At 65.4% G+C, this 53,426-nt stretch carries 61 protein-coding genes (1 of these 61 running past the window's edge); 37 read left to right on the forward strand and 24 right to left on the reverse strand.

From position 1 onward, the window contains the following. The coding region (locus VKZ87_RS01455; RefSeq protein WP_414655612.1) for a DEAD/DEAH box helicase at nt 1–396 on the reverse strand (396 nt) is incomplete at its 3' end. 64 nt (nt 397–460) lie between these two features. On the opposite strand from VKZ87_RS01455, the gene VKZ87_RS01460 reads away from it, so the two are divergent. From VKZ87_RS01460 to VKZ87_RS01490, 7 genes are all read left to right on the forward strand, one after another. Next, nucleotides 461–1,396 (forward strand): DMT family transporter, encoded by a 936-nt coding sequence (locus tag VKZ87_RS01460; protein ID WP_324219460.1) that lies wholly within the window; start codon nt 461–463, stop codon nt 1,394–1,396. A gap of 127 nt (nt 1,397–1,523) precedes the next feature. Beyond that, nucleotides 1,524–2,279: an ABC transporter ATP-binding protein gene (locus VKZ87_RS01465; RefSeq protein WP_324219461.1), complete on the forward strand. Its 756-nt coding sequence runs from the start codon at nt 1,524–1,526 to the stop codon at nt 2,277–2,279. Beyond that, on the forward strand, nt 2,272–2,994 hold the full coding sequence (locus VKZ87_RS01470) for an ABC transporter ATP-binding protein (RefSeq protein ID WP_324219462.1): 723 nt from the start codon (nt 2,272–2,274) through the stop codon (nt 2,992–2,994). The genes VKZ87_RS01465 and VKZ87_RS01470 overlap by 8 nt, the downstream gene beginning before the upstream one ends. 29 nt (nt 2,995–3,023) lie before the next feature. Then, nucleotides 3,024–4,232 (forward strand): ABC transporter substrate-binding protein, encoded by a 1,209-nt coding sequence (locus tag VKZ87_RS01475; protein WP_324219463.1) that lies wholly within the window; start codon nt 3,024–3,026, stop codon nt 4,230–4,232. A gap of 68 nt (nt 4,233–4,300) precedes the next feature. Then, entirely contained in the window at nt 4,301–5,185 is an 885-nt protein-coding gene (locus tag VKZ87_RS01480; RefSeq protein WP_414655613.1) for a branched-chain amino acid ABC transporter permease, read from the forward strand. Nucleotides 5,186–5,210: 25 nt separating this feature from the next. Next, on the forward strand, nt 5,211–6,152 hold the full coding sequence (locus tag VKZ87_RS01485) for a branched-chain amino acid ABC transporter permease (RefSeq protein WP_414655614.1): 942 nt from the start codon (nt 5,211–5,213) through the stop codon (nt 6,150–6,152). A gap of 16 nt (nt 6,153–6,168) precedes the next feature. Next, on the forward strand, nt 6,169–6,558 hold the full coding sequence (locus VKZ87_RS01490) for a hypothetical protein (protein ID WP_324219464.1): 390 nt from the start codon (nt 6,169–6,171) through the stop codon (nt 6,556–6,558). Between the two features lie 3 nt (nt 6,559–6,561). On the opposite strand, the gene rfbB is transcribed toward VKZ87_RS01490, so the two are convergent. Then, entirely contained in the window at nt 6,562–7,617 is a 1,056-nt protein-coding gene (gene rfbB / locus VKZ87_RS01495) for a dTDP-glucose 4,6-dehydratase (protein WP_324219465.1), read from the reverse strand. Between the two features lie 113 nt (nt 7,618–7,730). Between rfbB and uvrB the strand changes: the two genes are divergently transcribed. The 8 genes from uvrB (at nt 7,731) to VKZ87_RS01535 (ending at nt 15,507) form a co-directional block, all read left to right on the forward strand. Next, on the forward strand, nt 7,731–9,980 hold the full coding sequence (gene uvrB / locus VKZ87_RS01500) for an excinuclease ABC subunit UvrB (protein WP_324219466.1): 2,250 nt from the start codon (nt 7,731–7,733) through the stop codon (nt 9,978–9,980). After that, a complete protein-coding gene (locus tag VKZ87_RS01505; protein WP_324219467.1) occupies nt 9,980–10,768 on the forward strand; it encodes an SDR family oxidoreductase in 789 nt (262 codons plus the stop codon). The genes uvrB and VKZ87_RS01505 overlap by 1 nt, the downstream gene beginning before the upstream one ends. Nucleotide 10,769: 1 nt before the next feature. Next, nucleotides 10,770–11,198, forward strand: a complete 429-nt coding sequence (folB, locus tag VKZ87_RS01510) for a dihydroneopterin aldolase (RefSeq protein ID WP_324219468.1) — start codon at nt 10,770–10,772, stop codon at nt 11,196–11,198. Nucleotides 11,199–11,520: 322 nt separating this feature from the next. Then, on the forward strand, nt 11,521–13,419 hold the full coding sequence (gene uvrC, locus VKZ87_RS01515) for an excinuclease ABC subunit UvrC (RefSeq protein WP_414655615.1): 1,899 nt from the start codon (nt 11,521–11,523) through the stop codon (nt 13,417–13,419). A gap of 51 nt (nt 13,420–13,470) precedes the next feature. Further along, nucleotides 13,471–14,055 carry a CDP-diacylglycerol--glycerol-3-phosphate 3-phosphatidyltransferase gene (gene pgsA / locus VKZ87_RS01520; RefSeq protein WP_324219469.1) on the forward strand — a complete coding sequence of 195 codons (585 nt, stop codon included), beginning with the start codon at nt 13,471–13,473 and terminating at the stop codon, nt 14,053–14,055. Next, nucleotides 14,056–14,307 carry a molybdopterin converting factor subunit 1 gene (gene moaD, locus VKZ87_RS01525; RefSeq protein WP_324219470.1) on the forward strand — a complete coding sequence of 84 codons (252 nt, stop codon included), beginning with the start codon at nt 14,056–14,058 and terminating at the stop codon, nt 14,305–14,307. Between the two features lies 1 nt (nt 14,308). Beyond that, a complete protein-coding gene (gene moaE / locus VKZ87_RS01530; protein ID WP_324219471.1) occupies nt 14,309–14,761 on the forward strand; it encodes a molybdopterin synthase catalytic subunit MoaE in 453 nt (150 codons plus the stop codon). A gap of 131 nt (nt 14,762–14,892) precedes the next feature. Continuing rightward, nucleotides 14,893–15,507 carry a PAS domain-containing protein gene (locus VKZ87_RS01535; RefSeq protein ID WP_324219472.1) on the forward strand — a complete coding sequence of 205 codons (615 nt, stop codon included), beginning with the start codon at nt 14,893–14,895 and terminating at the stop codon, nt 15,505–15,507. Between the two features lie 9 nt (nt 15,508–15,516). Here the strand turns inward: VKZ87_RS01535 and VKZ87_RS01540 are convergent, their stop codons facing one another. After that, a complete protein-coding gene (locus VKZ87_RS01540; protein WP_324219473.1) occupies nt 15,517–16,401 on the reverse strand; it encodes a branched-chain amino acid aminotransferase in 885 nt (294 codons plus the stop codon). Between the two features lie 183 nt (nt 16,402–16,584). Here VKZ87_RS01540 and VKZ87_RS01545 point away from each other — a divergent pair, with 183 nt between their 5' ends. Genes VKZ87_RS01545 through VKZ87_RS01555 form a run of 3 tightly spaced genes read left to right on the forward strand, consistent with a single transcriptional unit; the run spans nt 16,585 to nt 19,091 of the window. Beyond that, nucleotides 16,585–17,079, forward strand: a complete 495-nt coding sequence (locus VKZ87_RS01545; RefSeq protein ID WP_324219474.1) for a MarR family winged helix-turn-helix transcriptional regulator — start codon at nt 16,585–16,587, stop codon at nt 17,077–17,079. Nucleotides 17,080–17,081: 2 nt separating this feature from the next. After that, nucleotides 17,082–17,774 (forward strand): response regulator, encoded by a 693-nt coding sequence (locus tag VKZ87_RS01550; protein ID WP_324219475.1) that lies wholly within the window; start codon nt 17,082–17,084, stop codon nt 17,772–17,774. Nucleotides 17,775–17,780: 6 nt separating this feature from the next. Beyond that, nucleotides 17,781–19,091 carry an ATP-binding protein gene (locus VKZ87_RS01555; RefSeq protein ID WP_324219476.1) on the forward strand — a complete coding sequence of 437 codons (1,311 nt, stop codon included), beginning with the start codon at nt 17,781–17,783 and terminating at the stop codon, nt 19,089–19,091. 13 nt (nt 19,092–19,104) lie between these two features. Here the strand turns inward: VKZ87_RS01555 and VKZ87_RS01560 are convergent, their stop codons facing one another. From VKZ87_RS01560 to VKZ87_RS01590, 7 genes are all read right to left on the reverse strand, one after another. Beyond that, nucleotides 19,105–19,518, reverse strand: a complete 414-nt coding sequence (locus VKZ87_RS01560; protein ID WP_324219477.1) for a DUF2914 domain-containing protein — start codon at nt 19,516–19,518, stop codon at nt 19,105–19,107. Between the two features lie 40 nt (nt 19,519–19,558). Then, complete coding sequence (locus tag VKZ87_RS01565) at nt 19,559–19,897, reverse strand: tRNA-binding protein (protein ID WP_324219478.1); 339 nt, start codon at nt 19,895–19,897, stop codon at nt 19,559–19,561. Nucleotides 19,898–19,973: 76 nt separating this feature from the next. Beyond that, on the reverse strand, nt 19,974–20,417 hold the full coding sequence (locus tag VKZ87_RS01570) for a TIGR01841 family phasin (RefSeq protein WP_324219479.1): 444 nt from the start codon (nt 20,415–20,417) through the stop codon (nt 19,974–19,976). Between the two features lie 20 nt (nt 20,418–20,437). After that, the gene (locus VKZ87_RS01575; RefSeq protein ID WP_324219480.1) at nt 20,438–21,115 is read right to left on the reverse strand and encodes a hypothetical protein; all 678 of its coding nucleotides are present in this window, start codon (nt 21,113–21,115) and stop codon (nt 20,438–20,440) included. A 68-nt stretch (nt 21,116–21,183) separates the two neighbouring features. Further along, on the reverse strand, nt 21,184–21,987 hold the full coding sequence (gene proC, locus VKZ87_RS01580) for a pyrroline-5-carboxylate reductase (RefSeq protein ID WP_324219481.1): 804 nt from the start codon (nt 21,985–21,987) through the stop codon (nt 21,184–21,186). Nucleotides 21,988–22,057: 70 nt separating this feature from the next. Then, a complete protein-coding gene (locus tag VKZ87_RS01585; RefSeq protein ID WP_324219482.1) occupies nt 22,058–22,561 on the reverse strand; it encodes a YbjN domain-containing protein in 504 nt (167 codons plus the stop codon). A gap of 261 nt (nt 22,562–22,822) precedes the next feature. Continuing rightward, entirely contained in the window at nt 22,823–23,089 is a 267-nt protein-coding gene (locus VKZ87_RS01590) for an accessory factor UbiK family protein (protein ID WP_324219483.1), read from the reverse strand. A gap of 162 nt (nt 23,090–23,251) precedes the next feature. Here VKZ87_RS01590 and lysS point away from each other — a divergent pair, with 162 nt between their 5' ends. From lysS to VKZ87_RS01645, 11 genes are all read left to right on the forward strand, one after another. After that, nucleotides 23,252–24,778 carry a lysine--tRNA ligase gene (lysS, locus tag VKZ87_RS01595; protein ID WP_324219484.1) on the forward strand — a complete coding sequence of 509 codons (1,527 nt, stop codon included), beginning with the start codon at nt 23,252–23,254 and terminating at the stop codon, nt 24,776–24,778. A gap of 2 nt (nt 24,779–24,780) precedes the next feature. Continuing rightward, a complete protein-coding gene (gene lgt / locus VKZ87_RS01600; protein WP_324219485.1) occupies nt 24,781–25,590 on the forward strand; it encodes a prolipoprotein diacylglyceryl transferase in 810 nt (269 codons plus the stop codon). Continuing rightward, the gene (locus VKZ87_RS01605) at nt 25,566–26,678 is read left to right on the forward strand and encodes a class I SAM-dependent methyltransferase (RefSeq protein WP_324219486.1); all 1,113 of its coding nucleotides are present in this window, start codon (nt 25,566–25,568) and stop codon (nt 26,676–26,678) included. Before lgt ends, VKZ87_RS01605 begins: the two co-directional genes overlap by 25 nt. After that, on the forward strand, nt 26,675–27,457 hold the full coding sequence (gene pgeF / locus VKZ87_RS01610) for a peptidoglycan editing factor PgeF (RefSeq protein WP_324219487.1): 783 nt from the start codon (nt 26,675–26,677) through the stop codon (nt 27,455–27,457). Before VKZ87_RS01605 ends, pgeF begins: the two co-directional genes overlap by 4 nt. 63 nt (nt 27,458–27,520) lie before the next feature. Next, nucleotides 27,521–28,384 carry a hypothetical protein gene (locus VKZ87_RS01615; protein ID WP_324219488.1) on the forward strand — a complete coding sequence of 288 codons (864 nt, stop codon included), beginning with the start codon at nt 27,521–27,523 and terminating at the stop codon, nt 28,382–28,384. A 108-nt stretch (nt 28,385–28,492) separates the two neighbouring features. Then, nucleotides 28,493–29,425: a ribose-phosphate pyrophosphokinase gene (locus VKZ87_RS01620; protein ID WP_324219489.1), complete on the forward strand. Its 933-nt coding sequence runs from the start codon at nt 28,493–28,495 to the stop codon at nt 29,423–29,425. A gap of 94 nt (nt 29,426–29,519) precedes the next feature. Continuing rightward, nucleotides 29,520–30,161 carry a 50S ribosomal protein L25/general stress protein Ctc gene (locus VKZ87_RS01625; protein WP_324219490.1) on the forward strand — a complete coding sequence of 214 codons (642 nt, stop codon included), beginning with the start codon at nt 29,520–29,522 and terminating at the stop codon, nt 30,159–30,161. 54 nt (nt 30,162–30,215) lie between these two features. Then, nucleotides 30,216–30,821 carry an aminoacyl-tRNA hydrolase gene (pth, locus tag VKZ87_RS01630; RefSeq protein WP_324219491.1) on the forward strand — a complete coding sequence of 202 codons (606 nt, stop codon included), beginning with the start codon at nt 30,216–30,218 and terminating at the stop codon, nt 30,819–30,821. 4 nt (nt 30,822–30,825) lie between these two features. Then, complete coding sequence (gene ychF, locus VKZ87_RS01635) at nt 30,826–31,926, forward strand: redox-regulated ATPase YchF (RefSeq protein WP_324219492.1); 1,101 nt, start codon at nt 30,826–30,828, stop codon at nt 31,924–31,926. A 9-nt stretch (nt 31,927–31,935) separates the two neighbouring features. Next, the gene (locus VKZ87_RS01640) at nt 31,936–32,388 is read left to right on the forward strand and encodes a MaoC family dehydratase (RefSeq protein WP_324219493.1); all 453 of its coding nucleotides are present in this window, start codon (nt 31,936–31,938) and stop codon (nt 32,386–32,388) included. A gap of 11 nt (nt 32,389–32,399) precedes the next feature. Continuing rightward, a complete protein-coding gene (locus tag VKZ87_RS01645) occupies nt 32,400–32,849 on the forward strand; it encodes a MaoC family dehydratase (protein WP_324219494.1) in 450 nt (149 codons plus the stop codon). A gap of 4 nt (nt 32,850–32,853) precedes the next feature. Here the strand turns inward: VKZ87_RS01645 and VKZ87_RS01650 are convergent, their stop codons facing one another. Then, nucleotides 32,854–33,705 (reverse strand): EamA family transporter, encoded by an 852-nt coding sequence (locus tag VKZ87_RS01650; protein WP_324219495.1) that lies wholly within the window; start codon nt 33,703–33,705, stop codon nt 32,854–32,856. Between the two features lie 96 nt (nt 33,706–33,801). Here VKZ87_RS01650 and VKZ87_RS01655 point away from each other — a divergent pair, with 96 nt between their 5' ends. Next, nucleotides 33,802–34,467: a dienelactone hydrolase family protein gene (locus VKZ87_RS01655; RefSeq protein ID WP_324219496.1), complete on the forward strand. Its 666-nt coding sequence runs from the start codon at nt 33,802–33,804 to the stop codon at nt 34,465–34,467. Nucleotides 34,468–34,485: 18 nt separating this feature from the next. Here VKZ87_RS01655 and VKZ87_RS01660 read toward each other — a convergent pair whose 3' ends face one another. The 6 genes from VKZ87_RS01660 to petA form a co-directional block, all read right to left on the reverse strand. After that, a complete protein-coding gene (locus VKZ87_RS01660) occupies nt 34,486–35,340 on the reverse strand; it encodes a VOC family protein (RefSeq protein WP_324219497.1) in 855 nt (284 codons plus the stop codon). An 11-nt stretch (nt 35,341–35,351) separates the two neighbouring features. Further along, nucleotides 35,352–35,882 (reverse strand): adenine phosphoribosyltransferase, encoded by a 531-nt coding sequence (locus tag VKZ87_RS01665; protein ID WP_324219498.1) that lies wholly within the window; start codon nt 35,880–35,882, stop codon nt 35,352–35,354. A gap of 19 nt (nt 35,883–35,901) precedes the next feature. After that, nucleotides 35,902–36,729 (reverse strand): S-methyl-5'-thioadenosine phosphorylase, encoded by an 828-nt coding sequence (locus VKZ87_RS01670; protein WP_414655616.1) that lies wholly within the window; start codon nt 36,727–36,729, stop codon nt 35,902–35,904. 341 nt (nt 36,730–37,070) lie between these two features. Then, nucleotides 37,071–37,838, reverse strand: a complete 768-nt coding sequence (locus tag VKZ87_RS01675; protein ID WP_324219500.1) for a cytochrome c1 — start codon at nt 37,836–37,838, stop codon at nt 37,071–37,073. A gap of 16 nt (nt 37,839–37,854) precedes the next feature. Then, nucleotides 37,855–39,111 (reverse strand): cytochrome b, encoded by a 1,257-nt coding sequence (locus VKZ87_RS01680; RefSeq protein WP_324219501.1) that lies wholly within the window; start codon nt 39,109–39,111, stop codon nt 37,855–37,857. 12 nt (nt 39,112–39,123) lie between these two features. After that, on the reverse strand, nt 39,124–39,657 hold the full coding sequence (petA, locus tag VKZ87_RS01685; protein WP_324219502.1) for a ubiquinol-cytochrome c reductase iron-sulfur subunit: 534 nt from the start codon (nt 39,655–39,657) through the stop codon (nt 39,124–39,126). 175 nt (nt 39,658–39,832) lie between these two features. On the opposite strand from petA, the gene VKZ87_RS01690 reads away from it, so the two are divergent. From VKZ87_RS01690 to VKZ87_RS01700, 3 genes are all read left to right on the forward strand, one after another. Then, nucleotides 39,833–40,306 carry a tRNA (cytidine(34)-2'-O)-methyltransferase gene (locus VKZ87_RS01690; RefSeq protein ID WP_324219503.1) on the forward strand — a complete coding sequence of 158 codons (474 nt, stop codon included), beginning with the start codon at nt 39,833–39,835 and terminating at the stop codon, nt 40,304–40,306. 4 nt (nt 40,307–40,310) lie between these two features. Next, nucleotides 40,311–41,165, forward strand: coding sequence for an oxygen-dependent coproporphyrinogen oxidase (gene hemF, locus VKZ87_RS01695; RefSeq protein WP_324219504.1), 855 nt, complete (start codon nt 40,311–40,313; stop codon nt 41,163–41,165). Between the two features lie 264 nt (nt 41,166–41,429). Then, nucleotides 41,430–41,558: a hypothetical protein gene (locus VKZ87_RS01700; RefSeq protein WP_324219505.1), complete on the forward strand. Its 129-nt coding sequence runs from the start codon at nt 41,430–41,432 to the stop codon at nt 41,556–41,558. 164 nt (nt 41,559–41,722) lie between these two features. Here VKZ87_RS01700 and VKZ87_RS01705 read toward each other — a convergent pair whose 3' ends face one another. The 4 genes from VKZ87_RS01705 to VKZ87_RS01720 are packed head-to-tail and all read right to left on the reverse strand — an operon-like array spanning nt 41,723 to nt 44,485. Then, nucleotides 41,723–42,946, reverse strand: a complete 1,224-nt coding sequence (locus VKZ87_RS01705) for a CCA tRNA nucleotidyltransferase (RefSeq protein WP_324219506.1) — start codon at nt 42,944–42,946, stop codon at nt 41,723–41,725. 38 nt (nt 42,947–42,984) lie between these two features. Beyond that, the gene (locus VKZ87_RS01710) at nt 42,985–43,239 is read right to left on the reverse strand and encodes a DUF6111 family protein (RefSeq protein ID WP_324219507.1); all 255 of its coding nucleotides are present in this window, start codon (nt 43,237–43,239) and stop codon (nt 42,985–42,987) included. Then, nucleotides 43,236–43,904, reverse strand: coding sequence for a CoA pyrophosphatase (locus tag VKZ87_RS01715; RefSeq protein WP_324219508.1), 669 nt, complete (start codon nt 43,902–43,904; stop codon nt 43,236–43,238). The genes VKZ87_RS01710 and VKZ87_RS01715 overlap by 4 nt, the downstream gene beginning before the upstream one ends. Continuing rightward, entirely contained in the window at nt 43,901–44,485 is a 585-nt protein-coding gene (locus tag VKZ87_RS01720) for a DUF1285 domain-containing protein (RefSeq protein ID WP_324219509.1), read from the reverse strand. The genes VKZ87_RS01715 and VKZ87_RS01720 overlap by 4 nt, the downstream gene beginning before the upstream one ends. 56 nt (nt 44,486–44,541) lie before the next feature. Here VKZ87_RS01720 and VKZ87_RS01725 point away from each other — a divergent pair, with 56 nt between their 5' ends. The 4 genes from VKZ87_RS01725 to VKZ87_RS01740 are packed head-to-tail and all read left to right on the forward strand — an operon-like array spanning nt 44,542 to nt 51,337. After that, complete coding sequence (locus VKZ87_RS01725) at nt 44,542–45,531, forward strand: MoxR family ATPase (protein WP_324219510.1); 990 nt, start codon at nt 44,542–44,544, stop codon at nt 45,529–45,531. 9 nt (nt 45,532–45,540) lie between these two features. Further along, a complete protein-coding gene (locus tag VKZ87_RS01730; protein WP_324219511.1) occupies nt 45,541–46,461 on the forward strand; it encodes a DUF58 domain-containing protein in 921 nt (306 codons plus the stop codon). A 6-nt stretch (nt 46,462–46,467) separates the two neighbouring features. Beyond that, nucleotides 46,468–49,227: a DUF4159 domain-containing protein gene (locus VKZ87_RS01735; RefSeq protein WP_324219512.1), complete on the forward strand. Its 2,760-nt coding sequence runs from the start codon at nt 46,468–46,470 to the stop codon at nt 49,225–49,227. Between the two features lie 7 nt (nt 49,228–49,234). Beyond that, nucleotides 49,235–51,337, forward strand: a complete 2,103-nt coding sequence (locus tag VKZ87_RS01740) for a hypothetical protein (protein ID WP_324219513.1) — start codon at nt 49,235–49,237, stop codon at nt 51,335–51,337. Here the strand turns inward: VKZ87_RS01740 and VKZ87_RS01745 are convergent. The 3 genes from VKZ87_RS01745 to VKZ87_RS01755 form a co-directional block, all read right to left on the reverse strand. Next, a complete protein-coding gene (locus VKZ87_RS01745) occupies nt 51,334–51,720 on the reverse strand; it encodes a hypothetical protein (RefSeq protein WP_324219514.1) in 387 nt (128 codons plus the stop codon). The two genes, VKZ87_RS01740 and VKZ87_RS01745, sit on opposite strands and share 4 nt — an antisense overlap. Nucleotide 51,721: 1 nt before the next feature. Then, nucleotides 51,722–52,243 (reverse strand): N-acetyltransferase, encoded by a 522-nt coding sequence (locus tag VKZ87_RS01750; protein ID WP_324219515.1) that lies wholly within the window; start codon nt 52,241–52,243, stop codon nt 51,722–51,724. A 301-nt stretch (nt 52,244–52,544) separates the two neighbouring features. Further along, on the reverse strand, nt 52,545–53,426 hold the 3' portion of the coding sequence (locus VKZ87_RS01755) for a LysR family transcriptional regulator (RefSeq protein WP_324219516.1). The gene runs 63 nt beyond the window's last position; 882 of the gene's 945 nt are visible here — the last part of the coding sequence; the start codon falls outside the window, past its right edge; it ends in the stop codon at nt 52,545–52,547.

Raw genomic sequence — 53,426 nt, forward strand, 5'->3', positions numbered from 1 at the left:
GCGCTCGTGGCATTCATCGAACAGCACGGCCGCGACGCCCGAAAGCTCGGGGTCGCGCTGCAGCCGCCGCAGGAAGACGCCGTCGGTATTGAACTCGATCCGCGTCTTCGGCCCCGCTTTCGTGTCGAGGCGGACGCGGTAGCCGATCGTCTCCCCGACGGTCTCGCCGAGCAGGTCGGCCATGCGGCGCGCGGCCATGCGCGCGGCCAGCCGGCGCGGCTCCAGGACGATGATGCGCCCCGCGGATGCCCAAGGCTGGTCGAGCAGCGCCAGCGGCAGCAGCGTCGTCTTGCCCGAGCCGGGCGGTGCCTGCACGACCAGATTGCTGCCTGCCGCCAGCGCAGCCTGAACCTGCGGCAGGACGGCCTGGATCGGCAGCGCATGGGTGAGTTGCAAATTTTGCAATATTCGAGAATCCGCCAAACTGAAAAGGTACGCTTCCATCGAGCGTCAGCCCAGAATGTCAGAAATTCCGATCGCCAGTACGGTTTCCAGTCCGACGCCCCTGCTCCGGGCGATGGCGATGATGGTGGGCTCGACCCTCTGCTTTGTCGGCATGCATGCCTTGGTCACCAAGGTATCGCAAGACCTTCACCCCATCGAAGTGGCGTTTTTCCGCAACCTCTTCGGCTTTGTCGTGCTGATGCCGGCGCTGATCCGCAGCCGCTTCACCGCCTTCCGGACCACCAAGCTGCATCTGCACGCGCTTCGCGGCGGCGTGAACAGCGTCTCGATGATGATGTTCTTCTCCGCACTGGCGATCACGCCGCTGGCGCAGGCCACCGCGCTGTCCTACACGGCACCGCTCTTCATGACCATCGGCGCCGTGTTCTTCCTCGGCGAGACCCTGCGCGCCCGCCGCATCGTCGCCCTGGTGGTCGGCTTTGTCGGCGCGCTGATCGTCCTCCGGCCCGGCCTCGTGCCGCTCGACCTCGGTCCCATCCTGGTCGTCAGCTCGGCCGTGCTCTGGGCCATTTCGATGATCGACATCAAGATTCTCTCGCGTACGGATTCCAGCCTGACGATCGCCACCTACATGCTGGTCTTCGTCACGCCGATCACCTTCATTGCCGCGCTGTTCGTCTGGGAAACGCCGAGCTGGGAAAGCCTCGGCTGGCTGTTCCTGCTGGGCGGCCTGGGCTCGCTGGGCCATATCCTGTTTGCGGAATCGTTCAAGCAGGCCGACACCACGGTGCTGATGCCGCTGGATTTCACCAAGATGATCTGGGCCGCGATCCTCGGCTTCCTGTTTTTCGGCCAGGTGCCCGACCTGTGGACCTGGGTCGGCGGCACCGTCATCTTCGCCAGCGCCACCTATATCTCCTATCGCGAACACCAGCTGGCCCGCCGCGCCGCGGCGCCTACCCATGCGGGAAATGCCGGAAAATTAGACTGACGCCTGTCTTCTCGGCATTAACGCTTTGGTCGGGCGAAGCTATTTACAAGCAGGTCCGAATCCGGTTCCATCTGTCCGCGTACCGCGCAAGCGGTACCCAGGGAGAGATCATAATAAGGAACCGTCCATGGCCGAGGAGTATATCCTCACGACCGAAGGGCTGACCAAGCAGTTCGCCGGCTTCACAGCCGTCAAGAATGTTAACCTTAAAGTCCGTCGTCACAGCATCCACGCCCTGATCGGCCCGAACGGTGCCGGCAAGACCACCTGCTTCAACCTTCTGACGAAGTTCCTGACCCCGTCCCACGGCCGGATCACCTATAACGGCCGTGACATCACCGCCGAGAAGCCGGCCGATATCGCCCGGAGCGGGATGGTGCGGTCTTTCCAGATTTCTGCAGTTTTTCCGCATCTTACCCTGATGGAGAACCTGCGCGTGGCGCTGCAGCGGCCGCTCGGCACCTCCTTCCATTTCTGGAAGTCGCAGTCCACCCTGGACGCGCTGGACGACCGGGCGGAGGAGCTGCTGCAGGCGGTCGGCCTGATCGACTATCGCCATCTGACAGCTGTGGAACTGCCCTACGGCCGCAAGCGCGCCCTCGAGATCGCTACCACCCTGGCGCTCGAGCCGGAAATGATGCTGCTGGACGAGCCGATGGCCGGCATGGGCCATGAAGACATCGACCGCATCTCGGACCTGATCAAACGGGTGGCTGCCAACCGCACCATCCTGATGGTCGAGCACAATCTGAGTGTCGTCGCCAAACTGTCTGACACGATTACCGTTCTGCGCCGCGGCGAGATTCTGGCCGAAGGCAATTACGAGACGGTATCGAAGAATCCGGAAGTGATCGAGGCGTATATGGGGACCGGCGATGCTTAACGGCAACGGCGCGGACGGCGTCGAACTGGCCGTCAAGGACCTGCATTCCTGGTATGGCGAATCCCACATCCTGCATGGGATGAATTTCGAGGTCCGCAAGGGCGAGGTTGTCACCCTTCTGGGCCGCAACGGCGCCGGCAAGACCACGACCATGAAATCCATCATGGGGATGGTCACCAACCGCAAGGGTTCGGTGACCTACGAGGGGCAGGAGCTCATCCAGCTGCCCTCGAACAGGATCGCGCGCATGGGCCTGGCCTTCTGCCCGGAAGAACGGGGCATTTTCGCCAGCCTGAACGTCTACGAGAATCTCACGCTGCCGCCCGCCGTGAAACCCGGCGGCATGAGCCTCGACGAGATCTACCAGATCTTCCCGAACCTGAAGGAACGCCTGAAAAGCCAGGGCACGAAGCTGTCCGGCGGCGAGCAGCAGATGCTGGCAATCGGCCGCATCCTGCGCACCGGCGCGACCTTCCTGCTGCTGGACGAGCCGACCGAAGGCCTCGCGCCCGTCATCGTCCAGCAGATCGGCGCCATGATCCGGCTGCTGAAGCAAAAGGGCTACACGATCCTTCTGGTTGAGCAGAATTTCCGCTTTGCCAGCACGGTGGCCGACCGCCATTACGTGGTCGAGCATGGCAAGGTCATCGACATGATTCCGAACGATCAGGTGCAGAGCAACATCGGAAAGCTTGAAGCCTATCTCGGGGTGTGACGCAAAAGTTTAAAACCTAGGAGGGAACGATGCGTTTTAAGTCACTCGCAATTTCTGCTGCCGCGGTGCTCGCCGCCGGCAGCGCTCACGCCCAGTACACCAACGGCACGATCAAAATCGGTGTCATGAACGACCAGTCGGGCCTCTATGCCGATGTGACTGGTCCGGGCAGCACCTGGGCGGCCAAGAAGGCGGTCGAGGATTACGGTGCCGCCGCCAAGGGGTTGAAGGTGGAAGTCGTTTTCGCCGACCACCAGAACAAGCCCGACGTCGGCTCCAACGTCGCCCGCCAGTGGTATGACACCGACGGCGTCGACGTGATCGTCGACGTGCCGACCTCGTCGGTGGCGCTCGCCATCAACCAGATCGCCAAGGAAAAGAACAAGGTGTTCCTCGGCTCGGGCCCGGCCAGCTCGGATCTGACCGGCAAGGCCTGCACGCCGAACTTTGTGCACTGGACCTACGACACCTGGGCGCTCGCCAACGGCACCGGCAAGGCGATCGTGCAGACCGGCGGCAAGGACTGGTTCTTCCTGACCGCCGACTACGCCTTCGGCCATGCGCTGGAGAAGGATACCGGCGATGTCGTGAAGGCCGGCGGCGGCAAGGTGCTCGGCGCCGTCCGTCACCCGCTGTCGACGAACGACTTCTCGTCCTTCCTGCTGCAGGCGCAGTCCTCGAAGGCGCAGATCATCGGTCTGGCCAACGCCGGCGGCGACACCATCAACTCGATCAAGCAGGCGGCTGAATTCGGCATCGTCGAAGGTGGCCAGAAGCTGGCGGGCATGCTGATGTTCATCTCTGACGTCCACTCGCTGGGCCTCAAGACTGCCCAAGGCCTGAACTTCACCACGGCCTGGTACTGGGACATGAACGACGCCAACCGCGCCTTCGCCAAGGAGTTCGCGGCGGCCAACGGCGGCAAGATGCCGACCATGGTCCATGCGGGCGTCTATTCGTCGGTCATCCACTACCTGAAGGCCGTCGAAGCCCTGAAGTCTGACGCCGATGGCGCCAAGGTTGTCGCCAAGATGAAGGAACTGCCGACCGAGGATAAGCTGTTCGGCAAGGGCACGATCCGCAAGGACGGCCGCAAGCTGCACGACATGTACCTGGTCGAAGTGAAGAAGCCCAGCGAGTCGAAGTACCCCTGGGACTATCTCCACGTGAAGAAGACCATCCCGGCTGCCGAAGCCTGGCGTCCGGAAAAGGACGGCGGCTGCTCGCTGGCCAGCTGATCTGATCGCTACCGGTGCCGGCCGCATCGCCGGCCGGCACCACTTTCGATTTCTCTGGGGGTCACCGCATGTTGTTCGAGTTGATCGGCATTCCGCCGCAGGCATTATTCGGCCAGTTGTTGCTGGGCCTGATCAACGGTGCGTTCTATGCCATGCTCAGCCTGGGGCTGGCGGTGATCTTCGGCCTGCTCAACGTCATCAATTTCACCCATGGCGCCCAGTACATGATGGGGGCCTTCGCCGCCTGGATGCTGCTGGAATGGGCCGGCGTACCCTACTGGGGTGCTCTGGTGCTGGCGCCGATCATCGTCGGCGCAACCGGCATCGTCATGGAGCGGCTGTTCCTGCGCCGGCTCTATCATCTTGATCATCTGTACGGGCTGCTGCTGACCTTCGGTCTGGCGCTGATCATCGAAGGCGTTTTCCGCAAGCAGTTCGGCTCCAGCGGACTTCCCTACGCCAACCCGCTGCCGGGCGGCACGCGGCTGGACTTCATGTTCTTGCCCTGGTACCGCGCCTGGATCGTCGTTGCCTCACTGGTGATCTGCCTCGGAACCTGGTTCCTGATCGAGCGGACCAAGCTCGGCTCCTATCTGCGCGCAGCCGTCGAGCGCCCCGATCTGGTGCAGGCCTTCGGCATCAACGTGCCCCGCATGATCACGCTGACCTACGGCTTCGGCGTCGGTCTTGCCGGCCTTGCCGGCGTGCTGGCCGCGCCCGCCTACAACGTCAGCCCGCTGATGGGATCCAACCTGATCATCATCGTCTTCGCGGTGGTGGTGATCGGCGGCATGGGATCGATCCTCGGCGCGATCGTGACGGGCTTCGGCCTCGGCGTGATCGAGGGCCTGACCAAAGTGTTTTACCCGGAAGCCTCCAACACGGTCATTTTCATCATCATGGCGATCGTCCTGATGGTGAAACCGGCCGGCCTGTTCGGCACGCCGAAGTGAGGCTGGCACCATGATGAAATCTGGCATGACCAAGAATCGCGACCTGCTGATCTTCGCCATCATGATCGCCTTTGCGATCGTGATCCCGGCAGCGATCTATCCCGTGTTCCTGATGAAGGTGCTGTGCTTCGCGCTGTTCGCGCTCGCCTTCAACCTGCTGATCGGCTATGTCGGCCTGCTCTCCTTCGGGCATGCGATGTTCTTCGGCGGCGCTGCCTATATCAGCGGCCATGTCGTCAAGGTCTGGGGCTGGTCGCCGGAACTCGGCATCCTGGCGGGCACCGCCTGCGCCGCCCTGCTCGGCCTGGTCACCGGCAGCCTCGCAATCCGCCGCCAGGGCATCTATTTCGCGATGGTCACTCTCGCGCTGGCGCAGATGGTGTTCTTCTTCTGCCTGCAGGCACCGTTCACCGGCGGCGAGGACGGCATCCAGGCCATTCCGCGCCGGCCGGTGCTGGGCCTGTTCGACCTGTCGAACGACTACGCCTTCTACTACCTGGTGCTCGGCATCTTTGCCTTCGGCTTCCTGGTGATCTGGCGCACGATCCATTCGCCGTTCGGTCAGGTGCTGAAGGCCATCCGCGAAAACGAGCCGCGCGCCGTTTCGCTCGGCTATCGCGTTGACCACTACAAGCTGCTGGCCTTCGTCCTCTCGGCCGCCCTGGCGGGCATGGCCGGTGCCACCAAGGCCCTGGTCTTCCAGCTCGCCTCACTGACCGACGTCGCCTGGCAGATGTCGGGCGAGGTCGTGCTGATGACCCTGGTCGGCGGCATGGGCACCGTCTTCGGCCCGATCGTCGGCGCCGCGGTGATTATCACCATGCAGAACTACCTCGCCCAGTTCGGCGAGTGGGTGCTGGTGATTCAGGGCGCGATCTTCGTGATCGTCGTGCTGGCCTTCCGCAAGGGTATCGTCGGCGAGCTGCAGGCCTGGTGGCAGCGGAGGCAGAATCGTCAGACAAGCTGAAGGGGGGATCGTTACAATGAGGAGGCTGCTCCTGATCTCGCTGTTTGTCATGGGGCTGGGCGGACTGCCTCACCCCTTAAGGGCCGATGACTTCAAGGTCATGACGGCTGCCGAAATCGGCGAGAAGATCGTCGGAAACACAATCACGGGACTGGGACGCCGCGGCGACTGCACCTTCTACGACTACTTCGCGAAGGACGGCAGCGCGACGTCGAAATGTGGCAACTATGCCGATACCGGCCAGTGGCGCCCCGGCGGCGACAGTCTCTGCATCAAATGGACACGGCGGTCGAACGAGTACTGCCTGACCTTCCAGACTGACGGGAGCAAATATCAGGTGATCAACCCTGATCGCGGCCCGACGCCGTTTCCCTTTTCTATCCTTCCGGGCAAGCAGGAACGCTGACGCTCAGCGGGCAGCCCCCAGCCCGATCCGGCTGCGGTCGTAGGCGGCGGTCGCCCGGCGGCACCAGACGCTGTTGTCCAGATACCACTGCACGGTCGCCCTCAGTCCCGTATCAAGGTCGTAACGCGGCTGCCAGCCCAGTTCGCGCTCGGCCTTGGCCGGATCGATGGCGTAGCGCGCATCATGGCCCGGCCGGTCGGTGACGAACTCGATCAGCTCGGCATAGGACGCGCCTCCCTGCCGGGGTACCAGAGTGTCCAGAATGGCGCAGAGGCGGTTGACCAGATCGATGTTGCGCTGCTCGCCCCGGGCACCGATCAGGTAGGTCTCGCCGGCCCGGCCCTTCTCCATGACAAGCTGCAGCGCGGCGGCATGGTCCTCGACATGGATCCAGTCGCGCACCTGCAGACCCTGGCCGTAGACCGGCAGCCGCCTGCCCTCCAGCGCATTCAGCACGGTGAGCGGGATCAGCTTTTCGGGAAACTGGTGCGGCCCGTAATTGTTGCCGCAATTCGTCACCAGGATCGGCAGGCCGTAGGTGCGGCCGAAGGCCCGGGCGAGATGGTCCGAGGCGGCCTTGCTGGCAGCATAGGGTGAATTCGGCCGGTAGGGGCTGTTCTCGTCGAAGCGGCCGGTGGCACCCAGCTCGCCATAGACCTCGTCGGTCGAGACCTGAAGATGCCGGAACTGGGTCTTCGCCGTCCCGTCCAGGCCGCGCCAGTGGTCCAGCGCCGCTTCCAGCAGCACCAGGGTGCCGTTGACGTTGGTTTCGATGAAGGGCGCCGGGCTGTCGATCGAACGGTCGACATGGCTCTCGGCCGCGAGGTGGTACACCGCCGCCGGCCGGTAGGTGGAATATATCCGTCTGATCGCCGCCCGGTCGCAGATGTCGACCTGCTCGAAATGGTGCAGGTCCGGGTGGGGCAGACCGGCAAGGTTGTCGGGATTACCGGCATAGGTCAGCTTGTCCACGGTCACGACCCGCTGCCCCTGGGCATTCAGCCGCCGTACCAGCGCCGACCCGATGAAGCCGGCACCGCCGGTCACGATCACCGTCATGGACAGATCTCCTCGCGGCTTTGTATACCGGAGCCGAAAGCCGCCCGGAAGCCCCGCGAAAAGACGCCCGCCGCCGGTTGGTTCCGGCCGCTTACCGCCCCATATTGGCAGCCATGAGCCAGACCCTCCAAGGCCAGACCGGCATCCAGAGCATGGAGCGCGAGATCGAGGATCCGGATCGCTTCGCCGATGCGAATTTCCCCGATTTCATCCCGCACCGCCCGCCGCGCCCCGAGAAGAGCGAGGGCGGCATCGCCTATGACCTGCAGGCCCCCTACGAACCCAGGGGAGACCAGCCCACCGCGATCGCGGAACTGGTCGCGGGCGTGGAGCGGGCCGACCGCGACCAGGTGCTGCTCGGCGTCACCGGCTCGGGCAAGACCTTCAGCATGGCGCAGGTGATCGCGCGCACCGGCAAGCCCGCCCTGATCCTGGCGCCGAACAAGACGCTGGCGGCGCAGCTTTACGGCGAGATGAAGGCCTTCTTCCCGAACAACGCCGTGGAGTATTTCGTCTCCTACTACGACTACTACCAGCCCGAGGCCTACGTCCCGCGCAGCGACACCTACATCGAAAAGGACTCCTCGGTGAACGAGCAGATCGACCGCATGCGCCATTCGGCGACGCGCGCCCTGCTCGAGCGCGATGACGTCATCATCGTCGCCTCGGTCTCCTGCATCTACGGTATCGGCTCGGTGGAAACCTACACCGAGATGACGCTGCCGCTGGAGGTGGGCAAGACCGTCGATCGCGACACCCTGCTGCGGCGGCTGGTCGAATTGCACTACCGGCGCAACGACGCCGCTTTCGCCCGCGGCGCCTTCCGGGTGCGCGGCGACGGCATCGAGATCTTCCCGTCCCATATGGAAGACCGCGCGTGGCGGCTGTCGCTGTTCGGCGACGAACTGGAAAGCATTGTGGAATTCGACCCGCTGACCGGCCACAAGACCGGCGAGATGAAGTCGGTCAAGCTCTACGCCAACAGTCACTATGTGACGCCGAAGCCGACGCTGCAGCAGGCGATGGAGCAGATCAAGGTCGATCTCCGCATCCGGCTCGACCAGCTGACGAAGATGGGGCGCCTGCTGGAAGCCCAGCGGCTGGAGCAGCGCACCAGCTTCGACCTCGAGATGATGGCGGCAACCGGTTCCTGCGCCGGCATCGAGAACTATTCCCGCTATCTCACCGGCCGCAATCCGGGCGAGCCGCCGCCGACCCTGTTCGAATACCTGCCCGACGACGCGCTGCTCTTCGTCGACGAAAGCCACGTCACCGTGCCGCAGATCGGCGGCATGTTCCGCGGTGACTTCCGGCGCAAGGCGACGCTGGCCGAATACGGCTTCCGCCTGCCCTCCTGCATCGACAACCGGCCGCTGCGCTTCCGCGAATGGGACCGCCTGCGGCCGCAGACCATCTTCGTGTCCGCGACGCCGGGCAAATGGGAGCTGGAACGCACCGGCGGCGTCTTCGTCGAGCAGGTGATCCGCCCGACCGGCCTGATCGATCCGGTCACCGAGATCCGCCCGGTCGAACACCAGGTGGACGACCTGCTGGCCGAATGCCGCACCGTGATCCAGAAGGGGTACCGCGTTCTGGTCACCACGCTGACCAAGCGCATGGCCGAAGACCTGACCGAATACATGACCGAGGTCGGCCTGAAGGTACGCTACCTGCATTCCGACATCGATACGCTGGAGCGCATCGAGATCATCCGCGACCTGCGGCTCGGCGTGTTCGACATCCTGATCGGCATCAACCTGCTGCGCGAGGGCCTCGACATTCCCGAATGCGGCCTTGTCGCCATCCTGGATGCCGACAAGGAGGGCTTCCTGCGGTCGGAAACCTCGCTGATCCAGACTATCGGCCGTGCCGCCCGCAACGTGGATGGCCGGGTCATTCTCTATGCCGACAAAATGACCAACAGCCTGCAGCGGGCGCTGGACGAAACCGCGCGCCGCCGCGCCAAGCAGCAGGCCTATAACGAACAGCATGGCATCACGCCGGAAAGCGTGAAGAAGCAGATCGGCGACATCCTGCAGTCGGTGTACGAGCAGGATCACTACACCGTCGAAGCCGGCAATGCGAAGGATGGCCACCTGGTCGGCCATAACCTGAAGGCCTATATCGCCGACCTCGAGAAGCGCATGCGCGAGGCCGCGGGCAATCTCGAATTCGAGGAAGCTGCCCGCCTGCGCGACGAGATCAAACGGCTGGAGCTGCATGAACTCGAGGTGCCGAGCGGCCCGATCGCTCTGAAGCCCATGGGCCTGGCCGAAGAACCCTCGGCGGCGCCACGCCCTGTCGGCCGCTCGACGGCGGGCCGCGCCGGTTCCCGCCGCGCCTATCGCGGACGCAAGCGCTGATGCCGGTTCCGGAGAATGCGCCCACCGCGCTGGTGACCGGCGCCGGAATCCGCATCGGCCGTGCCATCGCACTGTATCTGGGCCGCCGCGGCTACAGCATCGCCGTCCATTGCAACCGCTCGCGCACCGATGCCGATGCCGTGGCACAGGAGATCATCGCTGCCGGCGGCAAGGCCGCTGTCGTTCAGGCCGATCTCTCGGATCATGACTCCGTGCAGGGACTGGTCGACAGGGCCGCTGCCGTCCTGGGGCCGGTATCGGTGCTGGTCAACAACGCCTCCAGTTTCGACTACGACCACGTGGAGACTGCCACCGGCCCGCTCTGGGATCGCCAGCTCGCGGTAAACCTGAAGGCGCCGTTCTTCCTCTCACAGGCCTTTGCCGCCCAGCTGCCGTCCGACGCGCCGGGCAATATCATCAACATCATCGATATGCGGGTCTGGCGGCTGACGCCGCATTTCGCCTCCTACACGGTTGCCAAGGCTGGCCTGTGGACGCTCACGCAGACCCTCGCCATGGCGTTCGCGCCGCGCATCCGGGTCAACGGCATCGGCCCCGGTCCGGTCCTGCCGAGCCCGCGGCAGACGCCGGAGCAGTTCGCGCGGCAGTGGAACAGCACCCCGCTCAAACGCGGCGCCCATCCGGAAGAGATTGCCGCAGCCGTGGGTTTCCTGCTTGACGCTCCGGCCGTGACGGGCCAGATGATCGCCTTGGACGGCGGCCAGCATCTGCCCTCGCATCAGCAGGGGGGCCCGCTGTCCTCCGGCCCGGCAGGCCTCGAGGAATAGCATGACGATCCACGAACGCGCCCGCGCTGCCTGGGCGGAAATCCCGGTTCCGGCCCTCAGCCCGCCGAACCCGCCGCTGCGACGCGTCTTCGTACGCGGCCTCGAGCTGCAGGCGCTGATCGGCATCTATCCCCATGAGAGGGAAAGGCCCCAGACGGTGCGGATCAGCATGGATCTCTGGGTTCCGGAAACGCCCGGGCAACCGCCGAAAACCTACGCCGAGGTGGTCTGCTACGAGCAACTGGTCAACCGCACCCGGGAGCTGCTTGCTCAGGGCCATGTCGATCTGGTGGAGACCCTGGCGGAACGGCTGGCGGAAATGTGCCTGGCGGACCCCCGGGTGCAGCGGGTTCGGGTCAGTGTGGAAAAGCCCGACGCCATTGTGGAAGCCGCCGGCGTGGGTGTGGAAATCGAACGCCGCCGCACATGATCTGGTTGTATTGGGCCATGGATAAGACTTGACTTTACGATAAGTGTCGAATCCGGGGCGAAGAGTTGTGCACAAGGCTGCAGAAGACGGACACGGATCACCCGGAGGTTGCCGCTCTGCCTCATCAATGTGGATAACTTGAATTATTACTTACCCAACAAATACTTATAAAGGCCAGTAGGTGCTGTACCTTTGCGTTTTGCCGGTGTGACACCCCGGCAGGGTCGATTCGGGGAAAGTTTCCCCACAAAGTTATCCACAGGCTTGGGACCTTTTTGTCAACGACATGTAATCATTGGCCTTTTGCCAGTAGAGTCTGCGTATGACTGAGCCGGACAGCATGGTTATCCCGACCGCCCCCGAGGCGGCGGACGCGCCGGGCGAAATCGGCGCCGCGGCCATCGCCCGGCATCTGCCGACGCTGCCGCTCGGCCCGGGCATCTACCGGATGCTCGATGCCAGGGGCGAGGTTCTCTACGTCGGCAAGGCGCGCAGCCTGCGCAAGCGGGTCGCCTCCTACACCAAGCCCAACGGACTGACCATCCGTATCCTGCGCATGGTCCGGCAGGTTGCCGCGGTCGAGGTCACCACGACCCATACCGAGGCCGAGGCGCTGCTGCTTGAAGCGAATATGATCAAGAAGCTGCAGCCGCCGTTCAACGTGCTGCTGAAGGACGACAAATCCTTCCCCTACATTCTGGTGGCCCGCGATCATCCCTATCCCAGCATCACCAAGCATCGCGGCGCGCGGGATATACCGGGCGAGTATTTCGGCCCCTTCGCCTCGACGGGTGCCGTCCATGTCACGCTGAACGCACTGTCGCGGGCCTTTCCGCTGCGCAGCTGCAGCGACAGCGAGTTTGCCAGCCGCACCCGCCCCTGCCTGCAGTACCAGATCAAGCGCTGCTCGGCGCCCTGCGTTCAGCGCATCTCGCAGGCCGACTATCTGGCGCTGGTGGACGAGGCGCGCGACTTCCTCAGCGGCCGCAACCGTCACGTTCTCGACGCCTGGCGCGAGCGGATGCAGGCTGCCTCCGAAGCGCTCGACTTCGAGACCGCCGCCGCGCTGCGCGACCGCATCCGGGCGCTGGCGCATATCACCCAGAAGCAGGACATCAACCTTGCGGAGATCGAGGATGCCGACGTCATCGCCGTGCATGCGGAAGGCGGTCTGGTCTGCATCCAGATCTTCTTCTTCCGCGCCGGCCAGAATTTCGGCAATCGCAGCTATTTCCCCGCCCATACCCGCGACGTCGCGATTGAAGAGGTTCTCGACGCTTTCATCGGCCAGTTCTATGCCCAGCGCGAGCCGCCGCGCCTGATCCTGATCAACCACAAGGTTAGCAATGCCGCGCTGATCGAGGAGGCGCTCAGCCGCCATGCCGGACGCAGGGTCGAGCTCCACTGTCCGCAGCGCGGCACCAAGCGCGACCTGGTGCAGCTTGCCGCCGACAATGCGCGGGATGCGCTGCGCCGCCGCCTGGCGGAAACCTCCTCGCAGCAGATGCTGCTGGCCGGCGTGGCCGAGCTGTTCGGCCTGGAGGCGCCGCCGCAGCGGATCGAGGTTTACGACAACAGCCACATCATGGGCCGTCATGCCGTCGGAGCCATGATCGTGGCGGGCCCCGAGGGCCTGCGCAAGAACGCCTATCGCAAGTTCAACATCCGCGGCGAAGACATCGAGCCCGGCGACGATTACGCCATGATGAAGGAAGTGCTGAGCCGCCGCTTCCAGCGCCTGCTGAAGGAAGATCCCGAGGGCGAGCAGGGCGAATGGCCTGACCTGCTGCTCATCGACGGCGGCAAGGGCCAGCTCAGCGCGACGCTGCAGGTACTGGCCGAACTCGGCATCGACGATGTTCCCGTTGTCGGCATTGCAAAGGGCCCCGACCGCAATGCCGGCCGCGAGCAGTTCTTCCTGCCCGGACGCGAACCCTTCATGCTGGAACCGCGCCATCCGGTGCTGTTCTTCCTGCAGCGTTTGCGCGACGAGGCACACCGCTTCGCCATCGGCACCCACCGCGCCAAACGCGCAAAGGACCAGGTAAGGTCACCGCTGGATGAAATACCCGGAATCGGCGCGGTGCGGAAAAAGGCCCTGCTGCTGCATTTCGGCTCCGCCAAGGCGGTTTCGCGTGCCGGTCTGGCCGATCTGGAAGCCGCGCCCGGCGTCAGCAAGGCGGTCGCCAAGCGGGTCTATGACTTTTTCCACGGCGGCTGAAGCCGAGCGGCTCTGGCCTGCCTAGGGCCAAAATGCGATAGTTGCCGGGCCATGCTGAACAGCCTGCCCAACATTCTGACTGTTTCCCGGATTCTGGCGATTCCGGCCATCTGCGCGGCGTTCTATCTGCCTGGCGCCTGGAGCGCCTGGGTGCCGCTGGTCCTGTTCGCCGCTGCCGGAATCACCGACTGGTTCGACGGGTATCTTGCCCGCCGCTGGGGCCAGATGTCGGATCTCGGCCGTTTCCTCGATCCGGTCGCGGACAAGCTGCTGGTGGCGGCTGTGATCCTGATGCTGATCGCCTTCGAGCGCATCGACCGCATTACCTGTCTTGCCGCAGTGGTCATCATGTGCCGCGAAGTGACCGTGACGGGCCTGCGCGAGTTTCTGGCGGAGCTGCGGGTGAAGGTGCCGGTCTCGCGGCTGGCGAAATGGAAAACGACCGTGCAGCTCATTGCGCTCGGCATACTGATCGTCGGCGATCACGGGCCGGATGCCATCCCGATCCGGCTGATCGGCGAGATCGGCCTGTGGGTCGCGGCCGTACTGACCATTTATACCGGCTGGGATTATCTGCAGACCGGCCTGCGCCACATGGCCGCGCAGCCCGAGCCGGGACGCGGAGGCAACGACTAGATGCGTATCCTGTATTTCGCCTGGCTGCGGGAACGGGTCGGCATCGCGGAGGAAACGGTCGACCTGCCGGCCGACATTCGCAACGTCGCCGGCCTGCTCGACTGGCTGCGCAGCCGCGGCGACACCTATGCAACGGCCCTGGCCGATCTTTCCATGGTCCGGGTCGCCGTGAACCAGGACTACGCCCGGCCGGACGATCCTGTTTCCGCAAACGACGAAGTCGCGCTCTTTCCTCCTGTCACGGGAGGCTGACATGACGGTACGGGTGCAGCGCGAGGATTTCGATACTGCCGCCGAGCTCGAGGGGCTCACCCGCGGCAACCGGAAGATCGGGGCCGTCGTCACCTTTACCGGCCTCGTCCGTGACTTCGCCGAAGACGGGCAGATCCGCAAAATGACCCTGGAGCATTATCCGGGCATGACCGAGAAGCAGCTCGCCGCAATTGTGCAGCAGGCAGAGCAACGCTGGCCGCTGGACGGCTGTCTTGTCATTCACCGGTACGGGCCGCTCGAGCCGGGTGACCGGATCGTGCTGGTCATCGTCGCCTCCGCCCATCGCCAGGCAGCCTTCGAGGCCTGCGCTTTCCTTGTCGACTGGCTCAAGACCCGCGCCCCATTCTGGAAACTGGAAGAACGGGAACAGGGGCATCGCTGGGTGGAAGCCAAGTCCAGTGACGACGCCGCGGCCGCACGCTGGCACCGCTGAAACAGCAGCCTGCACTTGTTGTCCCGGTTTACTGCGCCCGGCGGCTGTGGCATCCCTAGCGCATCGGCCGCCTATGCGTCTGGTCTGGGGGATGGCGTCCGACCCGGCAGAATCCGAAAGTCGCACGCCGTATGGCAGGGTCATCCTCATCGCCGCCCGCTCCGCCCGCCGCCTCGGCTCGGGAGCGCGGCTTCACGGCCGCTCAGATCCGCAGCAAGTCGCTCAGTAATCTGCTGGGCTACTGGAGCGCCAAACGGCAGCATCTCGGGCGACTGCCGGCGCGGGCCGATCTGCAGCCGGAAGAAATGCTGCCCTTCCTGCCCTTCGTGGCGCTGATCACCGTCCAGGAATCCTCACCGCGTTTCCAGTTCAGGCTGGTCGGCACCGGGATCGTGAGTGCGCTGGGGCAGGAAGCGACCAGCCGCGCCGTCGATCAGTCGCTGCTCGGCGCCAATGTCGAAGAGGTGGAACGCTTCTTCTCGATACCCGTCCAGAGCCGCATGCCGGCCTATGCTTCCGGAGAGTATATGGTGGCGCCCTCCAACCGCGGCCTGGGCTTTGAAACCCTCCTCGTGCCTTTATCGGGCGACGGAGCGCGTGTCGACATGCTGCTGGGCGGTCTGGTCGGCGAGCGCATCCACCGCGAGGAAAGAATCAGCCAGTTTCACTATCACTTCTACTGCCCTCTTACAGAAGCGGCCGCCCCTGTGGGAGCGGCCGCAATCCTGCAGAGCGACACTCAGTGAAGCCGCGGATTACGCCGCCGCCTTGCGCCGCGTGGCGTGGTCGAAGTCGGCCAGCAGCTGCTGGCAGATGCGGCCCGGCGTGAAGCGATACGGCCCGATCTCGGAAACCGGCGTCACTTCCGCCGCCGTGCCGGTCAGGAAGCATTCCTCGAAGCCGGTCAGCTCCTCGGGCATGATCGCGCGCTCGATCACCTCGATGCCGCGCGCCTTCGCCATGGCGATCACCGCGCGACGGGTGATGCCGTCGAGGAAGCAGTCCGGCGTCGGCGTATGCAGCTTGCCGTCCTTCGAGAAGAAGATATTGGCGCCGGTCGCTTCCGCCACCTGGCCGCGCCAGTCGAGCATCAGCGCATCCTGGTAACCCTCGCGCTCGGCCTTGTGCTTCGACAGCGTGCAGATCATGTAGAGGCCGGCAGCCTTGGCCTTGGTCGGCGCGGTATTCGGTGCGGGGCGGCGCCAGTCGCTGATCTGCAGCCGCAATCCCTTCATCTTGGCTTCCGGCGAGAAGTAGCTCGGCCATTCCCAGACAGCGATCGCGAGATGGATCTTGTTCTGCTGGGCCGAGACACCCATCGTCTCGGAACCGCGCCAGGCGATCGGCCGGACATAGCAGTCGGGCATCTTGTTGGCGGCCACCGTCTCGCGGGTGGCGCGATCGATTTCCTCGACGGAATACGGGATGGTGAAATCCATCAGCTTCGCCGAATCGACCAGCCGCTGGCTGTGTTCGGTCAGGTGAAACACCTCGCCGCCATAGGCGCGTTCGCCCTCGAAGACGGCGGAGGCGTAATGCAGGCCATGGGTCAGCACATGCAGCTTGGCATCCCGAAAGGGGATCAGCTTGCCGTCGAGCCAGATCAGGCCGTCGCGGTCGTCATAAGGGATTAGGGACATCTCGGGTCTCCTTTGGAGAAACGGACTTTTTCAGGTATTATTGTTACCCGTCACTAGGCTTAGAAGTAACAAAATAAGCAAACTATGTCAACATTGCTGACGTATATTACGCAGCAACATGCTCTCCCGGCCCGGCCGACGCTGCCTTGAAGGCGGCTATCCCTTCGCGTCATATAGGACATCATGAGCGACCTGAAATCTCTGGCCAATCCGTTGTTTCTGCGCGAGGACGAGCTTCGCCAGGGTATCGAGCTGCTATTCTACGCCTACCGGGACTTCACCCGGGGGCCGGACGAGATCCTGGCCCGGTACAATTTCGGCCGCGCCCATCACCGCGCGCTGCATTTCATCGGCGGCCACCCCGGCATCACCGTGGCGGAGCTGCTGGCCATCCTGCGCATCACCAAGCAGAGCCTCTCGCGGGTGCTGTCGGCGCTGATCGAAGGCGGCTTCGTGCGCCAGCAGCAGGGCACCCGCGATCGCCGGCAGCGGCAGCTCTTCCTCACCGAGCAGGGCAAGAACCTGGAACGTCAGATTGCCACGGTCCAGCAGGCCAAGGTGGCGGAGGCCTATCGCGAAGCCGGCGCCGAGGCCGTTGCCGGCTATCGCAAGGTGCTGGCCGGGCTGATCGACGAACAGGATCGTGCAGCCATTCTGCGGTCCATCCAGCGGCGCTGAACATGGTCGACACGGACGAGCCGCATCTCCTTGTCGTCGACGACGACGAGCGCATCCGCACCCTGCTGTCGCGCTTCCTCGCCGCACAGGGCTTTCGCGTCACCAGTGCCGAAAACGCGGCCGATGCCGCCGCGAAGATGGCGTCGGTCAGCTTCGACCTGCTGATCGTCGATGTCATGATGCCAGGACAGAGTGGCTTCGATTTCGTCGCCGATCTGCGCAGGCGGCAGGATCACGTACCGGTGATCCTGCTGACGGCGCGCGGTGAAGCGGAAGACCGCATCAAGGGCCTGGAAACCGGCGCTGATGATTACCTGCCCAAGCCCTTCGAGCCGCGCGAACTGACGTTGCGGATCAACGCGATCCTCAAGCGCGCGGTGCGCCCCGCCCCCGCCGCCGCGGCCAAACCCGTCACCTTCGGCGATCTGGTCTTCGATCCCGTCCGCGGCGACCTCCGGCGCGGCGAGGAGATCGTGCCGCTGACGACCGGCGAGGCGCAGCTGCTGCGCATCCTGGCGAAAGCCCCGGGCACCACCGTCTCGCGTGCCGCCCTTGCCGAACCCGGCACGAACGGCGAAAGCCGCGCGGTGGACGTGCAGATCACCCGCCTGCGCCGCAAGATCGAACCCGATCCGCGCAATCCCCGCTACCTGCAGACCGTCTGGGGCGAAGGCTATGTCCTCTGGACCGACTAGGTGCTCATGCTGAGCAAACGGCTGCTGCCGCGCAGTCTGTTCGGCCGCTGGCTGCTGCTGCTGGTCGCCCCGGTGGTCGTGCTGCAGGCGCTGCTGACCTACATCTTCTACGAACGCCACTGGGACACGGTGACGCGGCGCCTCGCGCTTGGCCTCGCCGGCGAGATTGCCGTCGTCATCGACACCCGCAGCCAGAATCCGGACCCGACCGTGCTCGGCGACCTGCTGGTCCGCATGCAGCGCGCGCTGGAAATCGACATCACCTTTACGCCGGGTGCGGACTTTCCGTCGGACGTGCCGCCACCGCGGCGCTATTCGATTCTTGATCGTATGCTGATCCAGGCGCTGGGAGAGCGGCTGTCGCTGCCTTACATGATCGATACGCAACGGGGCGGCGGTCGCATCGTCATCTACGTACAGATGCCCGATGCCCTGATGACGGTGGTGGCGCCGGAGAACCGCGTCTTTTCCACCAGCACCTATGCCTTCATCATCTGGATGGCGGCGGCCTCGGTCGTGCTGCTGGGCATTGCGGTGCTTTTCCTGCGCAACCAGATCAAGCCGATCCGCCGTCTGGCCGAGGCAGCGGATGCATTCGGCAAGGGGCGCGACATCAGCAATTTCCGCCCCACCGGCGCCGAGGAAGTCCGCGCCGCCGCCCGCGCCTTCATGGCCATGCGCGACCGCATCCGCCGGCATATCCGCGAACGGACCGACATGCTGGCAGGCGTGAGCCACGATCTGCGCACCCCGCTGACCCGCATGAAGCTGCAGCTCTCGATGATGCCGCCCGCACAGGAAACCGAGGAACTCAGGGGCGACGTCGAAGAGATGGAGAAGATGGTCGAGGCCTATCTGGCCTTCGCGCGCGGACAATCGGAACAGCCCGCCGAGCCGACCGACCTGACCGGGCTGATCCAGGAGCTGGCCGACGACGTCCGCCGGCGCGGCCGGGAACTGCAGATCACGGTGGCCGAGCCGGTCACGCTGCCGCTGCGACGCCTGAGCTTCAAGCGCGCCCTGGCCAACCTGATCGAGAACGCGCTGCGCTTCGGGCAGGAGGTGCGCCTCTCCGTCGGCCGCCGCTCCGGCCGGATCGAAATCAGGATCGAGGATGACGGACCCGGCCTTCCGGAAAAGGAGCACCACAAGGTGTTCCGCCCCTTCTACCGCACCGACCAGTCCCGCCACGGCAGCGGCAATGTCGGCCTGGGCCTGACCATCGCCCGCGATGCAGTGCTGGCCCATGGCGGCGAGATCTCGCTGGGGCAGTCGGATCTGGGCGGATTGCTGGTGACCATCCGCCTGCCGGTGTAACGGCCCGGTCCGTCTAGTCGGCCGGCCTGGCCGTTGCGGTAAAGCGCTGTTCCGCCTGCAGCCGGCCGGTGCTGTCCTTCAGCTGCACCACCCAGTCGCCGGGGAAAATCCGCGACTGCGACCAGATGCGCCAGTTGCGGCTGACATCGACCCGCGCCTTCGACTTGGCGACTTCACGATCATTATGGATCCAGTGGAACCAGAAGGTCTCGCCGCCTTCCCTGACCTGCGTGCAGTCGAGCCGCGCAAAGGCATAGGCGCGTTCGGTGCCAGGCGGATAGGCGCCTTCGACGAGACCCTGCGGCTCCAGGTTGATGACGTTGCCGACCATGCTGAACTGGCGCACGACGCAGTCGTGATCCTGCGCAAACGCCGGGGCGCTTGCGGCAAGGGCGAGGATGAAGGCGGGGACGGTTCTGCTGATCATGGCATATCCGCGCAGATTGTCCGACGGGGTACGCGCGGGGTCAATACATCCGGCCGCCATTCGGGACCGCCTGATCGGGCCCGAGCAGCACAACTTCTCCGTCCGAATCGGGCAGACCGAGGACCAGAATTTCGGACATGAAGGAACCGATCTGGCGCGGCGGAAAATTCACCACCGCAATCACCTGTCGGCCGATCAGCCCTTCGGGCTGGTAGTGGCGGGTGATCTGGGCGGAGGATTTCCGGATACCGAGTTCGCCGCCGAAATCCACCCAGAGTTTGATCGCCGGCTTGCGGGCACCGACGAAGGGCTCCGCCCTGACCACGGTGCCGACCCGGATATCGACGCGATGAAAATCATCGATCGTGATCTGATTCATCTTCCCCCCAACACAGACGGGCGGGAACTATACCCGTCCGCCCCCGGATGGCAAATCCGGCGGTGCCGCGCTGCGCCTACTTCGTTACGGTGTTGAAGCTCCTGCGCAGCTCCTCGAGATTCTCGCTCATGCGCCTGTTGATCTCCTCGAACGCTTCGCTGTTCGCCTGGGAGGCCATTTCGGCAAGTTCGCGCATATTGGCCAGGGTGCGTTCGATGGCCTGGCGAGCCAGCTCCGCCTGCCGGCTTGCAACTTCATCCGGCTTCCCCGCTGCCATCGACTGCCGCATCATCTCGGCGACTTCCTGCATCGTCTGCTGGATGATCTCGGCCTGCCGCTTCATAAGCGCCTGATAGCCTTCCAGCGCACGACGATTGGCAGCGGCTACCGCGTCGATATTCTTCTGCTGCGCGGAGGCGAGTGCCGCGGGATCGAAACCCGGAACGCGGAAATCACCGAACATCTTCGAGAGATCGAACGCGGCAAAGGGATTCCCGCTCGTGTCGCTTTTTTCGCTCATGTCGTCCTCCAGCAGTGGGATCAGGATGCAGACGCATCGGCAGCGTGACCGCGCCGCCGCAGGAAGCTTCTGTCTGCGGTGAGCCAGCGCATCGCCCGTGACAGCCGCCTGTCGAGATGGGACATTGTTTCCGAAAGATCCTCGCTGTCGTCCCGCAGCCAGACGCGCAGCGTATCAAGGTAAACGGCGCCCAGCAGATTCCGGCGCAACCCGCCGGCAAGGCCGGCGCCGTCCAGATCCGCGGCGGCCAGGACCCAATCGAGGCTGCGGCGGAGCCCGCCATAGAGGAAGCAGGCCAGCGCGGCAGGGTCGCGCGGGAGTTCACGCATGAGGACGCGAATGGCGGCCTTGTGCGGCGCCATCGCATCGAGCCGCGCCATGATGGCCTCGAACAGGCGGTCTTTCGCCACGTCGCCGTCGGCGGCCAGCGGCGTCGGACCGAGAGCGGCCAGCATGGCGGCGTCGACCCGGGCGGCATAGGCCACCAGCAGGTCGCTCCTGGATCTGTACTGGCTGTAAAGGTCGCTCAGCGACATGCCGGAGGCTGTCGCGATCCGTCCGAAGGTAACGGCCCGCCACCCATCGGACTCCACCAGCTGCATCATCGCGTCGACGGGGTCCGAGGCCATCGTCGCATCGGCCCGCGCTGCCGCGCCCCTGGTCTTGCCGGGCGTCCTCCGTCGCTTCACCTTGGCCATGATCCGCTCCTGATGCCGCTGCCGACCGGAAAGAATGTGGGTCTGCCGGGCCGCAGGGACAAGGCCGGTCAGCCTGCCAGTTCCCTGGCCCGCCGCGCCGCCGCCGCGACGGCGCGCTCCATCAGGGGGGCAAGGCCGTCCGGCGCCATCAGCACCTCCAGTGCGGCCTGGGTCGTGCCGTTGGGGCTGGTGACGTTGCGGCGCAGCTGTTCCGGGGACTCCGGGCTCTGCCGCATCAGGGCGCCCGATCCCACCACGGTGGCGCGCGCGAGACGGGCAGCCAGTTCCTTATCCAGCCCGGCCTTCTCGCCGGCGGCAGCCATGCATTCGGTAAGCCAGAACACATAGGCGGGGCCGGAGCCCGATACCGCGGTAACGGCGTCGATCAGGGGTTCCTTATCCACCCAGCCGACTTCCCCCACGGCAGTGAGCAATTGCTCGCAGAGCTGCCGCTGCTCGGCCGTCACGCCCTCGCCCGCACAGGCAACCGTGATGCCCGCGCCGACGGCGGCCGGCGTATTCGGCATGGCGCGGATCACGGCGGCCCTGCCGCCAAGCAGGCGGGTCAGCGTCGCGATCGTGGTGCCTGCGGCGATGGACAGGAAGCAGGTCCCCGATGCGGCGAGCGCCGCATAGGCGGGCGCGACCGCGGCCATGGCCTGCGGTTTCACGGCCAGCATGGCCAGGGCGGGACGGAAATCGGCCGGCAGCGCTTCCGCGGACTGGCAGTGCCGGATGCCGGCCGGCAGATCGGGAAGCGGATTCGGCTCCACCACCACGATATCGGCGGCCGCAATGCCCTGACGGATCCAGCCCGTCAGCAGCGCCCCGCCCATCTTGCCGCAACCGATCAACAGAATACCCCGGCTCATCCCGTTCTCCTCGCTGACTACGGCAAGGGTAACCGGATGCCGGGGTTTGGTTAAGGGCCGGAGCGGGTCTTCAGGCTTCGCCGACGCACTCGAACATGGCAGCGGCCACCGCGTCTTCCGGCGTGCGTCCGCCCCAGATCAGGAACTGGAAGGCCGGGTAGAAGCGCTCGCATTCCGACAGGCCGATTTCCATCAGGTCCTCGATCTGCTCGGTCGTGGCGCCCAGGCCGCCGCGCAGCAGCAGCGCCTGGCGGAAGACCAGCATGCCCTCCTCCACCCAGTGGTCGAAATGGCCGATCAGGGCCTTCTCGTTCACGTAGGCGAGCAGCGAATGCAGGTCGCGCCGCCGGTTGGCCGGCACCTTCATATCGAAAGCGCAGGTGAAACTCAGGGCGCCGAGTTCCTCGCGCCAGGAAAACCACATCTGGTGTTCGCAGTAGCGCCCCGACACGCCGACCGTCAGTTCGTCCTGCCCCTGACGGTCGAACGGCCATTCATGCTCGCCCACGATCTGCTCGACGAGGTCGAGCGGATTGAGCCGGCTGGTGGTCTCGGATTCGATAAGAGTCCGCATGCGCTAGCACTCCCCCTGTGCGGCTGGCCGGTCTGTGGCGGTCGACCCAAAACGGATTGTCGGGATGATCGAAAAGCCCTGGGACAGGGCGGACACCGGATCAATCCAGCAAGCACTCACTCTGCCGGTTGACCATATATCTTGGTGTCGACGAACATAACGCACCATACATGTAGACTATGCGGCAGCATGCCGCGGCGCAAGGCCCGATTTTCGAAAAACCTGTGAATTACTTTGGAATCGCCTTGGCTTAGCAGCCGATCAGGCTTCGTCGGCGAATCCGCGATTCAGCTTGGATTCGAGCGCGGCGAGCCGCTCCGAGAGCCGGATATTCTCCTCGCGGGCGGCCTGCGCCATGGCCCGCACGGTCTCGAATTCCTCACGACTGACCAGGTCCATGTCGGCCAGGGCGCGCTCGAGACGCTGGCGGAAAGCCTGTTCGACCTCGCCCTTCACCCCCTGCAGGGTTCCCAATGCACCCGCCGCGATGCGGCTGAGATCGTCAAGAAGGCGGTTGTCGGTCTGCATGGCACGGCTCCGGTCTGATCTGAGCGATATGACCATCCTGCGCCGCCGGCGCAAGGATCGGGGCAAGTTTATCCACAAGCCCGAACCAGGGCAGCGGTTGGAAAGCCGGGGGGCCAGTGCTAGGTTCGCCGCCCAACCTCCGGATTTAATGCAGAATTACCCGTGACCACTCATCCTGACCAAAGCACGGCGGCCGAGGCGCCCTCCGGCGAACGCGCCAATCGCGAAGCCAAGCTGCAGCAACTGCGCCAGCTGGGACTCGATCCGTATACGGCACGGAAATTTCCGAAGTCGCACAAGAATGCCGCGGTGCATGAGACTTTCGGGCATCTGCAGCCGGACGAACGCACCGCCGAGGAAGTCGCCGTGGCCGGCCGCGTCATGGCCATCCGCAACAGCGGCATGTTCATCGACCTCGTCGACGACACGGTGAAGCTGCAGATATACACCGCCAAGGAAGACATCCAGGGCCGGCTTGCTCCGATCATGAAGGCACTGGATCTCGGCGACATCATCGGCGTGCGCGGCACGGTGCGGCGCACCAAACGCGGCGAGATCACGGTCGACAGCCGGGAGATCGTCGTACTGGCCAAGGCGCTGGAGCCGCCGCCGGAGAAGTGGCACGGCCTGAAGAATGTCGAGCAGCGCTACCGGCATCGCGAGTACGATCTCATCGGCAACGAGGAAAGCCGCCAGACCCTGCGCACACGCTTCCGCGTCATCCAGGCCATGCGCGCCTTCCTGAGCGATGAAGGCTTTCTCGAAGTCGAAACGCCGATGCTGCACAGCATCCCGGGCGGAGCGATCGCCAGGCCGTTCGTGACCCATCACAACGCGCTGGATATCCCGCTCTACCTGCGCATCGCGCCGGAGCTGCATCTGAAACGGCTTGTGATCGGCGGGCTGAGCGAGAAGGTATTCGAGATCAACCGCTGCTTCCGCAACGAAGGCATCTCGCCGCGGCACAATCCCGAATTCACCACCATGGAACTGTATCAGGCCTATGCCGATTACGAGGACATGATGGCGATCACGGAGCGGGTGATCGCCCATGCGGCGATCACCGCCACCGGCAGCACAAAGGTAAAATTCGGCGAGACCGAGATCGACTTCACGCCGCCCTTCCGCCGCGGCTCCATGCTCGACCTGATCAGGGAATACGGCAAGATCGATCTGAACGGCATGGATGATGCCGCCGCCCGCAACGCCGCGCGCAATGCCGGCGTCGAGATTGCCGATCAGGCCAGCTGGGGCAAGGTGGTGGAAGCCTGCTTCGAGCATTTCGTCGAGCCGAACCTGATCCAGCCGACCCACGTGGTGGCCCTGCCGAAGGCGATCTCGCCGCTCGCCAAGGCCAATCCCGAGCGACCGGACATCGCCGAGCGTTTCGAGACCTTCTGCAATACCTGGGAGATCGCCAACGCCTTCTCCGAGCTGGCCGATCCGCAGGAACAGCGCGCCCGTTTCGAGGAGCAGCAGGCCCAGCGCGAGGGCGGCGATGAGGAAGCCCATCGCATCGATGAGGATTTCCTGAAGGCGCAGGCCGCCGGCATGATGCCGATGGGCGGCCTGGGCATCGGCATCGACCGTCTGGTGATGCTGCTGACCAACTCGCAGACCATCCGCGAAGTGATCGCCTTCCCCACTTTGCGGCCGCGCCAGACCGAGTCCGAATCCGGCGATTCGTGACGATGCTTGCCACCCTGCCGGCCATCGCCTTTCCGGTCGTCGATCCGGTGGCTTTTGCCATCGGCCCCATCGTCGTCCGCTGGTATGCGCTGTCCTACATCGTCAGCCTGATTCTCGGCTGGCGCATCGCGATGCGCATCGCGCGGCGACCGGACAGCCGCGTCACGCCGGAGCAGATCGACGGTTTCCTGCTCTGGGCGACCCTGGGCGTGGTGCTGGGCGGGCGCCTCGGTTACGTCCTCTTCTACAATCTGGATCGCTACCTGCAGTATCCGGCGGAGATCTTCGCCGTCTGGCAGGGCGGCATGTCGTTCCACGGCGGCATGCTCGGCGTCATCATTGCAATGCTGCTGTATGCGCGCCGGATCGGAGTACCCTTCTTCACACTGATGGACCCAATCGCCTGCGTCGCGCCGATCGGCCTGTTCTTCGGCCGGCTGGCCAACTTCATCAACGGCGAACTCTGGGGCCGCGTGGCGCCTGAAGTTCCCTGGGCCATGGTGTTTCCCACCGGCGGCCCGGAGCCCCGGCATCCGAGTCAGCTGTACCAGGCTGCGATGGAAGGTGTCCTGCTCTTCCTGCTGCTGAACGGCCTGCGCTGGACCACGAAGGTGATGGACAAGCCGGGCATCCTCTCGGGCGTATTCCTGATCGGCTACGGGACTGCGCGCATCGTCGGCGAGCTGTTCCGCCAGCCGGATCCGCAGATCGGCTATCTGATCGGCGGCACGACCATGGGTCAGTGGCTGTCGCTGCCCATGGTGCTGGGCGGCATCGGACTCGTGCTATGGGCACGCCGTCAGCCGGCGTGAGCACGCCGCTTCTCGACATCCTGCGGCGGCGGATCGCCGCCGAAGGCCCGATCAGCGTCGCTGCCTATATGGGCGAATGCCTGCTGCATCCCGAGCATGGCTATTATCGCAGCCAGGAAGCGATCGGACGGCGCGGCGACTTCATCACGGCGCCCGAAATCAGCCAGATGTTCGGCGAACTTCTGGGCCTCTGGGCTGCCGATTACTGGCAGCGGATGGGAGCACCGCAGAACTGCTACCTTGTCGAACTCGGGCCCGGGCGCGGCACGCTGATGCACGATGCGCTGCGCGCAGCCCGCGCCCTGCCGCCGTTTCGTGCTGCCGTCACGCCGGTCCTGGTGGAAGCATCGCAGCGGATGGTCGACATGCAGCGCGAAACGCTGGCCGGCGAAAAGGCTGAATGGTGTGGCACCGTGGCCTCGTTGCCGACGGATGCTCCGCTGATCGTGCTGGCCAACGAATTCCTCGACGCGCTGCCGGTCCGGCAGTTCCAGCGCGGCGATGACGGTGCCTGGCATGAGCGCTGCGTCGGCCTGTCGGACGATGGCAAAGCCCTGCAGTTCATGCTCGATCCGCGCGCCATGCCGCTGGACGACATCCTGCCCCCTGCCCTGCGGGGTGCGCCGCCCGGTGCCATCGTGGAATCCAGCCCGGCCATGCGGGCCGTCGCATCGGAAATTTCCGCCCGACTGCTGACGCAGGGCGGTGTCGCCCTGTTCGTCGACTACGGCTATGACCGTCCCGGTCTGGGCGAAACCCTGCAGGCGGTCCGGCATCACGCCTATGCCGATCCTCTGGCCGAGCCGGGCCTTGCCGATCTCACGGCCCATGTCGATTTTGCCGCTTTCGCCGCAAGCGCGCGGAAGGCCGGCGCCGCAGCATATGGGCCCGTCGGTCAGGGTGCATTCCTGGAGGCGCTCGGCATAAGGGCGCGCGCGGAAAGGCTTCGGGCAAACGCCAACGCATCACAGCGCATCGATATCGATGCCGCGCTGCACCGGTTGACCGCGCCGGAAGCGATGGGCACCCTGTTCAAGGCCATTGCACTGACGCCGCCGCACGCGCCCGAACCCGCGGGTTTTGCATGAACACGACTGCAACCGGCACCATCGCGCCGCTGGAAGCCACATCCCTGCACGACGTCCGGCACGGATTTTTCACCCGGCGCGGCGGTGTCTCTTTCGGGCTCTATGCGGCGCTGAATTGCGGACCGGGTTCCGGGGATGATCCGGCTGCCGTCCAGGAGAACCGGCGACGGGTCGCGGAAACGCTTGAAGCCCGGCACGGGCTCGTTTCGCTGTACCAGGTTCATGGCCGCGACGTAGTCGTGGTCGGCGACAGCTACGATCCCGGCCAGCGGCCGAAGGCGGACGGCATGGTGACCACGCGGCGCGGCATCGCGCTCGGCATTCTTACCGCCGATTGCGCGCCGGTGCTGTTCGCCGACCTTCAGGCCGGCGTGATCGGCGCCTGTCATGCCGGCTGGCGCGGCGCGCTGGCAGGGGTCACGGACGCCACCATCGAAGCCATGGAACGGCTGGGTGCGAAACGCGAAAACATCCGCGCCGCGATCGGTCCGCTGATCCGGCAACCGTCCTATGAGGTCAGCGCGCCTTTCCGCGACCAGTTCCTTGCGGTTGCAGCCGACAGCGACCGGTTTTTTGCCCCCGGCCGGCGGGATGGCCATTGGCAATTCGATCTTCCCGGTTATCTGATGCAGAGACTGGAGCGATCGGGCGTCACCGCAGAGGATCTCGGACTTGATACCTGCTCCGACCCCGACCGCTTCTTCAGCTACCGGCGCATGACCCTGTCCGGCGAGGCGGATTACGGCCGGCAGATTTCGGCCATAGCCCTGCCTGACTGACACCGGTCATGCCGCATCTGTTTCTCTTCGTCGCGATCTTCGTCCTTGGCATGATGGTGAGCTGTGTCCTGCTTTAAACGCCTGTCTCTGCTCGGCGTCCTCGCGCTCGGCCTGGCGGCCTGCCAGCCGCTGCCGCAGCCTTTCAGGCCGGAAGCCAAAGGCCCCTACGTCAGCCCGCTGATCAAGCCGATCGGCGAAACCAGCATCTTCGTGCCGCCCGTCGCCGGCCTGCCCGGCGAAGCATCTGGGGCGCTCGCCACGGCCCTGGCCGAGGCGCTTGCCGAACGGGAAATCCCCGCCAGCGCCAGCAGCCGCAGCGCCCTCTCCTCCCTGCTCAGCGTTTCGGTCGAGCCGGCTGGCGCCGTCACCCGGTGGCGCTGGAGCAAGCGGACGCCGGACGGAGCAACCGAGGATGGCGATGCGCAGCAGCTCAACACCACGGCCGAGCGCCTCGCCGCAGCCGACGAGGCCCAGATCAGGCGTGTCGCCGCTGGCATGGCCGAGGTCATTGCCGCGAAACTGAATGCGGCCCTGCCCGTGGCCGCGGATGCGGCCCCCACCAGGCTGGCCCTGCAGGAATGCGACGGCGCGCCGGGGGACGGCAATCGCAGCCTGCGGCAGGCGCTGCGGGAGATCCTGATCCTGGCCGGCCAGCCCCCGGTGCCGGACCCGGCCGGGGCGGATTACCTCATCTCCTGCAGCGTCCGGGTCTGGCAGGATGCGCCGGATTCGGAGCGGGTAACCATCGAATGGGCCCTGCTGACCCCGGACGGGCGCCGGCTGGGAGAGGTGAAGCAGGCCAATCGCATCCCCCGGGGCCAGCTCAGCCAGGCCTGGGGCAACACCGCCCATATCATCGCCCAGGGCGGCTGGCAGGGCCTCAGCCAGATCATTGAGAACCAGCGCCGGCTGCCGCCGGCGGGATAACCGGCAAATAACTGAAAAACATGCTTTATTGCCGGTTTACAGCCCGGGGGCCGGCGGTTATAGTCCGCGCCGGTTTTCCCGGGTCCGGCGCATCCACAGAGCTCTGTCATGAAGGTTTTGGCGGGTAATTCCAATCGTCCGCTGGCGGAAGCCATTGCGGCTTATCTTTCCGTCCCGCTTGCCAAGGCGAGCGTGCGCCGTTTCTCCGATATGGAAGTCTTCGTGGAGATCCATGAAAACGTCCGCGGCGAGGACGTCTTCGTTATCCAGTCGACGTCGTATCCGGCGAACGACCATCTGATGGAGCTGCTGGTCTGCATCGACGCGCTGAAGCGCTCGTCGGCCCGCCGCATCACTGCCGTTCTGCCCTATTTCGGCTACGCCCGCCAGGACCGCAAACCCGGCCCGCGCACGCCGATCTCGGCCAAGCTGGTCGCCAACCTGATCACTGCGGCCGGCGCCAACCGCGTCCTGACGCTGGATCTCCATGCCGGCCAGATCCAGGGCTTTTTCGACATTCCCACCGACAACCTGATGGCCGGCCCGGTTCTGACCGCCGACATCAAGCAGCATCTGCTGGGCGACGACCTGATGGTCGTCTCGCCCGACGTCGGCGGCGTGGTCCGCGCCCGCAACATCGCCAAGCGGCTGGATGCCGATCTGGCGATCGTCGACAAGCGGCGTGAGCGCGCCGGTGTGTCGGAAGTCATGAACATCATCGGCGAGGTGGAAGGCCGGCGCTGCATCTTGGTGGACGACATTGTCGATTCCGCCGGTACCCTGTGCAATGCCGCCGAAGCCCTGAAGAAGCAGGGCGCCAAGGCGGTCTACGCCTATGTCACCCATGGCGTGCTGTCGGGCGGCGCCGTGGCGCGCGTGACCGCCAGCCAGCTTGAAGGCCTGGTCATTACCGATTCGATCCTCGCCACCGAGGCGGTGCGCCTGGCGCGCAACATCCGCCAGGTGTCGATCGCGCCGCTGATCGGCGAGGCGATGCGGAGGATCAGCGAGGAGACCTCGGTCTCCAGCCTGTTCGACTGAGTTTCAGAGTTTCGGCGTACGGCACCCCTGGAGGCCGGCGCCGGAAACGGAACCGGCACGGTGCCGGGGCCGTATTCAGCCAAGGAGCGCAATCATGCGTGACGTAACCATTATCGCCGCAGAGGCGAGAGCTAGGGCCGGCAAGGGGACCGCCCGCGCAACGCGACTGAAGGGTCGCGTGCCGGGGGTCATCTACGGTGAAAAGCAGACCCCGGAACTGATCTCGGTGGAAAGCCGTGACCTGCTGAAGGAACTGCAGAAGGGCAACTTCTTCTCCCGCCTGCTGAACATCGAATTCGACGGCAAGTCGGAGCGGGTTCTGGCCCGCGACGTGCAGCTCGATCCGGTCACCGACCGGCCGATCCATGTCGATTTCCAGCGCGTCGGCAAGGGTTCGAGAATCCGCATCTTCATCCCGGTGCTGTTCCTCGAGCAGGATCAGTGCCCCGGCCTGAAGAAGGGCGGCGTGCTGAACATCGTGCGCCACGAGGTCGAGTTCTTCTGCCAGCCGGACAACATTCCGGAGAATATCTCGATCAGCCTCGCCGGCATGGAGATCGGTCATTCGATCCACATCTCGGCCTTCGAACTTCCCAACGGCATCAAGCCGGTGATCCAGGACCGCGATTTCACCGTCGCGACGATCGCCGCGCCGATCAAGGAAGACGAAGTCAAGCCGGCAGCTGAAGCCGCCGCGGCCCCGGCCGCTGCTGCTCCGGCCGCTGCCAAGAAGTAAGGTCCCCGGGGGCGGCGCCTGCGCGCCGCCTCCTCTTTCCCCAGGCAATGATCGATGCTGCTCCTTGTCGGACTGGGCAATCCGGGCAACGAGCATAAGCGGCAGCGGCACAATGTCGGCTTCATGGCCGCGGACGCCATTGCCGATCGCCACCAGTTTTCGCCCTTCAGGAAGCGCTTCCACGGCGAGATCGCCGAAGGCCATCTGGACGGCACCAAGGCCCTGATCCTCAAGCCGCTGACCTACATGAACCTGTCCGGCAAGTCGGTCGGCGAAGCCGCGCATTTCTACAAGCTGCCGCCGGGCCAGATCGTGGTCATGCATGACGAACTCGATCTCGCGGCGGGCAAGATCAGGATGAAGACCGGCGGTGGCCATGCCGGCCATAACGGGCTGCGCTCGGTGGACGCCGCGATCGGACCGAACTACCGCCGCCTGCGGATCGGCATCGGCCATCCCGGCAAGGATCGCGTGCTGGGCTATGTGCTGCAGAATTTCTCCAAGGACGAGCAGGTCTGGCTCGATCCCCTGCTGGATGCCATTGCCGCCAATGCCGGCCTGCTGGCGCGCGGCGACGATGCGGGTTTCATGAACCGGGTGGCGCTGCTGCTGCAGCCGCCGAAGGCGGACAAGACGCCGAAAAACGAAGTGAAGGATTAGGATTATGGGTTTCAAATGCGGCATCGTCGGCCTTCCCAATGTCGGCAAGTCGACGCTGTTCAACGCGCTGACGCAGACGGCGGCCGCACAGGCGGCGAACTATCCCTTCTGCACGATTGAGCCCAATACCGGCCTGGTCGGCGTGCCGGACGAGCGGCTCGATGTGCTGGCGAAGATCGCCGGATCGCAGAAGATCATCCCGACGCAGCTCACCTTCGTCGATATTGCCGGCCTGGTGCGCGGCGCCTCCAAGGGCGAAGGCCTCGGCAACCAGTTCCTCGCCCATATCCGCGAGGTGGATGCCATCTGTCACGTGCTGCGCTGCTTCGAGAATGGCGACATCACCCATGTCGAGGGCAGGGTCGATCCGATCGCCGACGCCGAAACGGTCGAGACGGAGCTGATGCTCTCCGACATGGAAAGCCTGGAGCGCCGCATCGACCAGGTGGCCAAGCGCGCCAAGCAGGGCAATGAGGAGGAAAAGGCGCGGCTGGCGGTGATGGAAAAGGTTCTGGCGGCGCTGCGCGACGGCAAGCCGGCCCGCACCGTCGTCCCCACCGAGGAAGAGAAGAAGATATACAAGGAGCTGATGCTGATCACCGCCAAGCCGGTGCTCTACGTCTGCAATGTCGAGGAAGCCTCGGCGGCGGAAGGCAACGCCTTCTCGGCCAGGGTGAAGGAAAAGGCCGACCGGGAAGGCGCCGCGATGGTGGTGATCTCGGCCGCCATCGAGGCCGAGGTGGCCCAGCTCGATACCGAGGAGGAAAAAGCGGCCTTCCTGGCCGATCTCGGCCTGAAGGAAACGGGTCTGGCGCGTGTCATCCGCGCGGGCTACGGCCTGCTCGACCTGCTCACCTTCTTCACGGTCGGCCCGAAGGAAGCCCGCGCCTGGACGGTGCGCAAGGGCGCGAAGGCGCCCGAGGCCGCCGGCGTGATCCATACCGACTTCGAGAAAGGCTTCATCCGGGCGGAAACCATCGCCTATGCCGACTACGTGGCCTGCAAAGGCGAGGCCGGCGCGCGCGACGCCGGCAAATTGCGGCTGGAAGGCAAGGATTACATCGTGCAGGATGGCGATGTCATGCATTTCCGTTTCAATACCTGACGAGGGGCAATGAAGTATCTGGAGGATTTCACCGCGGGCCAGATTCTCGACTTTCCGCCGCGGAAGGTCACCGAAGAAGAGATCATCGCCTTCGCCCGCGACTACGATCCCCAGCCCTTCCACCTCGACAGGGAAGCGGCCAAGCAGTCGCTGTTCGGCGGCCTCTGCGCCTCCGGATGGCACACCGCCGGCATCATGATGCGCCTGCTGGTCGACAACGTGATCGGCCAGTATGCCAGCATGGGTTCGCCCGGCGTCGACCAGCTGCGCTGGGTCAGGCCGGTGCGCCCCGACGACGTGCTGCACCTGAAGGGCGAGGTCCTGGACGTCCGGCCGTCGCAGTCGAAACCCGATCGCGGGATCGTCACCACGCGGTATGAAATGCGCAACCAGAACGGCGAGGTGGTGCTGACGATGCAGGCCAAGGGCATGTATCGCCGCCGGCCGCAGAACCAGGCGTAACGGGGCGGCAGATGCAGTATTTCGAGGACATCATCGTCGGGGCCTCGCGCGATACCGGCAGCCATACCTTCACGCAGGACGCCATCATCGCCTTTGCGAAGCAGTTCGACCCGCAGCCCTTCCATATCGATCCGGAAGCGGCAAAGGACAGCAATTTCGGCGGCATCATCGCCTCGGGCTGGCATACGGCGGCAACCGTGATGCGGCTGCTCGTCGACTCCGCCATCGACCTCGAGGCGAGCCTTGGCTCGCCCGGCTTCGACGATCTGAGCTGGCTGAAGCCGGTGCGACCGGGCGACACGATCCGGGCGCGGCTGACCTGCATCGAGAAGACGCCGTCGAAGAGCCGGCCCGGCATCGGCTCCGCCCGCTTCCTCGTCGAGGTGTTCAATCAGAAGGATGAACTGGTGATGAAGTTCATCAGCATCGGCCTGATGCGCTTCCGCAACAAACCCGCCTGAGCCCCTAGGCCCGCCAGTTCATCAGGATCAGGCCGCCGGCAACCAGCATGGCGGCCAGTACGCGCCGCCAGCCGAAGCCCTCGCCAAGCATCACGGCCCCGATGATCGCGGCAAAAATCACGCTGACCTCGCGCAGAGCCGCGACATGGGCCGCGCCGCTGCGGCTGAAGGCATACATGCTGATGCCATAGCCGGCCGCGGCAACGAAGCCTCCCGCCAGCCCCCGTTTCCAGCCGCGGCGCGCGGCAGCGACGAAGCTTCCGCCGCGCGTGGCGATTGCCAGCAGGGCGATCCATGGCGCCTCGACGATGTTCAGCCAGGCGATATAGGCCAGCGGATCCTCCGCCGCCCGCACGCCGCGCGCGTCGATCAGCGTGTAGGACGCGATACACAGGCCGGTCAGCATCGCGAAGACGAGCGCATGGCGGTTCTCCGCCGGCGAGTGGCGCCCGCCGAAGGCAAGGCTGCCGATGCCCAGCGACACGATCGCCACGCCGGTCAGTTCCTGCGCGGTCAGCGTCTCGCTGAAGACGAAGCCGGAGGCCAGTGCCACCAGCAGCGGGCCGAGGCCGCGCGCGATCGGATAGACCTGGCTGAGATCGCCGAAGCGGTACGCCTTCAGCAGGCAGGTGTAATACAGGCAATGCACCAGAACCGAGGCGGCCAGCCAGATCCAGGCTTCCCGCCCCATCCCGCCGGCAAAGGGCAGCAGCGCCAGGCCGAAGGGAATGCCCGCCAGCATGACCAGCGCAAGGCTGGTCTGCCGGTCGGTATCCGACTTCACGACCGCATTCCAGCTGGCATGCATGAGAGCGGCCAGCAGCACGAAGCCGGCAACGACGGGATCTAGCGCCATGGAGATGCTGGTCGGCGGGTTTATTGCAGTTCGAATCCGTTCGTGACACCGTAACGCAACCGCTTCAACTCACGCCAATGAAAAGAGGAGACGCAGATGGGCAGCATGACCACCCTGACCGCCGCCGACGGGCACACGCTTGCCGCCTATATCACCGAGCCCAGGGGTGCCGCCAAAGGCGGCCTCGTCGTCATCCAGGAGATTTTCGGCGTCAACGGCCATATCCGTTCGGTCTGCGACGGATTTGCGGCGGACGGCTATTACTGCGTGGCGCCGGCGCTGTTCGACCGCGTCCAGCCCGGCGTCGATCTCGGCTATTCCAGCGACGATGTCGCAAAGGGTCGGGACCTGCGCGGGCGCATGAACTGGGCCGACTGCATGAAGGATGTCACCGCGGCCGTGACGGCTGCGACAGGCGCCGGCCGTGTCGGCACGGTCGGCTATTGCTACGGCGGTGGCGTGACATGGCTGGCCGCGGCAGAGATACCCGGCCTGAGCGCGTCCGTCGGCTATTACGGCGGCCCGTGGGCCGAACTGGCCGACCGCGCGCCGCGCTGCCCTGCCCTGCTGCATTTCGGCGCCCGGGACGCGATGATTCCGGTCAGCCTCGCCGTCGACCTCAAGGCGAAGCACCCGACGATCGCCTGTCACGTCTATGAGGCCGATCACGGCTTCAACTGCGATCAGCGGGTACATTACGATGCCTTTGCCGCGACGCTGGCCCGCCGCCGCACCCTGGCTTTCTTCGAAGCGCTGCTCTAGCGGGCGCGGCTCCGGCGCCTAGCTCCGGCTGGAGAATTCCAGGAAGCAGCCATGCGCGGCTTCCGGCGGCACCAGAACGGTGCCATCGAGGCTGCGCGCGTGCGACACCCCGGCCGCTGTGAACCAGGCTGCGGCCGCATCCGGATTGTGAACCCGGAAGCGCATACCGGCGACATAGGGCGCCGGCCGGACCGGATGGTCGATATCCGGAAACAACGTGCCGAGATCATCCGGGGTGACGAACAGGATCACGTCCGATCCGGCGCGTACCGCCACCATGCGGTCGGTGCGCACGGCACTTCCCGCGCCAAACAGCCGCTCGTAGGCGAACTCCAGTGCCGACGGATTCTCCACCACGACAACGACGCCGGTCATATGCTCGGCCCCATTGGGGTGCACCAGCCATTCCGGCCGCCGCAGCAATTCCGGCGTCAGATGCTGGCACAGGAACATCGAGGTTTCGGGCGTCGCCTCGGGCGGCAGATGGACCAGCGAAAAGGCCGGGAGCACGGTTCCTTCCGGCAGTTCGAGTTCGCGCTTCAGGCTCTGGGGCTCTGAGGGATTGAACCCCGACGCAGCCAGGGCGGCGTGGGCAGCAACCGCGTCGTCGGTCCCGAGCACCAGCTTGTGAACGCCCTCGCCCTTCTGCTTCAGCATCTCTTCCAGTCCGGCCGTGAATCCCCCCGGCTCGGCGATACCAAGCAGCTCGAGGTAATTCTGCCGGAACATGATGCAGTAATTGCCGGTCGCCCAGCCGATATGGCGGCCGCGCGGCGTCAGCGTGAAACCGAGACGGCGATAGGTTTCGCGGGCCGCCTCCAGATCGGAAGCCGCCAGAACCGTGTGATCGAGACCGGTGATGTTGTGGGCCATACCTGACGGTATCAGTGCCCCTCGAACTCGCAAAGGGCCAGCACCTTCACATCGAGCGCCTCGAGGCGCTTGCGACCGCCGAGTTCCGGCAGATCGATGATGAAGGAGCAGCCGACGACGTTGCCCTTCTGCGCGCGGATCAGCTTGACCGCCGCTTCGGCAGTGCCGCCGGTGGCGATCAGGTCGTCCACCAGAAGAACCTGGTCGCCCGGCTGGATCGCATCGACGTGGATTTCCATCGCGTCCGTGCCGTATTCCAGCTGGTATTCCTGCGCCAGCGTCCTGGACGGCAGCTTGCCGCGCTTGCGGACCGGCACGAAACCGATCGAGAGCTGGTGCGCGATGGCGCCGCCGAGAATGAAACCGCGCGCCTCGATGCCGACGACCTTGTCGATGCGGGTGCCAGCGAAGGGCTGCACCATCTCGTCGACGGTCTTGCGAAAGCCGCGGGCGTCCTGCAGCAGAGTCGTGATGTCCCGGAACATGATTCCGGGCTTCGGATAATCCGGGATGGTGCGGATCTTGTCCTTGATCCCCTGCATGCGACTGCTTCCTTCCGGCTCAGGCCTTGAGGACGCGGCCGGCGACCGCGTCGAGTTTCTTGATCAGCTTCGGATCGCGCTTCTCCGGTGCCGTGATCAGCGCGGTATCGAGCACGTGGTTGCAGCCCTGCGGGCAATGCGACGGCCGCTGCTTCAGGTGCGGCACCGCCTTCGCAACCAGGTTCTGCCCCTTCTCGGCATTATCGAGCAGCACCCGGACGACGGAGGCGACGTCGACATGGTCATGGTCGGGATGCCAGCAGTCGTAATCGGTGACCATGGCGACGCTGGCGTAGCAGATCTCGGCCTCGCGGGCGAGCTTGGCTTCCGGCGCATTGGTCATGCCGATGACGTCGCAGCCCCAGCTCTTGTAGAGGAAGCTTTCGGCCTGGGTCGAAAACTGCGGGCCTTCCATGCAGAGATAGACACCGCCGCGCTGGGCCGTGATGCCAGCCTCCTTCGCGGCCTGTTCCAGCGCATCGCCGAGGCGGCTGCAGACCGGATGGGCCGCCGAGACATGGGCGACCAGGCCGGTGCCGAAAAAGCTTTTCTGCCGCATGAAGGTGCGGTCGATGAACTGGTCGACGATGACGAAGGTTCCGGGCGCCAGCACCTCCTTGAAGGAACCGCAGGCGGAAACCGAGATCACGTCGTGGCAGCCGACACGCTTCAGCGCATCGATATTGGCGCGGTAGTTCACTTCCGACGGAGAATGCCGGTGGCCACGGCCATGCCGGGGCAGGAAGACCAGCTCCGCGCCGTCCAGTTCGCCGAACAGCAACTCGTCAGAGGGATCGCCCCAGGGGGTCGAGACCTTGCGCCATCTGGTGTTCTTCAGTCCGGCCATACCGTAGAGACCGCTGCCGCCGAGCACGCCGATGCGGACCGGGGCTCCTGGCCTGGCGACATAGGGCTTGGGGATGGTGCCTGTGCTCCTGGGACTGCCCTTGGCCGGTTTCGCAACCCTCGCCACCGCGGTGGCCGTCCGGCGCCGGGCCGCTGCCTTTGCCTTCGGCGCCGGCTTCCGCCGTGCCGCCGTCTTCTTCTTTGCCTTCGCAGCCATCGTTCATCCCTGTCGGAATCGGCCTGAATACCGCGCGCGACTTAAGCAAACCGGTTCCTGCAGCGCAATAGAAAAGGGCCGCCCCGGCGACCGGGGCGGCCCTGATCGGGAAAAGCGACTTCGGATCAGTGCACGTCGCGCCAGATCCGCTTCTTGGCGGCAAAGAACAGGCCCGTCATGATGATCAGGAAGATCATGACCTTCAGGCCCATCCGCTTGCGATCCTCGAGCTTCGGCTCGGCCGCCCACATCAGGAAGGCAGAGACATCACGAGCCATCTGCTCGACCGTGGCCGGCTTGCCGTCGGCATAGGTCACCTGATCGGCATTCAGCGGCTGCGGCATGGCAATCTGATGCCCGGGGAAAGCCTCGTTGTAGTGCAGACCCTCGCCGACCGTGAAGTCAGCCGGCGGTTCCTTGTAGCCCGTCAGAAGGGCGTAGAGATAGTCGGGACCACCGACACGCGCCTTGGCGACCAGCGAGAGGTCGACCGGATAGGCACCGCCATTGGCGGAACGGGCGGCCTTCTCGTTCGGGAAGGGCGACGGGAACTTGTCCGACGGAAGCGCCGGGCGTTCGAACATCTCGCCCGAGTCATCCGGACCGTCGACCACTTGGAAAGTCGCGGCCAGCGCCTTCACCTCGGCCTCGGTGAAGCCGATGTCGCGCAGGTTGCGGAACGCCACATACTTCATCGAGTGGCAGGCCGCGCAGACTTCCTTGTAAACCTGATAGCCGCGCTGCAGCTCGCCGCGGTCGAAGGTGCCGAACGGACCGTTGAAGCTCCAGTTCTGCGCCTGGTACTCGATCGCCGGGCCGGCCGCGAAAGCCGGCGCCGCAAAGCCGAGCGCCACGGCGGCGACAAGGATCGAACGCTTAATCGTCATCTTCATTGTCCGGTCCCCCGCCTTACGCCTTGCTGCCCGCAGCACCGGGTGCTGCATCGCCCTTCAGCACAGCCTCACTGATCGAGGCCGGCAGCTTGTGCGGCTTCTCGAACCAGCCGACCAGCGGCATCAGTACGAGGATATGCACGAAGTAATAGACCGTGCAGACCCGGCCGATGATCAGGGCGAGACCCTCCGGCGGCTGGCCGCCGGCATAGGTCAGGCCGACGCAGGCCAGCACGAAGACCCAGAACAGCTGCTTGTAGATCGGCCGGAACTTGGCCGAGCGCACCTTGCTGGTATCCAGCCAGGGCAGCAGGAACAGGATCAGGATGGCGCCGAACATCAGCAGGACGCCGCCCAGCTTGTCCGGCACCGAACGCAGGATCGCGTAGAACGGCAGGAAGTACCATTCCGGCACGATATGCTCCGGCGTCACCAGCGGATCGGCCGGAATGTAGTTGTCCGGATGGCCGAGGAAGTTCGGCGCATAGAACAGGAAGAAGCTGAAGAAGATCAGGAATACGCCGATCCCGAACAGATCCTTGATCGTGTAGTAGGGATGGAACGGGATCTTGTCCTGCGGACCCTTGGTGTCGATGCCCAGCGGGTTGTTCGAGCCATGCTGGTGCAGCGCCAGGATATGCAGGATGACGATGCCGACGATCACGAACGGCAGCAGGTAGTGCAGCGAGAAGAAGCGGTTCAGGGTCGGGTTGTCGACCGAGAAGCCACCCCACAGCCAGGTCACGATCGGCTCGCCGACCAGCGGCAGGGCCGAGAACAGGTTGGTGATCACGGTGGCGCCCCAGAAGCTCATCTGGCCCCAGGGAAGCACGTAGCCCATGAACGCGGTCGCCATCATCAGCAGGAAGATGATGAGACCGAGGAACCACAGGATTTCACGCGGCTGCTTGTAGGAACCGTAATACAGGCCGCGGAAGATATGGATGTAGACGGCGATGAAGAACATCGACGCGCCGTTGGCATGCATGTAGCGCAGCAGCCAGCCGTAGTTCACGTCGCGCATGATGTGCTCGACCGAGTCGAAGGCGAGCGAGGTATGCGGCGTGTAATGCATCACCAGCACGATGCCGGTGACGATCTGGATCACCAGGCAGAGGCCGGCCAGCGAACCGAAATTCCACCAGTAATTCAGGTTCTTCGGCGCCGGATACTGGGTACCCACCATATGGTCAATGGCGGAGAAGACCGGCAGGCGGTACTCGATCCACTTGACGAGCGGGTTGCTGTAGAAACCGGAAGTATTGTCAGCCATCGGTCGGGATCCTTAGCCGATGCGGATGCGGGTGTCGTTCAGGAAGGTGTATTCGGGCACCGGCAGGTTGCTCGGCGCCGGGCCCTTCCGGATACGGCCTGAGGTGTCGTAGTGCGAACCGTGGCAGGGGCAGAACCAGCCACCGAACTCGCCCTTCTGGCCCAGCGGCACGCAGCCAAGATGGGTGCAGACGCCCATCATCACCAGCCATTCAGGCTTCTGCACGCGATCGGCATCCTTCTGGGGATCCGGCAGGGCGGCCGCGTCGTCTTCCTGCGCCTGCTTGATCTCGGCCTCGGTGCGGTGACGCACGAAAACCGGCTTGCCGCGCCACAGGATGGTGACGCTCTGGCCGGGGGCGATCTGGCTCAGGTCGACCTCGGTGCTCGAGAGCGCCAGGACGTCGGCCGACGGGTTCATCTGGTCGATGAACGGCCATACCGCTGCTGCAGCGCCGACTGCGCCGAATGCGCCAGCGGCAATCACGATGAAATCGCGACGGGTCGGCTCGGTCGTGCCGGCCTTTTGGGTCGCTGTCCCTGCCATAGCCCCCTCAAAGAATAAGGTCTTGGAAACGAGACCGGATATTTCTCACTATATCTTGAGGAAGTCCAGCGCTTTGCCCGAAGCATGCGACAGGTTGCCGCAGGGGTCTTGGCCTTGGAATCACATTGATAAACCGAAGAAAATCGCCCCTCCCTCTTCCTCGCCGAATGCTCCGATGCGGATCGCCCTGTTCGAGCCCGACATACCGCCCAACCTGGGCACCATCCTGCGTCTCGGTGCCTGCCTGGACATCCCGGTCCACGTCATCGAGCCCTGCGGCTTCCCCTTTTCCGTTCAGGCGGTCCGGCGCAGCGCCCTGGACTATCTGGAGCACGCCGAAATCCATCGTCATGAAAGCTGGGACAGCTTTACCGCCGAACGCCCGCCGGGCCGGCTGGTCCTGCTGACCACCAGGGCGGCGGTCCCCTACACGACCTTCCGGTTTGCCGAAGACGACATCCTGCTGTTCGGCCGCGAGAGCAAAGGCGCTCCGGAGCATGTCCATGCCGCTGCCGGCGCCCGCCTCGTCATTCCGATCAAGGCGGGCCTGCGTTCCATCAATGTCGCGACTGCGGCGGCAATGGTTCTGGGGGAAGCCCTGCGCCAGCTGAACGCGTTTCCGAAACCAGACGGTCCCGAGAAAGGATAGAAAGATGAGCGATACCCTGATCGAGGAACGGAAGGCCCGCGCCGGGAGCTGGTTCCAGACCCTGCGCGACCGCATCTGCGCCGCCTTCGAACAGCTCGAGGACGAACTGACCGGTCCCCTGAGCAGTCGGCCGGCCGGTCGCTTCGAGCGCAAGGCCTGGGACCGGCCGGGCGGCGGCGGCGGGGTGATGAGCATCATGCGCGGCCGCGTCTTCGAGAAGGTCGGTGTGAACATCTCGACCGTCCATGGCGAGTTCTCGCCCGAGTTCCGCAAGCAGATCCCCGGCGCTGCCGAGGACGGCCGCTTCTGGGCTTCGGGCATATCCCTGGTGGCGCATATGCAGTCGCCGAAAGTGCCGGCGGTGCATATGAACACGCGCTTCCTGGTTACCACGAAGAGCTGGTTCGGCGGCGGCTCCGACCTTACGCCCATGGTGCCGGACGAAACCGACACTGAAATCTTCCACGCCGCCCTGCGCGAGACCTGCGATCGCTTCGACCCCGGCTACTATCCCCGCTTCAAGCAATGGTGCGACGAGTACTTCTATCTGCCGCACCGGAACGAGCCGCGCGGCGTCGGCGGAATCTTCTTCGACGGACTCGACAGCGGCGACTGGGAGAAGGATTTCGCATTCACCAAAGCGGTCGGCGAATCGTTCCTGGAGACCTACCCCAGAATCGTCCGCCGGCACCTCAATGATTCGTGGTCGGAGGCCGAACGGGAGCACCAGCTGGTCCGCCGCGGACGGTATGTCGAGTTCAATCTGCTCTATGATCGCGGCACCACTTTCGGACTCAAAACGGGCGGCAACACCGAAGCGATCCTGATGTCGCTGCCGCCGGAAGTGAAATGGCCCTAGTGCAAAAAAGCCAGATTTCATGCGGGTTTTCGCATGCTCTGATTTTTTGCGCATCATTCTAATGGCTTACGTCGGTGATGCTTTTTCGTTCGAGCGATGCCCCACCGACCGCGGCAAAAAGACCACGCTCTTAACAAATTTTTAAGCGCGCTCAAGATTTTGTGGTTAATGCCGTAACGTTGTGCTACAGATACGGTCGTTCGGGAAACATTTCCCGAAACTTCGTTGCGGTGAAAACCGCACTTTAATTCCATGGAGGAGAACATGGCTGCGAAGAAGAAAGCCGCTAAGAAGAAGGTGGCGAAGAAGGCCGTGAAGGCCAAGAAGGCTGTGAAGGCCAAGAAGGCTCCGAAGGCCAAGAAGGCTGCCAAGAAGAAGGCCGCCAAGAAGTAAATCGTAGCGTACAGTTCTTAGAGTTGGTCTCGAGCTCCACATCGACGTCCGGGTTTTCGGCGCCGACGTGGAGCTCGAGTTCTTTTCAGGCCATTGCACGGCCCGGCGGCTGAGCCGCGAATCCGAAAAATTTCAGAAACTTAGGTATGGGATGAAGCGCGCCGTCAGGCGCCGGAGACGATCCGCACCCGCTCCTTGAGGCGGGCAAGGCAGGCCTCCCGGTCGGCACGAAAGCCATCCGCGACCCACCATGCTTCCATCTCCTTGAGCAGCGCGCTCACGGTCGGACCGGGCGCGATGCCCAGGGCAAGAATGTCCGCCCCGCGCAGGGGAAAGGCCGGCCGCTGCCAGGCGAGCGCTTCCCTTGCGCGACGCAGGGAAAGATCTGCCAGAGAAGGCTTGCGCGCGCCCAGCAGCAGGGCGGCCTCGCAGGTTCGTTCGCCGCCCCAGGCATAGAGCGTTTCGAGGAACCGGGCGTCGTCCTGCAGAACCTCGTCGGCCATCGGGGCCTCCATCAGGGCTGCCAGACGCAGACGCTGCGCATTGGACAGCCGGAGGCGATCGGCGACCGCTTCCGCCGCCCCTCCATCCGACGGGTAAAGCATGGCAAGGCGCGGCCATACGGACGGCTCCATACCCGTCTCGCCGCTGAGACTCTCCTGCAGCGCGGCCAGGGCGGCGAAGACCTCCGGGTCGAAGCGGCTGCCGGGAAGCAGCGCGGGCAGCACGCCGCTGGCCGCCATGAGCGCCAGCGTTGCGCCGGCCTTCGGCAGCACCAGGATCTTCAGCAGCTCATCGCGGACGCGCTCGCCGGACAGGCGGTGCAACTGGTCAGTCGCGGCGGCGCAGGCCGCCAGCGAGACCGGATCGGGAGCGCCTTTGCCGAAGCGGGCATGAAACCGGAAGAATCGCAGGACGCGCAGGTAATCCTCGGCGACGCGCTGCGCGGGATCACCGACGAAGCGGACGATCCCGGCGGCGAGATCGTCCCGCCCGCCGGTGAAATCATGCAGGGTACCGTCAGCGTCGGCGTAGAGCGTGTTGATGGTGAAATCGCGCCGCGCGGCATCCTCGGCCCAGTCCGTTCCGAAGGCGACCTCCGCGTGGCGTCCGTCGGTGGCGACGTCGCGCCGCAGGGTGGTGATCTGGAAGCTGGCCGGCGGCGCGACCGCGGTGACGGTGCCATGCTCGATCCCGGTCGGCACGGCCTTGATCTTCGCCTTCTGCAGGCGACGAATCACCGTTTCCGGCAGCTCGGGCGTGGCGATGTCGATGTCCTGCGGCGTCAGGCCGAGAATGGCGTCACGGACGCAGCCGCCGACAAACCGCACCGTCGCGCCCCCCGCCCCCAGCGCCTTCAGCACGGCTTGAGTCGGCGCGGCGGTCATCCATCCCGTCGGCGCGATTCGCGACACGCGCCCCGCGTTCATTGCCCGATGCGCCCCGGTACGATCCGGCCATCCTCGAACCTTGCCGGCTCGTAGGGCCCGATATTCTGCTCGAGGAAGGCGCCATAGATGACGAAGCCCAGCACCACCAGCACAAGGCCGGCCACGGCCAGCCAGAACCAGGGTGTCGCTTCCGGCCCGTCCTTGCCGCTGCGCTTCGCGTTCCAGAGATACAGGCCGTAGAGCAGGAAGGGGAGCAGGAACGGCAGCAGGTGAACGATGATCCGGCTCATATCCCTTCACCGTGCAGCAGGTCGTGGAGGTTACGCAGCATTCCTGCCGTGGCGCCCCAGATGTACTTGTCGCCGTATACCATGGCCCACCATTGCCTCTCGACGCCGTTGAATACGCCTTTATGGCGCTGGTGATTGCGGGGATCCATCAGGAAGCCGAAGGGCACCTCGAACACTTCCGCCACCTCGTGCTGATGCACCGAAAGGCGGAAGCCGGGCTTGACCAGCCCGACGACCGGAATCACCGCAAAGCCCGTTCCGGTGACATAGGCGTCTAGCGCCCCGAGGATGCTGACATGCGTGCGGTCGAGTCCGATCTCCTCTTCGGTCTCGCGCAGGGCGGTCGCGACGACGTCGGGATCCTCGGGATCGATGCGGCCGCCGGGAAAGCTGATCTGCCCGGCATGATTGGACAGATGCGCCGTCCGCTGCGTGAGGATGACACGCTCGCCGCTGCCATAGGCGACGACGGGCACCAGAACCGCCGCGGGCTTCAGCGGCCCCGGCCGGATCGACGCGAAATTCGGATTGAGCTGGAAATCGCCCTTGGGCGCCTCTGCCGCATTGCGCGGTACGGCGGTCAGCGGCGGCACCGGCTGGAGCCGGTCACGCAGAAGGTCCAGCGTGGGCGTGGCCGAGATGATCGCAGGCGACTCGGCGTTCATGCCACCTCACCAAGATCAAAAACCATTCCCGCGCTGCGCACCGCCAGCACGGTCCGCCCGTCCTCTTCCCGTTGCTCAGACATCTCCACCAGCTGGTAGAATACCGGACGCAGGATCAGCGCTTCCAGCCGGTCGCGTACCAGGACGTAAGGGGATGGTTCGCCCGTCTCCGGGTTCACGACGACCCGCAACGGGTGTTCGGAATCGAGCGGCACCACGTCGTCGACATTGGTCCGGAAGGCGATCAGGCGCGCCTCCCCTTCCCCGCTCACGGTCATCTCGACCGCCGTGAACGGAGCGTCGTCGACCCGGATGATGCATTTCTCCACCGGCGTGACCAGAACGTAACTTCCGTCCGGTTCACGCCGCAGGATGCTGGAGAACAGGCGCACCATGGCCGGCCGCGAAATCGGCGAGCCCTGGTAGTACCAGGCGCCATTCCGGGCGATGCGCATGTCGATTTCGCCGCAGGACGGCGGATTCCACAGATGGACCGGGGGCTTGCGGCCTTCACCTGCCGCACCGCCGAAACGGGCGATCACGTCTTGGAGAGTGGCGGGGTTTGCCGTTTTGCTGGGCATAGATGGCATATGGGCTTTCATTTCTCTTCTACTATATACTCGCTGGCATGCACAATTTGAGCGACACGGCCGAACATATTCTTCCCGAAATTGAGCGGATTGGTGGCCGCCTGGGTGCGGCGCGCGATGCCGTCGAGCGGGTCATCTACGGACAGGGCGAGGTGGTCGAGGAGACCATGATCACCCTTCTGGCCGGCGGCCATGCGCTGCTGGTCGGTGTGCCGGGCCTCGCCAAGACGAAGCTGGTCGAGACCCTGGCAAAGGTGCTGGGTCTGGATGCGCGGCGGGTGCAGTTCACCCCGGATCTCATGCCGGCCGACATCATCGGCTCCGAGGTTCTGGAAGAAGGCGATTCCGGCCGGCGCTCGTTCCGGTTCCTTGCCGGTCCCGTCTTCTGCCAGTTGCTGATGGCGGATGAAATCAACCGCGCCAGCCCGCGCACCCAGTCCGCCCTGCTGCAGGCCATGCAGGAGCGTCAGGTCTCGGTCGCCGGACAGCGGCATGAGCTGCCGGCGCCGTTCCATGTTCTGGCTACCCAGAATCCGCTGGAGCAGGAAGGAACCTACCCTCTGCCGGAAGCGCAGCTCGACCGTTTCCTGCTGCAGATCAACGTCCGGTATCCCGACCTGGAAGCCGAGCGGCGCATGCTGTTCGCGACCACCGGCGCGACGGAAGACGCGGTGCCGACCGTGCTGTCGGGTACCGATCTGATCGCGGCCCAGCGGCTGGTCCGCCGCATTCCCGTGGGGGAAAGCGTCGTGGAGGCCATCCTCAGCCTTGTCCGCGCCGGTCGTCCGGAGGATTCCGAGGTTGAAGGCATTCGTGAGCTGGTGTCTTGGGGACCCGGGCCGCGCGCCAGTCAGGCCCTGATGCTGGCAGTTCGCGCCCGCGCGCTGCTGCAGGGACGCCTGGCACCCTCCATCGACGACGTCGTCGCGCTGGCTGGCCCGGTTCTGCAGCACCGCATGGCGCTGACCTTCACGGCCCGCGCCGAGGGAGTCACCGTGGCCGACGTCATCGACCGCCTGCTCCAGCCCCTGCGCTGAGATCACGGCATGGCCGCTGGGGCGACAGCCGAAGCATCAGCGAATTACCGCCGTCAGCGCGCCGAGCACTTCGCCGCGTTCCTGCCGCCGCTGCTGGTCGCCGCCGAACGGGTTGCCGCGACCGTCGAACAGGGTGTGCACGGCCGCCGCCGCGTCGGCTCTGGCGATGCATTCTGGCAGTTCCGCCAGTACAGCTCGGGTGACCCGATTACCCGGGTCGACTGGCGGCAGACCGCCAAAAGGATGCACGCCTATATCCGCGAAAATGAATGGGAGGCCGCGGAAAGCGTCTGGCTGTGGCGCGACCCGTCGCCGTCGATGCGCTGGAAATCCGCGGCGGGGATGGAACAGAAAGACGAGCGCGCCGATCTGCTGCTGCTGGCGACGGCCAGCCTGCTGCTGCGCGGCGGCGAACGGGTAGCGCTGCTGGGCACGCCCGAGCGACCGAGCACCGGACGGCTCGTGCTCGAGCGGCTGGCTAGCCAGCTGCTGCGCGCCCGCTTCGAAAATGCCGAAGCCAGCCTTCCGCCATATCAGATGCTGCCCCGGCATGCCCAGGTCGTGCTGATCGGCGATTTCCTGTATCCGATTCCGGAGATCGCCGCCCGCCTGCGCACCCTGGCCGATATGGGCGTGAAGGGTGCCGTCCTGCGCGTGATCGATCCGGCCGAAGAGGAATTTCCATATAGCGGCCGGACCCGTTTTCTCGGCCTCGAAGGCGAGAACCCGCTGCTGGCGCCGCGGGCGGAGTCGCTGGCGTCGGAATGGCGCACGATGTTCGCCGCGCATCAGCAGGAGCTGGCCGAGGTCTGCCGCAGGGTCGGCTGGCGGCATCTCAAGCACAGGACCGACCGCCCGCCGCAAACCGCGTTGCTTTCGCTTTATCAGGCGCTACAGGCTGACCGGATAAGGCTGGACGCAAGAGGCTGAGGCGCCATGTTCACGCTGGGCAGCCTCGCTTTCGCCACGCCACTCGCCCTGACGGCGCTTCTGGCCCTGCCGATCCTGTGGTGGCTGCTGCGCATCACGCCACCGACACCCAAGCAGGTCACCTTCCCGCCGCTGCGGCTGCTGCTGACGCTGCGGCAGAAGGAGGAAACGCCGGCGCATACCCCGTTGTGGCTGCTTCTGCTCCGTCTTCTGATTGCCGCCCTGGCCATTCTGGCCCTGGCCGAGCCGGTGCTGAATCCGCAGACGGCCGAACGCAAAGCCGGGCCGCTTCTTCTTGTCATCGATGACGGCTGGACGGCCGCGCCGCGCTGGCGCGACCGCCTCGTTCACGCGGACAACGCACTCGAACGGGCCGAGCGCGATGGCCGCCCGGCCATGCTGATCACCACCGCCCCGGACGGCGCATCGGGCGACGTGCCGCGGCGGCTTATGCCGGCTGCCGAGCTGCGTCCCGTCGTGGCAGCACTCCAGCCCAAGCCATGGGCTTCCGACCGCGACGCACTGTTGCAGGAACTGCTGCGCGACACGATGCCGGAAGACGCCGAAGTGGTATGGCTTGCCGACGGGCTGCGGGACGACGAAACCGGCGAAGCCGCTTACGTGATGGCGGAATGGCTGCTCCGGCTGGGCTCGCTCCGGGTGATGACGACCGACGCCGATGACGGTGCCGTTGCCCTGCTGCCCCCCGTGTCAGATCCCCAGGGCGACCTCATCACACTGCGCCGCCCGGAGGGCGCCAGCGGCGACCGTACGATGACCCTTCGTGCGCTGACCGATCAGGGCCGCGTTCTGGCGCGCGAAACGGCTACCTTCGCCGATGGTTCTGCCACCGCGGATGTCCGGCTGTCGCTGCCGGGCGAAATCCGCAACCAGCTGTCCCGGCTGGAACTCGAGGAACAGCCGAGCGCCGGGAGCGTGCAGCTGCTCGACGAACGCTGGCGCCGGCGACCGGTCGGTCTGGTGTCGGGAGGTGGGCTGGAAACCCGACAACCGCTGCTCGGCGATCTCTTCTACCTCGAGCGCGCGCTCGCCCCTTATGCGGAACTACGGCAGGGCCGCATCGCCGAGCTGCTGGAACGCGAACTGGCGGTGATCATCCTGGCGGACGTGGCGCAGGTGGTCGGCAGCGACGAAGCGAAACTGCAGGACTGGATCAGGAATGGCGGCGTCCTGCTGCGGTTTGCCGGGCCGCGGATGGCCGAGACGGACGACAACCTGCTGCCGGTGAAACTCCGCCAGGGCGCCCGGCAACTCGGCGGCGCCCTGTCCTGGGCGCAGCCGCAGCGGCTCGGACCGGTTCCCGAGAACAGCCCGTTTCGCGGCATTGCCGGCGGGGAGCAGATCACGGTGAGCCGCCAGGTCCTCGCCGAGCCGGAAGCACAGCTTGGCAACAAGACCTGGCTGCGCCTCGAGGACGGCACGCCGCTGGTGACTGCCGAGGCCCGCGACAAGGGCTGGCTGATCCTCGTGCATACGACGGCCAATACATTATGGTCCGATCTGGCGCTGAGCGGGTTCTACGTCGAAATGCTGCGCAAGGTCATCGAACTCTCCCATGGCGTGGCCGCGAACGGCGAAACCGCCGAAGCGCCACTGCCTCCCCTGTCGGTGCTGGACGGCTTCGGCCGGTCCGGCGAACCAGGCCCCGCAGTGCAGCCGCTGCCGCCGCGCGGTGAAGCCGTGCAGATCGGGCCGCGGCATCCACCCGGCTGGTATGGCCGTTCCGACAGCCGCCGCGCCCTGAATGCCGCCTCCGCCGACACCAGACTGCAGCCGATCACGGACTGGCCTGCGGATGCGACCGTTCTCACCCTGGACCAGAGCAGCCGCGAAATCCGGCTGCTGCCCTGGCTGCTCAGCGGCGCCCTGCTGCTGCTGCTGGCCGACTGGCTGATCGGCCTCGGCCTTCGCGGGCTGCTGCCGAGCCGGCGCGGCGCCGCGCCGGCCATGCTGGCGCTCGCCGCCATTCTGCTGGCCGGCGGAACGGCGGATGCCCAGTCCCGCCGCGACACGGCTTCTCCGACCGACGAGTTTGCCCTGAAGGCGGCCCACGAGCTGCGCCTAGCCTATGTGATTACCGGACAATCGGACGTCGACCAGATGAGTCGCGCGGGCCTGCACGGGCTGACCGAGGTTCTGTTCCGGCGCACTTCGATCGAGGCGGGCGAGCCGCTCGGCATCAATCTCGAGAGCGACGACATTTCCCTGGTGCCGTTCCTGTACTGGCCGGTCACGCCGCTGCAGCCGCAACTGTCCGACGCGGCCCTGCGCAGCGTCGACCAGTTCATGAAGACCGGCGGCATGATCCTGTTCGATACCCGCGATCAGGCCACGGGGCTGAGCGGCACCGCGGCCAGCCCGAACACCGAGAAGCTGCGGCAGATGCTGGCGAAGCTGGACATCCCGCCGCTGATGCCGGTGCCGGACGATCACGTCCTGACCAAGGCATTTTACCTGCTGCAGGAATTCCCCGGCCGCTACAACGGCGGCACCGTCTGGGTGGAGCGCAATCCCGGCGGCGACAAGGACGGCGTCACGTCTCTGGTCATCGGCAGTCATGACTGGGCTGCCGCCTGGGCGATGGATGCGAACGGCCGCCCGATCGCGGCGACGATTCCCAACAATCCGCGTCAGCGTGAATTCGCCTATCGCTTCGGCGTCAATCTGCTGATGTACACACTGACCGGCAACTACAAGGCCGACCAGGTGCATATCCCCGCCCTGCTGGAGCGTCTGGGGCAGTAGGTCTGGCATGAACGACGCCTATACCCTCGATTTCGCGCCGCTGATGCCCTGGCCATTCCTGCTGGCCTGCGCCGGAGCCGTGCTGCTGCTGACCGGCTATGGCCTGTGGCGTGGCGCCCGCGGCACCCTGCTGCGCTGCCTTACGGCGCTGATCGTCCTGGCTGCCCTCGCCAATCCCGTGGCGCGCCGTGAGGAACGTGCGGGACTGCCCGATATCGCGGTCGTCGTCGTGGACGAAAGCCCGAGCCAGGGTATCGGCGATCGCCAGCAGCAGGCCGATGCGGCCGAAGCCGCACTGCGAGAGAAGCTCGGCGCGATCGAGAATCTGGAAACCCGCGTCGTTCGGGCCGGCAAACCGGCGGCAGAATCGGCGGACCGCGATGAGGGAACGCGGCTGTATTCGGCCTGGACCCTTGCCTTGAGCGACCTGCCGCGGCACCGGCTTGCCGGCAGCATCCTCGTCACCGACGGTCAGGTCCACGACATGCCGGATACCAGTGTGCTGCAGGACGTCAGCGATGCGCCGGTTCACATTCTGCTGACCGGCCGCCCGGATGAACGCGACCGTCGCCTGGTCGTGCGCAATGCGCCGACCTTCGGCATGGTCAATCAGGACCTCACCGTGACCCTGCGTGTCGACGACACCGCGGCTCGGCCGAACGAGATGGCGCAGCTGCGCTTCCGGCAGGAGGATGTCGGCGAGCAGACCCTGTCGGTACCGGTCGGCCGCGACGTCACCGTGCCGTTCAAGCTGCAGCGTGCGGGACGCAGCCTGCTGGAATTCGATGTCGCGCCGGTGGAGGGCGAACTCACGCCGCACAACAACCGTGTCGCGCTGGCCATCAACGGGGTGCGCGACCGGCTCAGGGTTCTGCTGGTCACCGGCGAAGCCCATGCCGGCGAGCGCGTGTGGCGCAACCTGCTCAAGGCCGATCCCAACGTGGACCTCGTCCACTTCACGATCCTGCGTCCGCCGGACAAGCAGGACGGCACGCCGATCCGCGAACTGTCGCTGATCGCCTTCCCGATCCGCGAGCTGTTCGAACTCAAGCTGAACGAGTTCGACCTGATCATTTTCGACCGCTACCGGCGACGCGGCATCCTGCCCAACGCCTATTTCGAGAATATCGCCAATTACGTTGCCCGCGGCGGCGCGCTGCTCGAGGTCTCGGGACCGGCCTATGCGACGCCGCTCAGCCTCTATCGCACGCCGCTGGCCGACATCTTTCCCGGCCGGCCGATCGGAACCGTGCGAACCGAAGCCTACCTGCCGCAGCTCAGCGCCACCGGCAACCGCCACCCGGTTACCGCGGGGCTGCCGGGTTCAACCGGCGGGCCGGATGGGGCACCGAGCTGGAGCCGCTGGTTCCGCGTGATCAATGTCGAGGCGGATCGCGGCCATGTGCTGCTGGAAACGCCGAATGCCGAGCCGCTGATGGTTCTCGACCGCATCGAGAAGGGGCGCGTGGCGCAGATCTATTCCGACCATATCTGGCTCTGGTCACGCGGCTTCGAAGGCGGCGGTCCCCAGGCCGAATTGCTGCGCCGGCTGGCGCACTGGCTGATGAAGGAGCCCGATCTGGAAGAGGAAGCGCTGCGTGCCGAAATCCGCGGCGGACGCCTCGAGGTGGAGCGGCGCAGCCTGACCGAACGGCGCGAACCCGTCACCGTGGTGCGACCGGATGGCAGCGAAGTGCCGCTGATGCTGGAAGAGCGCGGCCAGGGGCTGGCCAGCGGCGCATTGCCGGTCGACACACCCGGCATCTATCGGGTGCGCGACGGGGTGCGCGAGGCGGTCGCTACGGTTGGGGCTGTCAATCCGCGTGAGTTCGCCGATCCGCGCGCCTCGCCTGCCGTCCTGAAGCCGCTGGCCGACGCGACACGGGGGGGCGTGCAATGGCTGCAGGACGGTCTGCCCGATATCCGCATGATGGAAAAGCCGACGCGCAGTTCCGCAAGGGATGCTGCGGGGCGGAACTGGATCGGCCTGTATCGGCAGAACGACTTCGTCGTCACCGGACTCACCCTGACGCCGCTGGCGCTGCCACTCGCGGTGCTGGCCGGCCTGCTTGTAGCGATGATGCTGATGTGGCGTCGCGAGAGCCGCTAGAGCTCAAGCAGCCGTTTCACGGCTTCGTGCACACTCATGCCCGGCGACAGTCCCGCGTCCCGCGCCAGGTCGTTCACCGCCGAGATCACGCCGTTCTGCCACCCATCGGCCGCATCGCCGATCCGCGCCGTATCATGGCTGTAGGCGGCGGCCGGACAGCGCAACTGGCCAAGGCCGGCAATGCCGGCGGATTCCTTGCCGATCCCCGCGTCGTTGAAGAAACACCCCTTCAGCACCACCGGCACTGCATAAGCGGTCGCGCTGCTGCCGCCGTGGCTGCCCGAGATCACGATGCTGCCGGCATCGGCCGGTCTGACTTCGGTGATACTGTCGGCCAGCAGAACGGGAATGGCTCCGGATTGCGGAGCGAAGCGCCGCGCCATGTCAGGCCGCGCGCCTGCGCCGTACGGGCTTTGCCTTGCCCACGACGCCCGTTACGCCCTCCAGCGCGCCGGCGAAGAGTTCCATGAGCTGGAACCGCTCGCGTTCCACCCAGCCCGGCATCTCGAGCCCGCGATCGGCGGCGTTGCTGAAGCCGAAGGGCTCATAATAGGGCTTGTCGCCGACGAGGATGCAGATGCGGTGTCCCTGGCGGGTGGCGGCATAGAGGCTGTGCCGGATCAGCGCGCGGCCAATCCCCTGCCCCTGGTAATCCGGATGCACGGCTACCGGCCCGAGCATGATCGCCGGCACCGCCGCTTCACCGATCACCACCGGCCAGTAACGGATCGAGCCGAGCACCTTGCCGCTGTCGTCGCGAACGACGAAGGCCAGCGTTTTCAGATGGGCAACGCCCTCGCGCAGCCGGTAAACGGTCTTCTTCGTGCGCTCGGATCCGAAGGTGAGGTCGAGCAGCATATCGATCTGGGCGGCATCACCCGGCCGTTCGGGAAGAATTGGGAACATCAGCTTGCTTCCGGCAACAAGTTCGGAGACCAGAGACGGACGGGCGGCCCTGGCCTTCCGTCCGGTCGGCCGGCGGTTCGCTGTCACTTTGGAAGCTGATGTCTGTCGGGACGAAGAAATAGCGACTGGGACTTTCTGCTTCAGCGCACGCGAACGGCCGCCGCGCACCGCTTTCGCATTTGAATCTGCTTATGCGGTGCGATGGTTCGGGCTCGTCGATGTCGCCATTGGCGGGTCATCAGGTGCGTCCTCTTGTCGCGCCCTGTTCGATAGCATAGGGCTACCGGGTCGTAAACGGGTTTCAGCGGCGCTGGTTCCGCGGCGGCCCGACTGTGTCCAGCAGAGCACACTCCCAGGGCGGCTCCGGCCCGAAACGCTCCACCAGGAAGTCGATGAAGGCGCGCAGCTTGGGCGTCAGATAGCGCTGCGCCGGATAGACGGCGTGGATGCCGAAGGGCGGCGGCTCGTAGGCTTCGAGAACCGGCACCAGCCGGCCGGCGGCAATGTCGGGTCCCACGATGAAACTGGGCGAGCGGACCAGCCCGATCCCTGCCAGCGCGGCATCCCGCAGCGCATCGCCGTTATTGGCATGCAGGCGGCCGGAGACCTTGATCGCCCATGGGCCGCCCTCTCCTTCGTAGCGCCAGGTCTGCGCCTCGGGCAGATAGGTGTAGAGCAGGCACTCATGCTGCCGCAGGTCGGCCGGGACCAGCGGCACGCCCGCCTTGCGCAGATAGGACTCAGACGCACAGGTAATAAACCGGCTGAAAGCCAGCCGCCGCGCCGTCAGTGTGGAGTCGGACAGTTCGCCGATCCGGATCGCGACATCGACATCCTCGTCCAGCAGGTCGATGCGCCGGTCGTTGAAGGTGAGATCGACGCGCAGTTCGGGATAGCGGTTCAGCAGATCCGGCAGCAGCGGCGCGACATAGCGCAGCCCGAAGCTCATCGGCAGGTTGACCCGCAGCAGGCCCCGCGGCGCCGATTGCAGGTTCTGCACCGCGGCATCGGCAGCCTCGGCTTCAGCCAGCACGCGCTGGGCATGCGCCAGCACGATGCGGCCGGTTTCGGTCAGCGACAGCTTGCGGGTCGTTCGCTGCAGCAACTGGGCGCCGAGCCGTCGTTCCAGCCGGGCGATCTGCTTGGACACGGCGGATTTCGACAGGCGCAGAGCCCCGGCCGC

Origin of the sequence: Ferrovibrio sp., from assembly GCF_035304305.1 — a bacterium.
In the GTDB taxonomy this organism is placed as follows: Bacteria; Pseudomonadota; Alphaproteobacteria; order Ferrovibrionales; family Ferrovibrionaceae; genus Ferrovibrio.

What these genes read in the sequence shown, in the direction of transcription:
- VKZ87_RS01710 (WP_324219507.1), bottom strand. Translation starts at nt 43,239, where the DNA reads ATGAGCCGGATCATCGTTCACCTGCTGCCGTTCCTGCTCCCCTTCCTG.
- VKZ87_RS01660 (WP_324219497.1), bottom strand. Translation starts at nt 35,340, where the DNA reads ATGGCCCACAACATCACCGGTCTCGATCACACGGTTCTGGCGGCTTCC.
- pth (WP_324219491.1), top strand. Translation starts at nt 30,216, where the DNA reads ATGCTGCTCCTTGTCGGACTGGGCAATCCGGGCAACGAGCATAAGCGG.
- VKZ87_RS01605 (WP_324219486.1), top strand. Translation starts at nt 25,566, where the DNA reads ATGGGCACGCCGTCAGCCGGCGTGAGCACGCCGCTTCTCGACATCCTG.
- VKZ87_RS01590 (WP_324219483.1), bottom strand. Translation starts at nt 23,089, where the DNA reads ATGCAGACCGACAACCGCCTTCTTGACGATCTCAGCCGCATCGCGGCG.
- uvrB (WP_324219466.1), top strand. Translation starts at nt 7,731, where the DNA reads ATGAGCCAGACCCTCCAAGGCCAGACCGGCATCCAGAGCATGGAGCGC.
- lgt (WP_324219485.1), top strand. Translation starts at nt 24,781, where the DNA reads ATGCTTGCCACCCTGCCGGCCATCGCCTTTCCGGTCGTCGATCCGGTG.
- VKZ87_RS01575 (WP_324219480.1), bottom strand. Translation starts at nt 21,115, where the DNA reads ATGGCCAAGGTGAAGCGACGGAGGACGCCCGGCAAGACCAGGGGCGCG.
- VKZ87_RS01550 (WP_324219475.1), top strand. Translation starts at nt 17,082, where the DNA reads ATGGTCGACACGGACGAGCCGCATCTCCTTGTCGTCGACGACGACGAG.
- rfbB (WP_324219465.1), bottom strand. Translation starts at nt 7,617, where the DNA reads ATGACGGTGATCGTGACCGGCGGTGCCGGCTTCATCGGGTCGGCGCTG.
- VKZ87_RS01535 (WP_324219472.1), top strand. Translation starts at nt 14,893, where the DNA reads ATGGCAGGGTCATCCTCATCGCCGCCCGCTCCGCCCGCCGCCTCGGCT.
- VKZ87_RS01745 (WP_324219514.1), bottom strand. Translation starts at nt 51,720, where the DNA reads ATGGCGCGGCGCTTCGCTCCGCAATCCGGAGCCATTCCCGTTCTGCTG.
- VKZ87_RS01460 (WP_324219460.1), top strand. Translation starts at nt 461, where the DNA reads ATGTCAGAAATTCCGATCGCCAGTACGGTTTCCAGTCCGACGCCCCTG.
- VKZ87_RS01740 (WP_324219513.1), top strand. Translation starts at nt 49,235, where the DNA reads ATGAACGACGCCTATACCCTCGATTTCGCGCCGCTGATGCCCTGGCCA.
- VKZ87_RS01720 (WP_324219509.1), bottom strand. Translation starts at nt 44,485, where the DNA reads ATGCCCAGCAAAACGGCAAACCCCGCCACTCTCCAAGACGTGATCGCC.
- VKZ87_RS01625 (WP_324219490.1), top strand. Translation starts at nt 29,520, where the DNA reads ATGCGTGACGTAACCATTATCGCCGCAGAGGCGAGAGCTAGGGCCGGC.
- VKZ87_RS01650 (WP_324219495.1), bottom strand. Translation starts at nt 33,705, where the DNA reads ATGGCGCTAGATCCCGTCGTTGCCGGCTTCGTGCTGCTGGCCGCTCTC.
- VKZ87_RS01620 (WP_324219489.1), top strand. Translation starts at nt 28,493, where the DNA reads ATGAAGGTTTTGGCGGGTAATTCCAATCGTCCGCTGGCGGAAGCCATT.
- VKZ87_RS01465 (WP_324219461.1), top strand. Translation starts at nt 1,524, where the DNA reads ATGGCCGAGGAGTATATCCTCACGACCGAAGGGCTGACCAAGCAGTTC.
- VKZ87_RS01475 (WP_324219463.1), top strand. Translation starts at nt 3,024, where the DNA reads ATGCGTTTTAAGTCACTCGCAATTTCTGCTGCCGCGGTGCTCGCCGCC.
- VKZ87_RS01705 (WP_324219506.1), bottom strand. Translation starts at nt 42,946, where the DNA reads ATGACCGCCGCGCCGACTCAAGCCGTGCTGAAGGCGCTGGGGGCGGGG.
- pgsA (WP_324219469.1), top strand. Translation starts at nt 13,471, where the DNA reads ATGCTGAACAGCCTGCCCAACATTCTGACTGTTTCCCGGATTCTGGCG.
- VKZ87_RS01655 (WP_324219496.1), top strand. Translation starts at nt 33,802, where the DNA reads ATGGGCAGCATGACCACCCTGACCGCCGCCGACGGGCACACGCTTGCC.
- VKZ87_RS01690 (WP_324219503.1), top strand. Translation starts at nt 39,833, where the DNA reads ATGCGGATCGCCCTGTTCGAGCCCGACATACCGCCCAACCTGGGCACC.
- VKZ87_RS01565 (WP_324219478.1), bottom strand. Translation starts at nt 19,897, where the DNA reads ATGAATCAGATCACGATCGATGATTTTCATCGCGTCGATATCCGGGTC.
- uvrC (WP_414655615.1), top strand. Translation starts at nt 11,521, where the DNA reads ATGACTGAGCCGGACAGCATGGTTATCCCGACCGCCCCCGAGGCGGCG.
- VKZ87_RS01665 (WP_324219498.1), bottom strand. Translation starts at nt 35,882, where the DNA reads ATGCAGGGGATCAAGGACAAGATCCGCACCATCCCGGATTATCCGAAG.
- hemF (WP_324219504.1), top strand. Translation starts at nt 40,311, where the DNA reads ATGAGCGATACCCTGATCGAGGAACGGAAGGCCCGCGCCGGGAGCTGG.
- VKZ87_RS01485 (WP_414655614.1), top strand. Translation starts at nt 5,211, where the DNA reads ATGACCAAGAATCGCGACCTGCTGATCTTCGCCATCATGATCGCCTTT.
- VKZ87_RS01645 (WP_324219494.1), top strand. Translation starts at nt 32,400, where the DNA reads ATGCAGTATTTCGAGGACATCATCGTCGGGGCCTCGCGCGATACCGGC.
- VKZ87_RS01700 (WP_324219505.1), top strand. Translation starts at nt 41,430, where the DNA reads ATGGCTGCGAAGAAGAAAGCCGCTAAGAAGAAGGTGGCGAAGAAGGCC.
- VKZ87_RS01490 (WP_324219464.1), top strand. Translation starts at nt 6,169, where the DNA reads ATGAGGAGGCTGCTCCTGATCTCGCTGTTTGTCATGGGGCTGGGCGGA.
- VKZ87_RS01540 (WP_324219473.1), bottom strand. Translation starts at nt 16,401, where the DNA reads ATGTCCCTAATCCCTTATGACGACCGCGACGGCCTGATCTGGCTCGAC.
- VKZ87_RS01470 (WP_324219462.1), top strand. Translation starts at nt 2,272, where the DNA reads ATGCTTAACGGCAACGGCGCGGACGGCGTCGAACTGGCCGTCAAGGAC.
- folB (WP_324219468.1), top strand. Translation starts at nt 10,770, where the DNA reads ATGACGATCCACGAACGCGCCCGCGCTGCCTGGGCGGAAATCCCGGTT.
- VKZ87_RS01750 (WP_324219515.1), bottom strand. Translation starts at nt 52,243, where the DNA reads ATGTTCCCAATTCTTCCCGAACGGCCGGGTGATGCCGCCCAGATCGAT.
- ychF (WP_324219492.1), top strand. Translation starts at nt 30,826, where the DNA reads ATGGGTTTCAAATGCGGCATCGTCGGCCTTCCCAATGTCGGCAAGTCG.
- moaE (WP_324219471.1), top strand. Translation starts at nt 14,309, where the DNA reads ATGACGGTACGGGTGCAGCGCGAGGATTTCGATACTGCCGCCGAGCTC.
- VKZ87_RS01545 (WP_324219474.1), top strand. Translation starts at nt 16,585, where the DNA reads ATGAGCGACCTGAAATCTCTGGCCAATCCGTTGTTTCTGCGCGAGGAC.
- VKZ87_RS01505 (WP_324219467.1), top strand. Translation starts at nt 9,980, where the DNA reads ATGCCGGTTCCGGAGAATGCGCCCACCGCGCTGGTGACCGGCGCCGGA.
- petA (WP_324219502.1), bottom strand. Translation starts at nt 39,657, where the DNA reads ATGGCAGGGACAGCGACCCAAAAGGCCGGCACGACCGAGCCGACCCGT.
- VKZ87_RS01555 (WP_324219476.1), top strand. Translation starts at nt 17,781, where the DNA reads ATGCTGAGCAAACGGCTGCTGCCGCGCAGTCTGTTCGGCCGCTGGCTG.
- VKZ87_RS01585 (WP_324219482.1), bottom strand. Translation starts at nt 22,561, where the DNA reads ATGCGGACTCTTATCGAATCCGAGACCACCAGCCGGCTCAATCCGCTC.
- VKZ87_RS01735 (WP_324219512.1), top strand. Translation starts at nt 46,468, where the DNA reads ATGTTCACGCTGGGCAGCCTCGCTTTCGCCACGCCACTCGCCCTGACG.
- VKZ87_RS01730 (WP_324219511.1), top strand. Translation starts at nt 45,541, where the DNA reads ATGGCCGCTGGGGCGACAGCCGAAGCATCAGCGAATTACCGCCGTCAG.
- pgeF (WP_324219487.1), top strand. Translation starts at nt 26,675, where the DNA reads ATGAACACGACTGCAACCGGCACCATCGCGCCGCTGGAAGCCACATCC.
- VKZ87_RS01680 (WP_324219501.1), bottom strand. Translation starts at nt 39,111, where the DNA reads ATGGCTGACAATACTTCCGGTTTCTACAGCAACCCGCTCGTCAAGTGG.
- moaD (WP_324219470.1), top strand. Translation starts at nt 14,056, where the DNA reads ATGCGTATCCTGTATTTCGCCTGGCTGCGGGAACGGGTCGGCATCGCG.
- VKZ87_RS01715 (WP_324219508.1), bottom strand. Translation starts at nt 43,904, where the DNA reads ATGAACGCCGAGTCGCCTGCGATCATCTCGGCCACGCCCACGCTGGAC.
- VKZ87_RS01670 (WP_414655616.1), bottom strand. Translation starts at nt 36,729, where the DNA reads ATGGCCGGACTGAAGAACACCAGATGGCGCAAGGTCTCGACCCCCTGG.
- VKZ87_RS01560 (WP_324219477.1), bottom strand. Translation starts at nt 19,518, where the DNA reads ATGATCAGCAGAACCGTCCCCGCCTTCATCCTCGCCCTTGCCGCAAGC.
- VKZ87_RS01570 (WP_324219479.1), bottom strand. Translation starts at nt 20,417, where the DNA reads ATGAGCGAAAAAAGCGACACGAGCGGGAATCCCTTTGCCGCGTTCGAT.
- VKZ87_RS01480 (WP_414655613.1), top strand. Translation starts at nt 4,301, where the DNA reads ATGTTGTTCGAGTTGATCGGCATTCCGCCGCAGGCATTATTCGGCCAG.
- VKZ87_RS01675 (WP_324219500.1), bottom strand. Translation starts at nt 37,838, where the DNA reads ATGAAGATGACGATTAAGCGTTCGATCCTTGTCGCCGCCGTGGCGCTC.
- proC (WP_324219481.1), bottom strand. Translation starts at nt 21,987, where the DNA reads ATGAGCCGGGGTATTCTGTTGATCGGTTGCGGCAAGATGGGCGGGGCG.
- VKZ87_RS01640 (WP_324219493.1), top strand. Translation starts at nt 31,936, where the DNA reads ATGAAGTATCTGGAGGATTTCACCGCGGGCCAGATTCTCGACTTTCCG.